This window comes from Paracoccus aestuarii (assembly GCF_028553885.1).
GTDB lineage: Bacteria > Pseudomonadota > Alphaproteobacteria > Rhodobacterales > Rhodobacteraceae > Paracoccus > Paracoccus aestuarii.
The window spans coordinates 556,457-610,841 of sequence record NZ_CP067169.1 but is presented as its reverse complement, the minus strand read 5'-3'; the positions used below and the strand labels follow the sequence as shown (position 1 = coordinate 610,841).

General features: G+C 68.3%; 56 protein-coding genes, 1 tRNA gene and 1 pseudogene (2 of these 58 cut by a window edge). 24 read left to right on the top strand and 34 right to left on the bottom strand.

Translation table 11 applies throughout. The annotated features are described in order from the left end of the window. Both JHW48_RS03095 and JHW48_RS03090 read right to left on the bottom strand, forming a co-directional pair. Positions 1 to 542, bottom strand: the 5' portion of a protein-coding gene (locus JHW48_RS03095) for a DnaJ C-terminal domain-containing protein (protein WP_119885900.1). Its footprint begins 430 nt before the window's first position; the window shows 542 of its 972 coding nt (coding positions 1-542); its start codon is at positions 540 to 542; its stop codon lies off the left edge, out of view. 57 nt (positions 543 to 599) lie between these two features. Then, positions 600 to 1,658 carry an aldo/keto reductase gene (locus tag JHW48_RS03090; RefSeq protein WP_119885901.1) on the bottom strand — a complete coding sequence of 353 codons (1,059 nt, stop codon included), beginning with the start codon at positions 1,656 to 1,658 and terminating at the stop codon, positions 600 to 602. 284 nt (positions 1,659 to 1,942) lie between these two features. On the opposite strand from JHW48_RS03090, the gene JHW48_RS03085 reads away from it, so the two are divergent. Next, positions 1,943 to 2,608, top strand: coding sequence for a helix-turn-helix transcriptional regulator (locus JHW48_RS03085; protein WP_170152270.1), 666 nt, complete (start codon positions 1,943 to 1,945; stop codon positions 2,606 to 2,608). On the opposite strand, the gene JHW48_RS03080 is transcribed toward JHW48_RS03085, so the two are convergent. Further along, on the bottom strand, positions 2,605 to 4,101 hold the full coding sequence (locus tag JHW48_RS03080; protein WP_119885903.1) for a phospholipase D-like domain-containing protein: 1,497 nt from the start codon (positions 4,099 to 4,101) through the stop codon (positions 2,605 to 2,607). The genes JHW48_RS03085 and JHW48_RS03080 overlap by 4 nt on opposite strands. 98 nt (positions 4,102 to 4,199) lie before the next feature. Then, entirely contained in the window at positions 4,200 to 5,261 is a 1,062-nt protein-coding gene (locus JHW48_RS03075; RefSeq protein WP_119885904.1) for an ornithine cyclodeaminase, read from the bottom strand. A gap of 124 nt (positions 5,262 to 5,385) precedes the next feature. On the opposite strand from JHW48_RS03075, the gene JHW48_RS03070 reads away from it, so the two are divergent. Continuing rightward, a complete protein-coding gene (locus tag JHW48_RS03070) occupies positions 5,386 to 5,826 on the top strand; it encodes an Lrp/AsnC family transcriptional regulator (RefSeq protein ID WP_119885905.1) in 441 nt (146 codons plus the stop codon). Between the two features lie 58 nt (positions 5,827 to 5,884). Further along, positions 5,885 to 7,039, top strand: a complete 1,155-nt coding sequence (gene chrA / locus JHW48_RS03065; protein ID WP_272835739.1) for a chromate efflux transporter — start codon at positions 5,885 to 5,887, stop codon at positions 7,037 to 7,039. A gap of 3 nt (positions 7,040 to 7,042) precedes the next feature. Here the strand turns inward: chrA and parC are convergent, their stop codons facing one another. Further along, positions 7,043 to 9,310 (bottom strand): DNA topoisomerase IV subunit A, encoded by a 2,268-nt coding sequence (gene parC / locus JHW48_RS03060; protein WP_119886873.1) that lies wholly within the window; start codon positions 9,308 to 9,310, stop codon positions 7,043 to 7,045. 136 nt (positions 9,311 to 9,446) lie between these two features. Here parC and JHW48_RS03055 point away from each other — a divergent pair, with 136 nt between their 5' ends. The 7 genes from JHW48_RS03055 to JHW48_RS03025 all read left to right on the top strand — a co-directional run bounded on the left by JHW48_RS03055 (position 9,447) and on the right by JHW48_RS03025 (position 14,308). Beyond that, positions 9,447 to 9,938, top strand: a complete 492-nt coding sequence (locus tag JHW48_RS03055; RefSeq protein WP_119886874.1) for an SH3 domain-containing protein — start codon at positions 9,447 to 9,449, stop codon at positions 9,936 to 9,938. After that, positions 9,935 to 10,750, top strand: coding sequence for an SDR family NAD(P)-dependent oxidoreductase (locus JHW48_RS03050; RefSeq protein ID WP_119886875.1), 816 nt, complete (start codon positions 9,935 to 9,937; stop codon positions 10,748 to 10,750). The genes JHW48_RS03055 and JHW48_RS03050 overlap by 4 nt, the downstream gene beginning before the upstream one ends. 25 nt (positions 10,751 to 10,775) lie before the next feature. Next, positions 10,776 to 10,976, top strand: a complete 201-nt coding sequence (locus JHW48_RS03045) for a twin transmembrane helix small protein (protein ID WP_119886876.1) — start codon at positions 10,776 to 10,778, stop codon at positions 10,974 to 10,976. Next, on the top strand, positions 10,976 to 11,548 hold the full coding sequence (locus JHW48_RS03040) for a cob(I)yrinic acid a,c-diamide adenosyltransferase (protein ID WP_119886888.1): 573 nt from the start codon (positions 10,976 to 10,978) through the stop codon (positions 11,546 to 11,548). Before JHW48_RS03045 ends, JHW48_RS03040 begins: the two co-directional genes overlap by 1 nt. A gap of 103 nt (positions 11,549 to 11,651) precedes the next feature. Then, entirely contained in the window at positions 11,652 to 12,410 is a 759-nt protein-coding gene (locus JHW48_RS03035) for an electron transfer flavoprotein subunit beta/FixA family protein (RefSeq protein ID WP_119886877.1), read from the top strand. Next, positions 12,410 to 13,336 (top strand): electron transfer flavoprotein subunit alpha/FixB family protein, encoded by a 927-nt coding sequence (locus JHW48_RS03030; protein ID WP_119886878.1) that lies wholly within the window; start codon positions 12,410 to 12,412, stop codon positions 13,334 to 13,336. Before JHW48_RS03035 ends, JHW48_RS03030 begins: the two co-directional genes overlap by 1 nt. Positions 13,337 to 13,432: 96 nt before the next feature. Next, complete coding sequence (locus tag JHW48_RS03025) at positions 13,433 to 14,308, top strand: 3-hydroxybutyryl-CoA dehydrogenase (protein WP_119886879.1); 876 nt, start codon at positions 13,433 to 13,435, stop codon at positions 14,306 to 14,308. 43 nt (positions 14,309 to 14,351) lie between these two features. Here the strand turns inward: JHW48_RS03025 and JHW48_RS03020 are convergent, their stop codons facing one another. The 6 genes from JHW48_RS03020 to JHW48_RS02995 form a co-directional block, all read right to left on the bottom strand. Continuing rightward, positions 14,352 to 14,750, bottom strand: a complete 399-nt coding sequence (locus tag JHW48_RS03020; RefSeq protein WP_119886889.1) for a DUF2852 domain-containing protein — start codon at positions 14,748 to 14,750, stop codon at positions 14,352 to 14,354. Positions 14,751 to 14,838: 88 nt separating this feature from the next. Then, complete coding sequence (locus JHW48_RS03015; RefSeq protein WP_119886880.1) at positions 14,839 to 15,453, bottom strand: TetR/AcrR family transcriptional regulator; 615 nt, start codon at positions 15,451 to 15,453, stop codon at positions 14,839 to 14,841. Further along, complete coding sequence (locus tag JHW48_RS03010) at positions 15,453 to 15,731, bottom strand: HPr family phosphocarrier protein (RefSeq protein WP_119886881.1); 279 nt, start codon at positions 15,729 to 15,731, stop codon at positions 15,453 to 15,455. The genes JHW48_RS03015 and JHW48_RS03010 overlap by 1 nt, the downstream gene beginning before the upstream one ends. Then, positions 15,728 to 16,150: a PTS sugar transporter subunit IIA gene (locus tag JHW48_RS03005; RefSeq protein WP_119886882.1), complete on the bottom strand. Its 423-nt coding sequence runs from the start codon at positions 16,148 to 16,150 to the stop codon at positions 15,728 to 15,730. Before JHW48_RS03005 ends, JHW48_RS03010 begins: the two co-directional genes overlap by 4 nt. A 43-nt stretch (positions 16,151 to 16,193) precedes the next feature. Continuing rightward, positions 16,194 to 17,141, bottom strand: coding sequence for an RNase adapter RapZ (rapZ, locus tag JHW48_RS03000; RefSeq protein WP_240637897.1), 948 nt, complete (start codon positions 17,139 to 17,141; stop codon positions 16,194 to 16,196). Positions 17,142 to 17,168: 27 nt separating this feature from the next. Further along, complete coding sequence (locus JHW48_RS02995; RefSeq protein WP_119886883.1) at positions 17,169 to 17,582, bottom strand: HPr kinase/phosphorylase; 414 nt, start codon at positions 17,580 to 17,582, stop codon at positions 17,169 to 17,171. Between the two features lie 213 nt (positions 17,583 to 17,795). On the opposite strand from JHW48_RS02995, the gene JHW48_RS02990 reads away from it, so the two are divergent. Beyond that, a complete protein-coding gene (locus JHW48_RS02990) occupies positions 17,796 to 19,391 on the top strand; it encodes a phosphoenolpyruvate carboxykinase (protein ID WP_119886884.1) in 1,596 nt (531 codons plus the stop codon). Between the two features lie 90 nt (positions 19,392 to 19,481). On the opposite strand, the gene argF is transcribed toward JHW48_RS02990, so the two are convergent. Beyond that, positions 19,482 to 20,408, bottom strand: a complete 927-nt coding sequence (argF, locus tag JHW48_RS02985; protein ID WP_119886885.1) for an ornithine carbamoyltransferase — start codon at positions 20,406 to 20,408, stop codon at positions 19,482 to 19,484. A 99-nt stretch (positions 20,409 to 20,507) separates the two neighbouring features. Further along, positions 20,508 to 21,680 carry an aspartate aminotransferase family protein gene (locus tag JHW48_RS02980; protein ID WP_119886886.1) on the bottom strand — a complete coding sequence of 391 codons (1,173 nt, stop codon included), beginning with the start codon at positions 21,678 to 21,680 and terminating at the stop codon, positions 20,508 to 20,510. A gap of 190 nt (positions 21,681 to 21,870) precedes the next feature. Between JHW48_RS02980 and JHW48_RS02975 the strand changes: the two genes are divergently transcribed. Then, positions 21,871 to 22,761: a DMT family transporter gene (locus JHW48_RS02975; protein ID WP_119886891.1), complete on the top strand. Its 891-nt coding sequence runs from the start codon at positions 21,871 to 21,873 to the stop codon at positions 22,759 to 22,761. Here JHW48_RS02975 and JHW48_RS02970 read toward each other — a convergent pair. Beyond that, positions 22,743 to 23,588, bottom strand: a complete 846-nt coding sequence (locus JHW48_RS02970; RefSeq protein ID WP_240637898.1) for an ABC transporter permease — start codon at positions 23,586 to 23,588, stop codon at positions 22,743 to 22,745. The genes JHW48_RS02975 and JHW48_RS02970 overlap by 19 nt on opposite strands. A 117-nt stretch (positions 23,589 to 23,705) precedes the next feature. On the opposite strand from JHW48_RS02970, the pseudogene JHW48_RS18555 reads away from it, so the two are divergent. Further along, positions 23,706 to 24,319, top strand: a pseudogene (locus tag JHW48_RS18555) (GcrA family cell cycle regulator). Between the two features lie 33 nt (positions 24,320 to 24,352). On the opposite strand, the gene JHW48_RS02955 reads toward JHW48_RS18555, so the two are convergent. After that, entirely contained in the window at positions 24,353 to 24,964 is a 612-nt protein-coding gene (locus tag JHW48_RS02955; protein WP_119887764.1) for a LysE/ArgO family amino acid transporter, read from the bottom strand. Positions 24,965 to 25,058: 94 nt separating this feature from the next. Between JHW48_RS02955 and JHW48_RS02950 the strand changes: the two genes are divergently transcribed. After that, positions 25,059 to 25,949 (top strand): LysR family transcriptional regulator ArgP, encoded by an 891-nt coding sequence (locus tag JHW48_RS02950; RefSeq protein ID WP_119887765.1) that lies wholly within the window; start codon positions 25,059 to 25,061, stop codon positions 25,947 to 25,949. A gap of 7 nt (positions 25,950 to 25,956) precedes the next feature. Here the strand turns inward: JHW48_RS02950 and JHW48_RS02945 are convergent, their stop codons facing one another. Both JHW48_RS02945 and JHW48_RS02940 read right to left on the bottom strand, forming a co-directional pair. Continuing rightward, a complete protein-coding gene (locus JHW48_RS02945; protein WP_119887766.1) occupies positions 25,957 to 26,562 on the bottom strand; it encodes a hypothetical protein in 606 nt (201 codons plus the stop codon). A 71-nt stretch (positions 26,563 to 26,633) separates the two neighbouring features. Next, a complete protein-coding gene (locus JHW48_RS02940) occupies positions 26,634 to 27,095 on the bottom strand; it encodes an Lrp/AsnC family transcriptional regulator (protein WP_119887770.1) in 462 nt (153 codons plus the stop codon). Between the two features lie 129 nt (positions 27,096 to 27,224). On the opposite strand from JHW48_RS02940, the gene ald reads away from it, so the two are divergent. Then, positions 27,225 to 28,343 carry an alanine dehydrogenase gene (gene ald / locus JHW48_RS02935; RefSeq protein ID WP_119887767.1) on the top strand — a complete coding sequence of 373 codons (1,119 nt, stop codon included), beginning with the start codon at positions 27,225 to 27,227 and terminating at the stop codon, positions 28,341 to 28,343. Between the two features lie 3 nt (positions 28,344 to 28,346). On the opposite strand, the gene mscL is transcribed toward ald, so the two are convergent. The 3 genes from mscL to JHW48_RS02920 all read right to left on the bottom strand — a co-directional run bounded on the left by mscL (position 28,347) and on the right by JHW48_RS02920 (position 30,081). Continuing rightward, positions 28,347 to 28,790, bottom strand: coding sequence for a large conductance mechanosensitive channel protein MscL (gene mscL / locus JHW48_RS02930; protein ID WP_119887768.1), 444 nt, complete (start codon positions 28,788 to 28,790; stop codon positions 28,347 to 28,349). 84 nt (positions 28,791 to 28,874) lie between these two features. Next, positions 28,875 to 29,489: a DsbA family protein gene (locus JHW48_RS02925; protein ID WP_240637977.1), complete on the bottom strand. Its 615-nt coding sequence runs from the start codon at positions 29,487 to 29,489 to the stop codon at positions 28,875 to 28,877. A gap of 25 nt (positions 29,490 to 29,514) precedes the next feature. Then, entirely contained in the window at positions 29,515 to 30,081 is a 567-nt protein-coding gene (locus JHW48_RS02920) for a DUF721 domain-containing protein (RefSeq protein WP_419182402.1), read from the bottom strand. Between the two features lie 64 nt (positions 30,082 to 30,145). Between JHW48_RS02920 and JHW48_RS02915 the strand changes: the two genes are divergently transcribed. The 3 genes from JHW48_RS02915 (at position 30,146) to JHW48_RS02905 (ending at position 32,878) form a co-directional block, all read left to right on the top strand. Continuing rightward, the gene (locus JHW48_RS02915) at positions 30,146 to 31,171 is read left to right on the top strand and encodes an A/G-specific adenine glycosylase (protein ID WP_119887921.1); all 1,026 of its coding nucleotides are present in this window, start codon (positions 30,146 to 30,148) and stop codon (positions 31,169 to 31,171) included. A gap of 9 nt (positions 31,172 to 31,180) precedes the next feature. Then, entirely contained in the window at positions 31,181 to 32,317 is a 1,137-nt protein-coding gene (locus JHW48_RS02910) for an alkane 1-monooxygenase (protein ID WP_272835736.1), read from the top strand. Positions 32,318 to 32,425: 108 nt separating this feature from the next. After that, the gene (locus JHW48_RS02905) at positions 32,426 to 32,878 is read left to right on the top strand and encodes a BLUF domain-containing protein (RefSeq protein ID WP_170152380.1); all 453 of its coding nucleotides are present in this window, start codon (positions 32,426 to 32,428) and stop codon (positions 32,876 to 32,878) included. A gap of 91 nt (positions 32,879 to 32,969) precedes the next feature. Here JHW48_RS02905 and JHW48_RS02900 read toward each other — a convergent pair whose 3' ends face one another. From JHW48_RS02900 to JHW48_RS02880, 5 genes are all read right to left on the bottom strand, one after another. Next, positions 32,970 to 34,100 (bottom strand): site-specific DNA-methyltransferase, encoded by a 1,131-nt coding sequence (locus JHW48_RS02900; protein ID WP_119887727.1) that lies wholly within the window; start codon positions 34,098 to 34,100, stop codon positions 32,970 to 32,972. A gap of 90 nt (positions 34,101 to 34,190) precedes the next feature. Continuing rightward, on the bottom strand, positions 34,191 to 34,853 hold the full coding sequence (locus JHW48_RS02895) for a ribonuclease HII (RefSeq protein WP_272835735.1): 663 nt from the start codon (positions 34,851 to 34,853) through the stop codon (positions 34,191 to 34,193). Beyond that, positions 34,820 to 35,299 (bottom strand): ureidoglycolate lyase, encoded by a 480-nt coding sequence (locus JHW48_RS02890; RefSeq protein WP_119887725.1) that lies wholly within the window; start codon positions 35,297 to 35,299, stop codon positions 34,820 to 34,822. Before JHW48_RS02890 ends, JHW48_RS02895 begins: the two co-directional genes overlap by 34 nt. 9 nt (positions 35,300 to 35,308) lie before the next feature. Further along, a complete protein-coding gene (locus JHW48_RS02885) occupies positions 35,309 to 37,018 on the bottom strand; it encodes a glycosyl transferase family 90 (protein ID WP_119887724.1) in 1,710 nt (569 codons plus the stop codon). A gap of 3 nt (positions 37,019 to 37,021) precedes the next feature. Beyond that, a complete protein-coding gene (locus JHW48_RS02880) occupies positions 37,022 to 38,218 on the bottom strand; it encodes an MFS transporter (protein WP_272835844.1) in 1,197 nt (398 codons plus the stop codon). Positions 38,219 to 38,434: 216 nt separating this feature from the next. Here JHW48_RS02880 and JHW48_RS02875 point away from each other — a divergent pair, with 216 nt between their 5' ends. After that, the gene (locus tag JHW48_RS02875; protein ID WP_119886744.1) at positions 38,435 to 39,160 is read left to right on the top strand and encodes a GntR family transcriptional regulator; all 726 of its coding nucleotides are present in this window, start codon (positions 38,435 to 38,437) and stop codon (positions 39,158 to 39,160) included. A gap of 34 nt (positions 39,161 to 39,194) precedes the next feature. Here JHW48_RS02875 and JHW48_RS02870 read toward each other — a convergent pair whose 3' ends face one another. Further along, a complete protein-coding gene (locus JHW48_RS02870; protein WP_119886745.1) occupies positions 39,195 to 41,219 on the bottom strand; it encodes a catalase in 2,025 nt (674 codons plus the stop codon). A gap of 373 nt (positions 41,220 to 41,592) precedes the next feature. On the opposite strand from JHW48_RS02870, the gene JHW48_RS02865 reads away from it, so the two are divergent. Next, a tRNA-Leu gene (locus tag JHW48_RS02865) sits at positions 41,593 to 41,664 on the top strand. An 11-nt stretch (positions 41,665 to 41,675) separates the two neighbouring features. On the opposite strand, the gene JHW48_RS02860 is transcribed toward JHW48_RS02865, so the two are convergent. Continuing rightward, the gene (locus tag JHW48_RS02860; protein ID WP_119886746.1) at positions 41,676 to 42,227 is read right to left on the bottom strand and encodes a LabA-like NYN domain-containing protein; all 552 of its coding nucleotides are present in this window, start codon (positions 42,225 to 42,227) and stop codon (positions 41,676 to 41,678) included. Positions 42,228 to 42,365: 138 nt separating this feature from the next. Between JHW48_RS02860 and folK the strand changes: the two genes are divergently transcribed. The 4 genes from folK (at position 42,366) to JHW48_RS02840 (ending at position 46,210) form a co-directional block, all read left to right on the top strand. After that, positions 42,366 to 42,935 (top strand): 2-amino-4-hydroxy-6-hydroxymethyldihydropteridine diphosphokinase, encoded by a 570-nt coding sequence (gene folK, locus JHW48_RS02855; RefSeq protein ID WP_272835734.1) that lies wholly within the window; start codon positions 42,366 to 42,368, stop codon positions 42,933 to 42,935. A gap of 71 nt (positions 42,936 to 43,006) precedes the next feature. Continuing rightward, complete coding sequence (rpoZ, locus tag JHW48_RS02850; protein WP_111299747.1) at positions 43,007 to 43,363, top strand: DNA-directed RNA polymerase subunit omega; 357 nt, start codon at positions 43,007 to 43,009, stop codon at positions 43,361 to 43,363. A 45-nt stretch (positions 43,364 to 43,408) separates the two neighbouring features. Then, positions 43,409 to 45,523, top strand: a complete 2,115-nt coding sequence (locus JHW48_RS02845) for a RelA/SpoT family protein (RefSeq protein ID WP_119886748.1) — start codon at positions 43,409 to 43,411, stop codon at positions 45,521 to 45,523. A 33-nt stretch (positions 45,524 to 45,556) separates the two neighbouring features. Next, on the top strand, positions 45,557 to 46,210 hold the full coding sequence (locus JHW48_RS02840; protein WP_119886749.1) for a DUF2062 domain-containing protein: 654 nt from the start codon (positions 45,557 to 45,559) through the stop codon (positions 46,208 to 46,210). Here the strand turns inward: JHW48_RS02840 and JHW48_RS02835 are convergent. The 7 genes from JHW48_RS02835 to JHW48_RS02805 form a co-directional block, all read right to left on the bottom strand. After that, positions 46,207 to 47,115, bottom strand: a complete 909-nt coding sequence (locus JHW48_RS02835; protein WP_119886750.1) for a 2-hydroxyacid dehydrogenase — start codon at positions 47,113 to 47,115, stop codon at positions 46,207 to 46,209. The genes JHW48_RS02840 and JHW48_RS02835 overlap by 4 nt on opposite strands. Then, positions 47,112 to 48,251 (bottom strand): rod shape-determining protein RodA, encoded by a 1,140-nt coding sequence (gene rodA / locus JHW48_RS02830; protein ID WP_119886751.1) that lies wholly within the window; start codon positions 48,249 to 48,251, stop codon positions 47,112 to 47,114. The genes JHW48_RS02835 and rodA overlap by 4 nt, the downstream gene beginning before the upstream one ends. A 3-nt stretch (positions 48,252 to 48,254) precedes the next feature. Next, positions 48,255 to 50,201 carry a penicillin-binding protein 2 gene (gene mrdA / locus JHW48_RS02825; protein ID WP_119886752.1) on the bottom strand — a complete coding sequence of 649 codons (1,947 nt, stop codon included), beginning with the start codon at positions 50,199 to 50,201 and terminating at the stop codon, positions 48,255 to 48,257. 24 nt (positions 50,202 to 50,225) lie between these two features. Then, entirely contained in the window at positions 50,226 to 50,747 is a 522-nt protein-coding gene (locus JHW48_RS02820; RefSeq protein ID WP_119886753.1) for a rod shape-determining protein MreD, read from the bottom strand. After that, positions 50,744 to 51,673 (bottom strand): rod shape-determining protein MreC, encoded by a 930-nt coding sequence (gene mreC / locus JHW48_RS02815; protein ID WP_119886754.1) that lies wholly within the window; start codon positions 51,671 to 51,673, stop codon positions 50,744 to 50,746. The genes JHW48_RS02820 and mreC overlap by 4 nt, the downstream gene beginning before the upstream one ends. Positions 51,674 to 51,695: 22 nt before the next feature. After that, complete coding sequence (locus tag JHW48_RS02810) at positions 51,696 to 52,730, bottom strand: rod shape-determining protein (RefSeq protein WP_119886755.1); 1,035 nt, start codon at positions 52,728 to 52,730, stop codon at positions 51,696 to 51,698. 172 nt (positions 52,731 to 52,902) lie between these two features. Further along, positions 52,903 to 54,385: the 3' portion of a 2-isopropylmalate synthase gene (locus JHW48_RS02805; protein ID WP_119886756.1), read on the bottom strand. The gene runs 74 nt beyond the window's last position; 1,483 of the gene's 1,557 nt are visible here — the last part of the coding sequence; its start codon lies beyond the right edge, outside the window; it ends in the stop codon at positions 52,903 to 52,905.

The following is a 54,385-nucleotide window of genomic DNA, read 5'->3' as shown; positions in this document are numbered from 1 at the left end:
AGCGTGCCGCCCTGCGGCAGGGTGATGCGCGTCCGCCCGCCCCGCGCCGCGGTCAGGAAATCGACCTCCAGCGCCAGCCGCAGGTCCTGGCCGCGCATGTCCGCGCGCCCGCCGCCAAATCCCCCGAACCCGCCAAAGCCGCCGAACCCGCCGCGCCGGCCCCCGCCGGCAGCGCCGCCGGGGCCGCCTTGGCCGAACAGATCGGCAAAGACATCCGACAGGTCCGGATCGCCTCCATGGCCCGCGCCGCCGCCAAAGGGGTGGCCGCCCCCTGCCGACCGTCCGGCCCCCGACCGTCCGGCCCAACGCGGGGCCTGCTGCTGGCCTTGGGCGTCGATCTCGCCCGCGTCGAAGCGGCGCCGCTGCTCGGGATCCTTCAGCAGGTCATAGGCGGCCGATGCCGCGGCAAAGCGCTTCACCGCCTCCGGGTCCTGGTTCAGGTCCGGGTGATCGGTCTTGGCGATGCGCCGATAGGCCTTCTTGATGTCATCCGCACTGGCGCCGCGCGGGACGCCGAGCGCCGCATAGGGATCCCCTGCCATCGCGTTTCTTCCTTGATGTCATGCCTTTCGGCAAAGATAGAAAACGCCCCGCCGCGATCAATAGGGCAGCGGATGGGCGCGGTGCAGCCGGTCGATGCCGCGGATCAGATCCTCGGGCAGCGGGCGGTCCAGCCCGGCGATCAGGTGGCGCAGCTGGTCCATCGTGGTCGCGCCGATGATCGGCACCACCTTGAAGGGCCGCGTCAGCTGCCAAGCGATGGCCATATGCACCGCGTCCCAGCCATGCTGGGCCGCCAGCGCGCCATAGGCCGCGGCCGCTTTCAGGCCGCGCTTGGTCTTGCGCCCGCCCAGATTGCCCGGCCCGCCCGAGGCCTTGTCCACCGCCGCGCGGCTGCCCTCGGGCAGGGCGCCATCGGCGTATTTCCCGGTCAGCAGCCCCGCCGCCAGCGGCGAATAGGACAGCAGCGTCACGTCCTCGTTCACCGCCGCCTCGGCCAGGTCGGTGTCGTAAAGACGGTAGAGCGGCGAATATTCGTTCTGGATCGCCGCCATGCGCGGCCCCTCCAGGCGGTCGGCCATGTCGCACCACCGCGCCAGGCCCCAAGCGGATTCGTTCGACAGCCCCACCGCGCGCAGCTTGCCCGCCGCCACCGCATCCTTCAGCGCGCCCATCACGTCCTGCATGTGATCCAGCGTGCGCGCCTTGTCCTGGCCCGAGGGGTCGAACCCCCAGTTCTGCCGGAACCCGTAGGATCCGCGCACCGGCCAATGCAGCTGATAGAGGTCGATCCGGTCCGTCTGCAGCCGCCGCAGCGAGGCGTCGATGCCGTCGCGCACGGTCGCCCCGTCAAAGGGCGCCCCGTCGCGGACCATCTGGCTGGGGCCGGTGATCTTGGTCGCGATCTCGACCAGGTCGCGATGGCCGCTGCGGGCCAGCCAGCGGCCGATGATCTCTTCGGACAGGCCCACCGTCTCGCGGCGGACGGGGTTCACGGGATACATCTCGGCGCAGTCCATAAAGGTCATCCCGACCTCCAGCGCGGCATCCATCTGGGCATGGGCCTCGGCCTCGGGGGTCTGGTTGCCGAAGGTCATCGTCCCCAGGCAGATCCGGCTGACCTCGACATCGCTGCTGCCCAATGTCACACGATCCATCGCACCCGTCCCTTGCTTGCTGCCTTGTCGGCCGCAGGCTAGCGATCCGGGGGCCGAGCGCAAGCGCCCAAAAATAAAGGGCGTCCACGATGGGACGCCCTTCACGACACTGAAATACGGGCCTGCGCCCTTTACCGGTAAAATAAGCGCCTTTGCGCCCCTGCAGATGTACGAAGCGGCTCGCCCCGCGGACATAGCCCCAAAAGGCTATGTGTCCAATGCGCCACATCCCTTGCAAATATGCCGCAAGCCACGATATTGCACGGACAAATCACGAGAGCCCCATGCCCGACCTGACCGAGATCGAGGACAGCCTGTCCGCCCTTGCCCCGCGCGGATTCACCATCGGGCTGCATATCCGCTATTCCCGCCCGGTGCGGCGCGTCTCGACCTATCCCTCGGCCTGGATCCAGACCTATACCCGCCAGAACCTGGGCGTGGGCGATCCGATGATGATCTGGTGCATGCTGAACGAAGGCGCGATCCGCTGGTCGGCCCTGCCCAACCTGATCGCCGATCCGATGAACGTGATGGGCCAGGCGCGGCGCCACGGGCTGACCCATGGCGCGGCCATCGCCTGCGGACCGGTCGAATCGCGGTCCTATCTGGGGGCCGCGCGCAGCGACCGCGAATTCACCGACCGCGAGATGGCCCGCATGGCCCGCCTGCTGGACCAGGCGCATGGGATCGTGGACCGCCGCAGCGTGCTGCGCCCCATCCTGGTCGACGCGCTGGAGGCGATCGCCTGCGGCATGACCTATGACCAGGCGGCCGCCGCGCTCGGGATCTCGCGCACGGCTTTGCGCTATCGGTTGCGCGTCGCGCGGGCCGACCTGGGGGTCGACGACACCCCTCATGCCATCCGCAAGGCCATCGATGCGGGCCTGCTGAACGGGGTCAGCATCTCGGGGCTGAGCAAGGGGCTGCCGACCGGGCCGCAGGACGACTAGCCCCGGCGCAGGCGCCGCAGCAGCCGCCCCTTGCGCGGCCAGCGCCAGTTGCGGAACAGGCCGCGCTTTTCCAGCGGCTCGAAGATCTTGTCCGGGCCCTCGGGGTCCAGGATCTCGTTATCGGCCAGCCAGGTCTGGAACCCGTTCAGGTCCGGGATCTCGTAAGGGATCAGGGTGCGGCCCTGACCCTGGGGGCGGCGGTTCGCCTCGATCATCGGGATCAGGCCGCCGTGATCGGTGATGGCCCGGGTCACCTGGGCCGGGTCCATGGCCAGATGTTCGCCCAGCAGGTCGTCGCGCAGCGCCAGGATGCGGTCGCGGATCTCGTCGCAGCCGGGCCGGTCGGCGGCCAGCACCACGTCGCATTCCGTGTCCAGCCGCATCGAGCGGTTGTTGAAGTTCGACGAGCCCACCCGCATGTAGCGGTCATCCACCACCATCACCTTGGCATGGACATAGATCTCGTCCCCGCGATCGGTCACGGGGTGATAGATGCGCAGCCGGCCGCGATGGTCGATGCGGCGCAGCGCCTCGACCAGCTGGGCGCGGGCCGTGTCCATGGCCAGAGGCTCCAGCCACCCTTGGGCGCTGACCGGGTTGACGATGACGATCTCGGGCGGGTCCTCCTCGGTCAGGCGGCGGGCGATGGCCTGGGCGACGCGGCGGGATGCGAAATACTGGCTTTCGGCATAGATCGACCGTTCGGCCCGGGCGATCAGGTCCAGATACATCTGCTCGATCTCGAAGGCGGGATGCACGTCCGGGATTTCCGGTCGGGTCCGCGCGATGGCCAGCGGCACGTCGCGGAAGGTGGGGGCCAGCATCTCGGGCCAGCAGCCCGCCGCGTCCGAGACCGGCGCCAGGACTTCGCCCGAGGCGATGCGCCAGCGGTCGCGCGCCAGATCGCCCATCGCCCGCGCCGCCGGGCCGTCAAAGGCGCTGGTCACGTCATGCCAAGGCTTCATCGGCTTGCCGCGGGCGCTGACGCGGCGGGGGTCGTCATCCAGGTGTTCGCGCGTGTCCCACCGGCCCTCGGTCATGTCGATGCCGCCGCAGAAGGCCAGGCAGTCGTCGATCACCACGATCTTCTGGTGGTGGCTGCTGGCCATGGGATGCTTGCCGTCCAGCCGCAGCGTTATGCGCGGATGCATCTTCCAGCGCAGGATGGTCAGGATGGTGGTGCCGCGGATCAGCGATTTCAGCGCGCCGATATCCCATCGCAGCAGGCGGATCTGCAGCCCGGGCTGCTTGCGGGCCAGCCAGATCACGAAATCGCCCAAGGCCGCCGGACCGCCATCCGAGGCATCGCCCAGGTCGATGCGCGCGTCGAAATCCCACCCGATCATCAGGATCGAATGGCGCGCCTGGCCCATGGCCTGACGCACGGCGCGGAAATATTCGTCCGCATCGGCGATGACGGTGAAGCGGCCGGATTTCTCGACCCGCCAGCAGTTCCATCCGGGCCGGGCCAGCCGATCAACCGATGCGTCCATTCTGCCCCTGATCCCTCGTGTCGGAAATGCCATCCGCCCGCGCGGCACGCGGGCAGAAGTCGTAACGCATCCCGGGCCGGGGTCGTTCCGGCGAAATCTCAGGCGGCCGAAACGGCGGCCTCGGCCCGGCAGATCATCCCGAACAGGTCGCGCGGATCGTCGGGATCGGCGATCATGTCCAGGTCCTGGTAAAGGCCCGTGCCCTGCAGCCGCCGGTGGATGTGGCGCAGCGCGCTGAAATCCTCGATCGCGAAGCCCACGCTGTCGAACAGCGTCACCTGCGCCGCGTCGCTGCGGCCCGGGGCCTGGCCCGCGATGACCTGCCACAGCTCGGTCACGGGATGGTTGGGGTCCAGCTGCTGGATCTCGCCCTCGATGCGGGTCTGGGGCGGGTATTCGACGAAGATGCCCGCCCGGTGCAGGATCGCGGGGGCCAGTTCGGTCTTGCCGGGACAGTCGCCGCCGACCGCGTTGATATGAACCCCGCTGCCGACCATGTTGTCGGTCAGGATGGTCGCATATTGCTTGTCGGCGGTGCAGGTGGTGACGATCTGCGCGCCCAGCATCGCCTCCTCGGCGCTGGCGCAGGGGATGACACGCAGGCCCCGGCCGGCCAGGTTCGCCCGGCACTTGGCCGTGGCGGCGGGGTCGATGTCGAAAAGCCGCACCTCCTCGATGCCGCAGACGGCCTTCATCGCCAAGGCCTGGAATTCGGCCTGCGCGCCGTTGCCGATCATCGCCATGACCGTCGATCCCGCAGGGGCCAGCCATTTCGCCGCCATGGCGCTGGTCGCGGCGGTGCGCAGCGCCGTCAGGATGGTCATTTCCGACAGCAGCACCGGATAGCCCGTCGAGACATCCGCCAGCACGCCGAAGGCGGTGACCGTCTGCAGCCCCTGGCGCGTGTTCGAGGGGTGGCCGTTCACATATTTGAACCCGTATTGCTGCCCGTCCGATGTGGGCATCAGCTCGATCACCCCGATCTCGGAATGGCTGGCCACGCGCGGCGTCTTGTCGAATTCGGGCCAGCGGCGGAAATCGGCCTCGATCGCCTCGGTCAGTTCGACCATCATCCGCTCGATCCCCACATGCAGCACCAGCCGCATCATGTGATCGACGCTGACGAAGGGAACGAGGGCCTGGCGCGAGGGCGGGGTCATGGAAAGGTCTCCGGTCATCAGGAAAGGGTCGCTCCAGTGTGCTGGCCGATATGGGACGGTTTCAACTGGAATTATCGCCAGTCTGGCGGCAGTATCGCCCGGATTGGCAGGTCGGGACGACAGAATGGACGATATGGATCAGCGCCTGGTGGCCGAGCTGCGGCGCGACGGCCGCGCATCGGTCCTGCAGCTGGCGCAGCGCTTGGGCGTCAGCCGGGCCACGGTGCGGCTGCGGATGGACCGGCTGCTGCGCGACCGCGAGATCCTGGGCTTCGCCGCCATCACCCGCGGCGACCTGGCCGATGCGCCGGTGCGCGGGCTGATGCTGATCGGGATCGAGGGGCGGGGCGCCGACCGGATCATGGCCCGCCTGTCGGGCCTGTCGCAGGTGACGGCGGTGCATTCCACCAATGGCCGGTGGGACCTGATCGTCGAGCTGTCCGCCCAGTCCCTGCCGGAGCTGGACCGCGTGCTGAACCGCATCCGCGACATGGACGGCATCATGGCATCCGAGACGAACCTGCTGCTGTCCACCCTGCGCGGCGGGGCGCGACCGGGGGTTTGACCGCCCCGCCGTTCCGTGGTCCAGTCCCGCGCGACAGGATCAGGGCGGGATCATCACCATGCGACAGCGGACCGGCACCCCGGGCGAGGTCTTCGGGGCCTTTCTGAAGCTGGGGCTGACATCCTTTGGCGGGCCCGTGGCGCATCTGGGCTATTTCCGCGACGAGCTGGTGACGCGGCGGCGCTGGATGGACGACCGCGCCTATGCCGATCTGGTGGCGCTGTGCCAGTTCATGCCGGGGCCGGCATCCTCGCAGGTGGGATTCGCGCTCGGGCTGATGCGGGCGGGGTGGTGGGGGGCCTTGGCGGCCTTCGCGGCCTTCACCCTGCCATCGGCGATCCTGATGCTGGTCTTTGCGCTGACAGCGGCATCGGTCGCGGGGCCGGTGGGGGACGGGGTGCTGGTCGGGCTGAAGATCGTGGCGGTGGCCATCGTCGCGCAGGCGGTCTGGGGCATGGCCCGCAGCCTCTGTCCCGATCCGGCGCGGGCCACGATCGCGGTGGCGGCGGTGGCGATCCTGGCGGTGGCGGCGGGGCCCTTCGGCATGGTCGGGGCCATCCTGGCGGGGGCCGCGGCGGGGCTGGCCTTGGGCCGGGGCGCCGCGCAGCCGGGGCTGGCCGCCCTGCCGCTGCCGGTCACGCGGCGCCAAGGGGCAGCGGCGCTGGCGGTGTTCGGGGTTCTGCTGCTGGGGCTGCCGCTGCTGGCGGGGCTGGGTCAGGGGATGGCGGTCATCGACAGCTTCTATCGGGCGGGATCGCTGGTCTTCGGGGGCGGGCATGTCGTGCTGCCCCTGCTGCAGGCCGAGGTGGTCGCCCCGGGCTGGGTCACGCCGGACCAGTTCCTAGCCGGCTATGGCGCGGCGCAGGCGGTGCCGGGGCCGCTGTTTACCTTCGCGGCCTATCTGGGGGCGGTGCTAGCGCTGTCTGCGCTGTTCCTGCCGGGGTTCCTGCTGCTGGTGGGGGTGCTGCCCTTCTGGGACCGGTTCCGGGCGATGGGCAGGGCGCAATCGGCGATGCAGGGGGCCAATGCGGCGGTCGTGGGCGTGCTGGGGGCGGCGCTTTATGATCCGGTCTTCACCAGCGCCATCGGCGACATGCGCGACCTGGCGCTGGCCTTGGCCTGCTTTGTGGCGCTGACGGCGTGGAAGGCGCGGCCATGGGTCGTGGTGATCCTGGCCGCCGCCGGGGGCGTGGTGCTGTCACTGGCGGGATGACCCTCAGGCGAAGCGGTTGTCGCGCGGAAAGCCGCGCGGCGCCATGCGGCCGGTGCCGCCGCGCTTGCCCAGCCATTCGGTCAGGTCGGGTTCGTGCCGCGTCTTGCCGCCGGTCATCGGCCAGGACAGCCCGCCCGCCAGCGTCAGGCAGATCGCGTCCACCAGCTCGTCATCCTTGACCAGCCCGCCGCCCTTGCCGAAGCGCTGCAGGCGCACGCCCTTGCCGCGCGACATCTCGGGCAGCTCGGCCAGCGGAAAGACCAGCATCTTGCGGTTCTCGCCGATGACCGCGACATGATCGCCGCTGACCGGACGGCAGAGCAGCGCATCGCCGTTCAGCACCTGCTTGCCCGCGCGGGTCTGGGCCAGGATGTCGCCCGCGCCCACGATGAAACCGTCCCCCGCCTTCGAGGCCACCAGATAGCGCGCATCCGCCCGCCAAGGAAAGATCGCCAGGACCTCGGCCTCGTTGGGCAGGTCGATCATCAGTCGCAGAGGCTCGCCCATGCCCCGCCCGCCCGGCAGGCCGTTGGCCGGCAGCGTGTAGAACCGCCCGTTCGAGGCGAAGACCATCAGCTTGTCGGTCGTTTCCGCATGCAGCGCATGGCCGGGGCCGTCGCCGTCCTTGAACTTCAGCTCGGCGTCCAGCGGCTGGTGGCCCTTCATGCTGCGGATCCAGCCCATGCGGGACAGGATCACGGTCACCGGCTCGCGGTCGATCATCGCCTCCAGGTCGATGACCGGGGTTTCCGATGCCTCGGCCAGGGTGGTGCGGCGCTGGCCCTCGGGGCGAGACTTGCCAAAGAGGTTGCGCACCTCCTTCAGCTGATCCGCAATGCGCGCCCATTGCGCATCTTCGCTGTCCAGCATGGCCTGCAACCCCTCGCGTTCGGCCATCAGGGCGTCGCGTTCGGCGCGCAGCTCGATCTCCTCCAGCTTGCGCAGGGCGCGCAGACGCATGTTCAGGATCGCCTCGACCTGGACCTCGGACAGGCCGAATTCCGCGGCCAGGACCGATTTCGGATCGTCTTCGTAGCGGATGATCTCGATCACCCGGTCCAGGTTCAGATAGGCGACCAGATAGCCCTCCAGCACCTCCAGCCGGGCGGCAATCTTCTCCAGCCGGAACTGCGCGCGGCGGACCAGAACCTCGCGGCGGTGGTCCAGAAAGGCGCGCAGCACCTCCTTGAGCGAACAGACCTTGGGCACGCGCCCGTCGATCAGCACGTTCATGTTCAGGTTGAAGCGGATCTCGAGGTCGCTGGCGCGGAACAGCGCGCCCATCAGCTGGTCGGGATCGACGGTGCGGGCGCGGGGTTCCAGGACGATGCGGATATCCTCGGCGGATTCGTCGCGCACATCGGCCAGAATGGGGATCTTGCGGGTCTGGATCAGTTCGGCCAGCCGCTCGATCAGCTTGGATTTCTGGACCTGATAGGGGATCTCGGTCACGACGATCTGCCACAGCCCGCGGCCCAGATCCTCGACCGACCAGCGGGCGCGCAGGCGGAAGGCGCCGCGCCCGGTGCGATAGGTCTCGGCCATGCTGTCGGCCGATTCGACCAGCACGCCGCCGGTCGGGAAATCCGGGCCCTTGATCAGCGTGGCCAGCGTGTCGTCGCGCGCATCCGGCGTCTTGATCAGGTGCAGGCAGGCATCCACGACCTCGTGCAGGTTATGGGGCGGGATGTTCGTGGCCATGCCCACCGCGATCCCCGACGCGCCATTGGCCAGCAGGTTCGGAAAGGCCGATGGCAGCACGACGGGCTCGCTCAAGGTGCCGTCGTAATTGGGGCGGTAATCGACCGCATCCTCGGCCAGCCCCTCCATCAGCGCCTCGGAGGCTGCGGCCAGGCGGGCCTCGGTGTAACGGGCGGCGGCGGGATTGTCGCCGTCGATATTGCCGAAGTTCCCCTGCCCGTCGACCAGCGGATAGCGCATGGCGAAATCCTGGGCCAGGCGCGCCATCGCGTCATAGATCGCGGCATCCCCATGCGGGTGATAGTTGCCCATCACGTCGCCGGTGATCTTGGCCGATTTACGGAAGGCCCCGTTCGGCGCCAGCCTGAGTTCCCGCATCGCATAGAGGATGCGGCGATGCACCGGCTTCAGCCCGTCGCGGGCATCGGGCAGCGCCCGGTGCATGATCGTGGACAGCGCATAGGTCAGATACCGTTCGCCGATGGCGCGGCTGAGCGGTTCGGATTGCGTGCCCCGACCGGCGGCGGCGTCGGGGGCGTCTTCGGGGGCGGGGATCGGTTCGTCGGACATGGGCCATTGGATAGGGCGCGGGGCGGCGACGGTCCAGATCGAAAACGGCCGGGCCTCCGACGGGAACGGGGCCGCAGGCTTGGCGTTGTGCGGGCAAATGGGTTAACCTTTGGGGAATAACGGTGGGACAGGCGTCATGATGAAACTGGGCTTGCTGATGGGCGTCACGCTGGTCGGGCTGTTCGCGGTGCTGCAGACCTATGGCGGGACCGACCTGCGATCCGACCGCCGCCCCGCCGCGACCCAAGGCCAGTCAAGCGCCGCGCAGGATGCGGGTGCGCCGGTGCTGACGCCGCCCGTGCCCGATCTGCCCGCCGGGGTCATCCCCGCCGCCACCCAGACGCAGACCATCGTGGAACGCTTTCCCGGCCCGGCGCTGCAGCCCTCGCCCGAATTCGGGGGGGCGCCCGTGGCGGATGCGGATGACGGCCCGGTCCTTTATGTCACGGCCAGCCGGTTGAACATGCGGTCGGGCGCGGGTTCCGGCAATCCGGTCGTGGGCGCGCTGGACGGCGGCAGCGTGGTCCGCCCCATCGGCCCCGCGGATGGCGATTGGGTGCAGGTCCGCACCGCCTCCGGGCAGGAGGGCTATGTGTCGGGCCAGTTCCTGTCGCCCGAGGCGCCTTGAAGCGCGTCCTGATCACCGGCTGTTCGTCGGGCATCGGTCTGGACGCGGCGCGCCACCTGCGCGACCACGGCTGGTCCGTGGTGGCCACCTGCCGCCGCGCCCGGGACCTGGAGGCCCGCCGCGCCGAGGGGATGGAGGCGCTGGCCCTGGACCTGGCCGATCCCGCCTCGATCGCCGATTGCGCGGCCCGGGTGCTGGCGGGCGGTCCGTTGGACGCGCTGGTCAACAACGCGGCCTTCGCCCTGCCCGGCGCGGTCGAGGACATGCCCGCCGACGCCCTGCGCGCGATCTTCGAGGTGAACCTGTTCGGCACCCATGACCTGACGCGCCGCCTGATCCCGCATTTCCGCGACCGCGGCGGGCGGATCGTGACCATCAGCTCGGTCCTAGGGCTGGTGGGCATCCCGTGGCGCGGCCCCTATGTGGCGACGAAATTCGCGCTGGAGGGGCTGACCGACGTGCTGCGGCTGGAGATGCATGGCACCCCGGTCAAGGTCGTGCTGATCGAACCCGGACCCATCACCAGCCGCATCCGCGAAAACGCCATCCCGCATTTCGAACGGTGGGTGGACTGGCAGGCCAGCCCGCGCGCCGATCAGTATCGCGCGACCCTGCTGAAGCGTCTCTATGGCCCCGGCGGCAAGGACCGGTTCGAGCTGCCGCCCCGCGCGGTCAGCGACCGCATTTTGACCGCGCTGACCGCCCCGAACCCCGCCCCGCGCTACTATGTCACAACGCCCACGCGCATTTCCGGGCTGGCGCGGCGGGTTCTGCCGACCCGCGCTCTGGACTGGTTCGCGCGGCGCAACTAGGTTGACCCCCGAAAGGCGGTGCCCCATGCCCGACAAGACCCTCTTCCTCGTGACCGTGCTGGCCATCGGCGTCGTGGTCGCGATCCTGATGACCGGCATCGGCGGATTCGCCCGTGGCGGCGAATTCAACCGCAAGCACGGCAACCGCATGATGCGCTGGCGCCTTTACGCCCAGGCCGTGGCGCTGGTGATCCTGATGGGCTTTCTGTGGTGGAGGGCCGGCTGATGGTGGTCCTGAACCGGATCTATACCCGCACCGGCGACAAGGGCGATACCGCCCTGTCCGACGGCAGCCGCGTGGCCAAGCACAATCCGCGGGTCGAGGCCTATGGCACCGTGGACGAATTGAACGCGACGCTCGGGCTTTGCCGGCTGCATGCGGATGGCGATCTGGCGCGGCTGATCGGGGTGATCCAGAACGACCTGTTCGATCTGGGCGCGGATCTGTCGCGGCCCGAAATGGCGGCGGATGATCAGGCGGGCTATCCGGTGCTGCGCATCATCGACGCCCAAGTCGACCGCCTGGAATCCGAGATCGACGCGATGAACGCCCGGCTGACGGCGCTGCGCAGCTTCATTCTGCCCGGCGGCAGCGTGCTGGCCGCGCATCTGCACCTGTCGCGCACCGTGGCCCGGCGGGCGGAACGCCGCGCGACCGAACTCTTGGCGGGGGGCGACGTGAATCCGGCGGCGATCCGCTATCTGAACCGGCTGTCGGACTGGCTGTTCGTGGCGGGCCGCATCGCCAATGGCGACGGTGCGGATGACATCCTGTGGGTGCCGGGCGCCAGCCGCTAGGGACGCAAACGCTGCGTCCCGTGACGTTTTTGCCCTGTCCTTGGCGGAAAACCGTCACTACGTTTCGGGGCCAGAGATGACGCAAACATAGGGAGAGAGATCCATGAAGGTTCTCGTGCCAGTCAAGCGCGTGATCGACTACAACGTGAAGGCCCGCGTGAAGGCGGACGGTTCCGGTGTCGATCTGGCCAATGTAAAGATGTCCATGAACCCCTTTGACGAGATCGCGGTCGAGGAAGCGATCCGCCTGAAGGAAAAGGGCACCGCGACCGAGGTCGTGGCCGTCAGCATCGGCGTCAAGCAGGCCGCCGAGACGCTGCGCACCGCCCTGGCCATGGGCGCGGACCGCGCCATCCTGGTCGTCGCCGCCGATGACGTGCATCAGGACATCGAACCCCTGGCCGTCGCCAAGATCCTGGCCAAGATCGTCGAGGAGGAGCAGCCGCAGCTGGTCATCGCCGGCAAGCAGGCCATCGACAACGACATGAACGCGACCGGCCAGATGCTGTCGGCTCTGCTGGGCTGGAGCCAGGCGACCTTCGCCTCCAAGATCGAGATCCAGGGCGAGGCCGCGCATGTCACCCGCGAGGTCGATGGCGGGTTGCAGACCATCGAGGTGCGCCTGCCCGCGATCGTCACCGCCGACCTGCGCCTGAACGAGCCGCGCTATGCGTCGCTGCCCAACATCATGAAGGCCAAGAAGAAGCCCTTGGACGAAAAGACCCCCGGCGATTACGGCGTCGACATGGCCCCGCGCCTGACCGTCGTCAAGACGCGCGAGCCCGAGGGCCGCAAGGCCGGGATCAAGGTCGGCTCGGTCAACGAGCTGGTGTCGAAACTGAAGGAAGGGGGGGTCGTGTGATGGCTGTTCTTCTGCTGGCCGAAGTCACCAATGGCGAACTGAACCGCGACGCGACGGCCAAGGCCGTCAATGCCGTCAAGACCCTGGGCGACGTGACCGTGCTCTGCGCGGGCGCGCAGGCCCGTGCCGCCGCCGATGCCGCGGCCTCCATCGACGGCGTGGCCCGCGTGCTGGTCGCCGAGGATGCGCGCTATGGCCACCGCCTGGCCGAACCCACCGCCGCGCTGATCGTGGCGCTGGCGGGCGATTACAGCCATATCGCCGCCCCGGCCACCACGGATGCCAAGAACGTCATGCCCCGCGTCGCCGCGCTGCTGGACGTGATGGTGCTGTCGGATGTCTCGGGCGTGATCGATGCGGACACGTTCGACCGACCCGTCTATGCCGGCAACGCGATCCAGACCGTCAAGTCGGGCGATGCGACCAAGGTCATGACCATCCGCACCGCCAGCTTCGACGCGGCGGGCGATGGCGGCTCGGCCCCGGTCGAGGATGCGGCCGTGGCCGATGATCCGGCCCTGTCCAAATGGCTGAACGACGAGGTCGCCCAGAGCGACCGCCCCGAGCTGACCTCGGCCGGGCGCGTCGTCTCGGGCGGCCGTGCCCTGGGCTCCAAGGAGCAGTTCGCGATGATCGAGAGCCTGGCCGACAAGCTGGGCGCCGCCGTCGGCGCCAGCCGCGCCGCCGTCGATTCGGGCTATGCGCCGAACGACTGGCAGGTGGGCCAGACCGGCAAGGTCGTGGCGCCGGAACTTTATGTCGCGGTCGGCATCTCGGGGGCGATCCAGCACCTGGCGGGGATGAAGGACAGCAAGGTCATCGTCGCCATCAACAAGGACGAGGAGGCACCGATCTTCCAGGTCGCCGATTACGGCCTGGTGGGCGACCTGTTCCAGATCGTGCCGGAACTGACCGAAAAACTGTGACGACGGCAGCCGCCCCCCGCAAAAACGGGGGGCGGTTTTGCATTGCAGCACGCATCGCCCGGCCCTATCGTCCCGGCGATGGAACAGGGGGCTGGCATGGCAATTCAATCGGTGGGTGTGATCGGCGCGGGTCAGATGGGCAACGGCATCGCCCATGTCTTCGCCGTCGCGGGCTATGACGTTCTGCTGACCGATATCAGCCGCGAGGCGCTGGACAAGGCACTGGACCTGATAGACCGCAACCTAGAACGCCAGGTCAGCCGCGACAAGATATCCGCCGAGGACAAGGCCGCCGCCATGGCGCGGCTGAAGACCACCCAGACCCTGTCCGAGCTGGGCCAGACCGATCTGGTCATCGAGGCCGCGACCGAACGCGAGACGGTGAAACAGGCCATCTTCGAGGACCTGGTCCCGCATCTGAAGCCCGAGACGATCCTGACCTCGAACACCTCGTCGATCTCGATCACGCGGCTGGCCTCGCGCACGGACCGCCCGGAAAAGTTCATGGGGTTCCATTTCATGAACCCCGTCCCCGTGATGCAGCTGGTCGAACTGATCCGCGGCATCGCCACGGATGACGCCACCTATCGCGCCCTGCACGAGGTCGTGGAGAAGCTGGGCAAGACCGCCGCCAGCGCCGAGGATTTCCCCGCCTTCATCGTGAACCGCATCCTGATGCCGATGATCAACGAGGCGGTCTATACCCTCTATGAAGGGGTGGGATCGGTCAGCAGCATCGACAGCGCGATGAAGCTGGGCACGAACCACCCGATGGGCCCGCTGGAGCTGGCCGATTTCATCGGCTTGGACACGTGCCTGGCCATCATGAACGTGCTGCATGACGGGTTGGCGGACACGAAGTACCGCCCCTGCCCGCTGCTGACGAAATATGTCGAGGCCGGCTGGCTGGGCCGCAAGACGGGCCGCGGCTTTTACGACTATCGCGGCGACGAACCCGTTCCGACCCGCTGAGGCGACGGGGGGCCGGGACGCGGCCCCCTGCCGGTTGGCATGATCACAGATCGGCGGCCGGCTTCTGGCGCTTTTCCATGAACTGGTCGAATTCGGCCTTGTCCTTGGCCTCGCGCAGGCGCTCAAGGAAATCCATGAATTCGCGATGCTCGTCCTCCAGCCGCTTCAGCGTCTGTTCGCGATAGGCGTCGAAGGCCGTGTTGCCGGTCGAGGGCGCGTGATAGCGGGGCGCGGCACTGCGCTTGCTGCATCCGAACATGCGATTGCTCCAGATCATGTAGCCGAGGATTGCGAGGCCAATCGGCCAGAAGGCGATGAAGCCCAGCACCATCGCGGCGATCCAGGCCTTGCGTCCGTGACCGTCCAGCCAGTCACGGCACCGCAGCAGAAAATCCGAGAAACGCGTCCCGGCCGGGGCCGGAGGCAGCGCCTGTGAACTCATGCTCATCGGTGGTCTCCCATGTTAATGTGAATTACATTTACATAGATGGACCGCATGGGGGCATCCGTCAAGGGATGCGTTCCGAAAATCAGTCGGGGATGAGGCCGAGGCCACGCAGATAGACGATGGCGCCGCTTTCCAGCATCTCGGACGGGGCGACGGGGCTGCGCCCGCCGGGGGCGCCGCGCCCGAACAGCTCGACCACGCCGTGGCTCAGCGCCCAGATGTGGTTGGCGACCATGCGCGCGGGCGGGCGGCGGTCGGCGGGCAGGCGCATCGCCAGGGATTCCGCGCCCGTGACCAGCACGCGCTGCGCCCGTTCGGATGCGGCGGCCAGGTCGGAATTGCGCGCGATGGACAGGCCGGATTCGAACATCGCCATGTAATAGCCGGGCCGGTCGCGGGCGAAATCCAGATAGGCCTGGCCCATGCGCAGAAAGGCCGTCAGCACCTGGGGGCGACCATCGTCGAAGGCGGCCTCCAACCGGCCGGCGAATTCGACGAAGCCTTGGCGCGCGACCTCCTCCAGCAGGTCGTCGCGGCCCTTGAAATGGCGATAGGGGGCGGCGGCCGAGACGCCCGCCCGGCGCGCGGCCTCGGTCAGGGTAAAGGCCTGGGGGCCCTGTTCCTCGATCAATGCGGCCGTGGCCTCGACCAGCGCCTCGCGCAGGTTGCCGTGGTGATAGGATTTGCGGTCGGGCACTACATGCCTTCGCCGAAATAATCCCCGACCAGCGCCTCCAGGGCATCGGCCAGGGCCTGCGCCTCGGGGCCGGTGGTGGTCACGCGGATCTGGCTGCCGCGCGGGGCGGTCAGCATCAGCAGGCCCATGATGCTGTCACCCGACACGCGCATCCCGTCCTTTTCGACCTGGGCCTGGGCGTCGAAGCGTTCGACCATGTCCACGAACTTGGCGCTGGCGCGCGCATGCAGGCCCTTGACGTTGATGATCGCCAGGTCACGGGTGATCGCGGCACTCATCGGGCGCGGCTTTCGGCATCGCCCATCGCCTCGGGCGGGACGTTGTAGGAATTGATGTATTTGCGCCCCGCCTCCTTGGCGAAGCCCACGGCATCGGGGACCGACATGTGGCGCGACTTGGCCAGCTTGACCAGCATGGGCAGGTTGGCGCCATAGAGGATGGTGCGATGTTCGACCGCGCAGGCCGGCAGCGACAGGTTCGAGGGCGAGCCGCCGAAGAGGTCGGTCACCAGGACCACCCCGTCGCCCAGATCGACGGAATCCGCGGCGGCCTTGATCTCGGCCGTCTTGGCGGCGCGGTCGTGATCATCCTCGATCGCGACGGCGGCGATGCCCACCTGTGGTCCGACGACATGTTCCACCGCCGAGAGATATTCCCGGGCCAGTCCGCCATGCGCTACGATGACAATTCCGATCAACCTGACCTACCACGACCTAAAGAACACCCGGATCGCCCCACGATCATGACGCCTGCCTCTGCGCCAGTGGCCCGTCCCGGTCCTGGCCGGGCGATGCAACCGCGTCGGGCTGTGGCGCCGTGGTCCGACGCTCGAGTTCCCTGTGCCTTATTGACACCGGCCAGCCCGCCTCTGCAAGCGCGGAGGCCATCTTTTCCACCAAAGTGACGGAACGGTGTTGCCCGCCGGTACAGCCGAAGCCGACCGACAGATGCGATTTCCCCTCGTCCATATGCGCGGGCAGCAGGAAGGCCACAAGATCTCGGGTCCGGTCGAAGAATTCCTGATAGCGCGCATCGCCCTGGACATGGGCCTGGACCGCCGGATCGCGCCCGTCCAGCGGACGCAGATGCGATTCCCAATGGGGATTCGCCAAGAACCGGCAATCGAACATCAGGTCCAGCCCGCGCGGCACCCCGCGCTTGTAGCTGAAGGAATGCAGCGACACGCTGAGCCGCTGGTCGGGGCGCGTGTCGAACCAGCGCGTCAGTTCGGCCTTCAGGTCATGGGGCGACAGGTCGGTCGTGTCGACCAGCACATCGGCACGCGCGCGGATCGGGGCCAGCAGGTCGATCTCGGTCAGGACCCCGGCCAGGGGGGCGGCGTCCGGGGCCAGCGGATGGCGGCGCCGGGTCTCGTTGTAGCGGCGCACCAGCGTGTCGGCGGCGCAGTCCAGATAGAGCACCTCGGGCGCGTAATCGGGCATGCGCGTCATCCGGTCGATCAGCTCGATCACGTTGGCGGCGGAAAAATCGCGGTTTCGCACGTCCAGTCCCAAGGCCAGGGGCGCGGGGCGCGGCGGCCCGTCCAGCAGCCGCGGGATCAGCGATAGCGGCAGGTTGTCGATCGCCTCGAAGCCCAGATCCTCCAACACGTTGATGGCCGTGGACCGCCCCGCGCCCGAAGGGCCCGTGACCAGCACCAAGCGCTGCATCCCCTGATCGCCGTTCATCGACATTCCCCTTTGGCACCCGATGCGTCAGTCCACCCGACGGCCCAGCAAAAGCTGCCGCAATGCAGCATGAAGATGGGGCCGATAGGGACCAAGCACAAGCAAAACCGGAATTCCCAACCATTCGACATGACGCCGCGGCGGCAGGCGCTGATCCTCGGCCCGGCCCAGGTCGCAGGCCAGGACAACCTGCGCGGGAGGCGCGGGTTCCGCCGTCAGGATGCCCACGCCCCGCGCCTCGATCCGGCCCAGCAGCGGCAGGGGCGCCTGCGCCATCAGCCGCCCGGCGGACAACCGCAGGTCGGTGCGGTCATCGGCCACCAGGCCCGCGCCAAGCGCCATCATCTCCAGCGCCAGGCTGGACTTGCCACAGCCGGATGGCCCCAGGATCACCAGCCCGCGCCCGTCCAGCGCCACCGTCGTCGCGTGAAGCTGCCGCATGCGAATCACCCCCCTGCCCCACATTGCCCGAAACCGGTTAATTTTCCGCCCTTCCCGCCGCAATCCCGGGCGGTCGCGGTCCTGTTGGCGATAACATTTAATGTTTCCGCTAACTGTTTGCGCTGCCGTCTTTCGGCACGAATCCTCCATGTTATAGCCGCAGAACCGACAGCCCGCACGGGCCGCCGCCTCTCAAGCCACGGAGCCACGGACATGACGACGCGCGTAAACCCCAACTGCCGCCTGGAAGATCAAGGCATCGAGGGGCTGGGCCGGGTCTATTACAACCTGCTGGAACCCGCCCTGATGACCGAGGCGGTGGCCCGCGGCGAAGGCCAGCTGGGTCTGGGCGGCGCCTTCCTGGTCACCACCGGCGCCCATACCGGCCGCTCGCCCAAGGACAAGTTCGTGGTCCGCACCCCGTCGGTCGAAGACACGATCTGGTGGGACAACAACAAGCCGATGGATCCCGAGGCCTTCGACCGCCTGCATGCCGACATGCTGGCGCATATGAAGGGCCGCGACTATTTTGTGCAGGACCTGTTCGGCGGCGCGGATGCGGAAAACCGGCTGGACGTGCGCGTGGTCACCGAACTGGCCTGGCACGGCCTTTTCATCCGCCATCTGCTGCGCCGCCCCGAGGCGGACGAGCTGGCGACCTTCGCCCCCGATTTCACGATCATCAACTGCCCCGGCTTCAAGGCCGATCCGGCCCGTCACGGCTGCCGGTCGGAAACCGTGATCGCGATGAACTTCGACAAGAAGCTGATCCTGATCGCCAACACCGCCTATGCGGGGGAAAACAAGAAATCCGTCTTCACGCTGCTGAACTACCTGCTGCCGGAAAAGGGCATCATGCCCATGCATTGCAGCGCCAACCACGCGCCGGGCGATCCCGATGACAGCGCGGTCTTCTTCGGCCTGTCGGGCACGGGCAAGACGACGCTGTCGGCCGATCCCTCGCGCGTGCTGATCGGCGATGACGAACATGGCTGGTCGGACAAGGGCATCTTCAACTTCGAGGGCGGCTGCTACGCCAAGACGATCAACCTCTCGCCCAAGGCCGAGCCAGAAATCTACGCCACCACCTCGCGCTTCGGCACCGTGGTCGAGAACATGGTCTTCGACAAGGACAGCCTGGAGCTGGATTTCGAGGACAACTCGATCACCGACAACATGCGCTGCGCCTATCCGCTGGACGCGATCTCGAACGCGTCGGAAACCAGCCTGGGCGGGCATCCCAGGAACGTCATCATGCTGACCTGCGATGCCTATGGCGTCCTGCCGCCCATCGCGCGGCTGACGCCGGCACAGGCGATGTATCACTTCCTGTCGGGCTTCACCTCCAAGACGCCCGGCACCGAGGTCGGCGTGACCGAGCCGATCCCGACCTTCTCGACCTGCTTCGGCGCGCCCTTCATGCCCCGCCGCCCCGAGGTCTATGGCAAGCTGCTGCAGGCCAAGATCGCCCAGCACGGCGCGTCCTGCTGGCTGGTGAACACCGGCTGGACCGGCGGCGCCTTCGGGACCGGATCGCGCATGCCCATCGCCGCGACCCGCGCGCTTCTGGCCGCGGCCCTCGACGGCAGCCTGAACGACGTCCAGTTCCGCAAGGACCCGAATTTCGGCTTCGAGGTCCCGGTCAGCGTCCCCGGCGTCAGCGACGTGCTGCTGGACCCGCGCCAGACCTGGGCCGATGCCGCCGCCTACGACGCGCAGGCAAAGAAACTGGTCCAGATGTTCTGCGACAACTTCGCCCAATACCTGGACGCCATCGACGACGAGATCCGCGCCGCCGCCATCGGCTGACGGATCCGCATCCCCCAACCGAAAGGGCCACACCGCAAGGTGTGGCCCTTTCTCACGGCGTCGGGCGGCGACAGCCGCCCGTCACTCAGGTCACAGGCCCAGACAGTGCCGCATGATCGCCTTCTGGGCATGCAGCCGGTTCTCGGCCTCGTCCCAGATGACCGAGGCCGGGCCGTCCATGACCGCGCTGGTCACCTCGTCCTCGCGATGGGCGGGCAGGCAATGCATGAACAGCGCGTCATCCTTGGCCTTGGCCATCAACGCCTCGTTGATCTGGTATCCGCGCAGCTGATTGTGCCGCCGCTCCTTGGCGGATTGCGGGTCATGCATGCTGACCCAGGTGTCGGTCACCACCAGATCGGCGCCGATCACGGCCTTGTTCGGATCGCGCTCGATGGTCACCGGGCGCCCCTTCGCCGCGGCCCAGTCCAGCCATTCGCGTTCGGGGTCCAGCGGCGGCGGGCCGGTAAAGGTCAGGTCGAACCCGAACTGCCCCGCCGCATGGGCAAAGCTGGCAAAGACGTTGTTGCCGTCGCCGGACCAGACCACCTTGCGATCGGCGATGGGGCCGCGATGTTCCTCAAACGTCATCACATCGGCCATGATCTGGCAGGGATGGGTGCGGTTGGTCAGCCCGTTGATGACCGGCACGCTGGCATATTCCGCCATCTCGTGCAGGGTCGCCTCCTCGAAGGTGCGGATCATGATCAGATCGACATAGCGCGACAGCACGCGCGCCGTGTCCGCGATGGTCTCGCCATGGCCCAGCTGCATCTCGGACCCCGACAGGATCATCGTCTGCCCGCCCATCTGCCGCACGCCCACGTCAAAGCTGACCCGCGTCCGGGTCGAGGGCTTCTCGAAGATCAGCGCCACCATCCGCCCGGCCAGCGGCTGGTCGTCATCGGGCGTGCCCTTGGGACGGCCGTTTCGGGCGGCCTTCATCGCATGGGCGCGGTCGATGATGCTGCGCAGCGCGTCGGGATCGGTGGTGTGGATATCCAGGAAATGGGTCATCTGTCTGTCTTTCGGCGATTTATCGCAGCAAGCCCTGTGCCGCCCCCCGGGTCAAGAGGGCGCTGCCCACCCCCGGGGTCTTGGATGAAGGAAACGCGCTCAGCCGGCCAGGCCGGCGGCGACGCGGTCCAGGCGGGCCACGGCCTCGGCGATCTCATCGTCGGTGATGTTCAGGGGCGGCAGCAGGCGCAGCGTGTCATCCGCCGCAGGCACCGTCAGCAGATGCTGGTCATAGGCCGCGCGGACGAGGTCCACCGGCGCCACGTGGCATTTCAGCCCCAGCATCAGGCCCTGCCCGCGGACCCCCTCGAAGATCTCGGGATGGGCGTCGACCAGCCCCTCCAGCCGCTGACGGAACAGGGCCGCCTTGCGGTTCACCTCGGCCAGGAAGGCCGGGTCGGCCACGATCTGCATCACCCGCGCGCCCACCGCGCAGGCCAGCGGGTTGCCGCCATAGGTCGACCCATGCGTGCCCGCGACCATGCCCGCCGCAGCAACCTCCGTCGCCAGCACCGCGCCCAGGGGAAAGCCGCCGCCGATCCCCTTGGCGACCATCATGATGTCGGGCGCGATCCCGGCATATTCATGCGCGAACAGACGCCCCGTCCGGCCCATGCCGCATTGCACCTCGTCCAGGACCAGCAGCGCGCCGGTCCGGTCGCACAGATCCCGCAGCCCCTGCAGGCAGGCATCGGGCAGCGGGCGGATGCCGCCCTCGCCCTGGATCGGCTCGACCATGATCGCGGCGGTGCGGTCGGTGACGGCCGCCTTCAGCGCCTCGTGATCGCCGAAGGGCAGCGTGCGGAACCCCGGCATCAGCGGGCCGAAGCCCTTGGTCATCTTCTCGGACCCCGCCGCGGCGATGGCCCCGGTAGAGCGCCCGTGGAACGCCCCGCCGAAGGTCAGGATCTCGATCCGGTCCGGGTCGCCCGCATGATCCCAATGCTTGCGGACCATCTTGATGGCCAGCTCGGCCGCCTCGGTGCCGGAATTGGTGAAGAACACCGTATCGGCAAAGGTATGTTCGACCAGCAGATCGGCCAGCCGCTCCTGTTCCGGGATCTGATAGAGGTTCGAGACATGCCAGATCCGCCCCGCCTGTTCGGTCAGCGCCGCGACCAGATCGGGGTTCGCATGGCCCAGCACGTTGACCGCGATCCCCGCGCCTAGGTCCAGATATCGCGTCCCCTCGGCGGTGATGGCCCAAGCGCCCTCGCCGCGCTCAAAGGCCAGGGGGGCACGATTATAGGTCGGCAGGACATGCGGGATCATGGATCTGGCCTTTGCAGCGATGGGATGGGGGGCGGGCAGGCGGAAGGGATGCGGACCGGTCAGGTCGCATCAGCGTCGGATGGAACGGGCGCGTCGCTTGCTCATGGCGGGCAGGATGCGCAGCTTTGCCCCCTTGCGCAAGCGCGAAAACCGTCTGGACGGACCGTTTCACGTCGTGCAAGAAACCGGCATGGAAACAAGCAGCGAACATCGCGGCCGGGTGGTGGCCTTCATGATCGGCGCGACGGGGCTGTTCGCGGCGACCTCGCTGCTGGCCAAGGCGATCGGGACGGGCGCCCTGGGCCCGGCCCTGCCGCCCTTGATGGTCAGCCTGGGGCGGTTCGCCTTTGCCTTTGCGGGGATCGCGGTGGTGGTGGCGCTGATGCGGCCCCGGCTGACGCGTCCGCGTTGGTCCACGCATCTGGGGCGCACGATCTGCGGATGGGGGGGCATCACGCTGATGTTCGCGGCGGTGGCACGCATGCCCCTGCCCGATGCGACGGCGATCAGTTTTCTGTCGCCGGTCTTCACGATGATGCTGGCCATTCCGCTGCTGGGGGAACGCGTCCGGCCGGTGCGCTGGACCGCCGCCGCCATCGCGCTGATCGGCGCGGCGATCCTGCTGCGGCCCGGCGATGCGCTGCAGCCCGCAGCCCTGCTGGCCTTGGGCGCCGCCTGCGCCATGGGGCTGGAGGCGATCTTCATCAAGCGCCTGACCCGGCGCGAGGCACCGCTGCAGATCCTGCTGGTCAATAACGGCATGGGCACGGCCATCGCAGTGGCGGCGGCGCTGATGGTCTGGGCCATGCCCAGCCCGGCGCAATGGGCGGCTTTGGCGGCGATCGGGCTGCTGATGGCCGGGGGCCAGGCGCTGAACCTGGCGGCGATGCGCCAGTCGGATGCCAGCTTCGTGGCGCCCTTCTTCTATCTGACGCTGGTCTGGGCGGCGGGGTTCGACCAGTGGGTCTTCGGCTTGCTGCCCGATGCGGTTAGCGTGATCGGCGCGGCGGTCCTGGTCAGCGGCGCGGGCCTGCTGGTCTGGCGCGACCGGGCCCGCAGGCCTCAGGGCTTCATCCGGTAACCGCTGTCCAGCCAGCGCCAGGCCAGGGCCAGCACCGCCACCACCACCGCGACGCAGACGATCAGCCCTTGGACGGGGGACGAATCACTCACCCCCGTGACCCCGAACCGCGCCCCGTCGATCAGGTAGAAGATCGGGTTCCAATGCGACAGCGTGTCGAAGGGCGCGGGCAGCGCCTGCACGGAATAGAAGGTCCCGGACAGAAAGCTCAGCGGCGTGATGACGAAATTGGTGATCGCCGCCATCTGATCGAACTTCTGCGCCAGGATCCCGGCCAGGATGCCCAGCCCCCCCAGCATCAGCGCCGCCAGCAGCACGAAGATCAGCGCCCAGCCCGGATGCGCGATGCCGCGCCCCGTGACCAGCACCATCCCCGTGCCGATCACCACCGCGACCAGCCCCGCCCGCACCACCGACCCGGCCAGATAGCCCGCCAGCAATTCCCCCGCCGACAAGGGCGGCATCAGCGTGTCCACGATATTGCCCTGCACCTTGGCCGCCGTGATCGAGCTGGAGGTGTTGGCGAAGGCGTTCTGGATCACCGTCATCATCAGGATCCCCGGCCCCAGAAAGACCAGATAGGGCAGGCCCATCACCTCGCCCCGCCCCTGCCCCAAGGCCAGCGAGAAGATCATTACGAACAGCCCCGCCGTCATCAGTGGCGCAAAGATCGTCTGCTGCCAGACCGCCATGAAGCGCATCACCTCGCGCCAGGCCAGAGTCCGCAGGCCCAGCCAGTTAACGCGGCCGAACCGGCGCACGCCCATCGCGCGCCGCCCCCCGGCTGGGGTTTCGGCGGGGCGTGTCGCGGGAATCGGGGCTGTCATCTGGCGGTCCTTGAATTTCTGGCGCTCGGCGGCTAAATCTCGGCATCCCGTTTCTGACGGGAACGATCGCAGGTGACAAGATGGGGCGGCAGGCAAGACCCGCCCGGAAAGGCAGCCATGTCCTGGACGGATGAACGTGTCGAGACACTGAAGCGCATGTGGTCCGAGGGCCAGTCCGCCAGCGCCATCGCCAAGGAATTGGGCGGCGTGACCCGCAATGCCGTGATCGGCAAGGTCCACAGGCTGGGCCTGTCGAACCGCAATGACGAGGCCGAGGCCGTGCCCGCCCCGGCGGCGGCCCCCACCCCCGCGCCTGAACCGGTCGCGGCCGAACGCAAGCAGCCCGCCGCGCGCCCCGCGCCCCAGCCCGCCGCGCAGCCCGCCCCCAGCCCGCGGCCCCGCAGCCCGAACCCGTGGCCGAGGCCCAGCCCGTCTTCACCCCCGTGCCGCGCCGCCCGATCGTGCCCGCAGGCCAGCCCCTGCCGCCCCAGCCCTCGGCCAACGAGATCAGCCCCGAGGCCCTGGCCTCGGTCCGCGAGGTCGAAAAGCGCGCCCGCAAGCTGACCCTGATGGAGCTGACGGAACGCACCTGCAAATGGCCCATCGGCGATCCGGCGACGGACAAGTTCTGGTTCTGCGGCCTGCCCAGCCAGCCCGGCAAGCCCTATTGCGAGGCGCATGTCGGCGTGGCCTTCCAACCCATGAGCAGCCGCCGCGACCGCCGCCGTTGACGGCACCCCAGGGACAGGCCCCACCGGGGCCCGTCACCCCCCAAGGACCAGCTTGGCCGCGATCGCCCACATGACGACGGCGATCACCGCCTCCAGCACACGCCAGGCGCCGGGCCGGGCAAAGACCGGCCGCAGCCAGGCCGCGCCGTAGCCCAGGGCAAAGAAGAACAGGAACGACCCCGTCACCGCGCCCGCCGCGAATGACGCCCTGTCCCCCGCGAACCGGGTCGAGATCGCCCCCAACAGCACGACCGTGTCCAGATAGACATGCGGGTTCAGCCAAGTGATCGCCAGGCAGGCCGCCACCGTCGCCGCCAACCCCCGTTCCGGCTGGCCCGTCCCCACCACCAAGGCCTCGCCCGAAGTCAGCGCGGCCTTCATGCTGCGCGCCCCGTACCACAGCAGGAAAGCCGCCCCCGCATAGCGCATCGCCGGGGCCAGCCCCGGCATCCATTCCGCGATCCGCCCGAAGCTGGTCACCCCCAACAGGATCAGCACCGCATCCGACAACGCACAGGTCAGGCAGACCGCCAGCACGTGATCGCCGCGCAGCCCCTGACGCAGCACGAACGCATTCTGCGCGCCGATGGCCAGGATCAGGCTCAGCCCGGTCATCAGGCCGGTGATGAAGACGGCAAGGTTCATGATCCCATCCCCCGGTTCAGGTCGCGCTTGATCTAGCGCGGCGGGGCGGATTAGGAAAACTCATTCGTCTAATGCCGGATAAGGATAGCTTCAGATGCTGGACTATGCGGGCGCACGCGCCGTGGCGATGATCGTGCAGACCGGCAGCTTCGAGGCTGCGGCCCGGCGGCTGAACATCACCCCCTCGGCCGTGTCGCAGCGGGTGCGCGGGCTGGAGGAACGGCTGGGGACCGTGCTGATCCGGCGCGGCCAGCCCTGCAGCGCGACCGAGGCCGGGGCCTGGCTCTGCCGTCACATGGAACATGTGGGCATGCTGGAGACCGCGCTGATCGCCCATCTGCCGGGCCTTGCCGCCGGGGCCCCCGGTCTGGTGACGCTGGAGGTGGCGACCAATGCCGACAGCCTGGGCACATGGCTGATGCCCGCGCTGGCGGATTTCGCGCGGGGATCGGGGCATCTGCTGTCCATCGCGGTGGATGACGAACAGCACACGCCCGACTGGCTGCGGCAGGGGCGTGTGCTGGCGGCCGTCACCTCCTGCGACCGGGCGGTGGCGGGCTGTTCGGTGCACAGGCTGGGTCGGTTGCGATACGGCGCGACGGCCAGCCCGGATTTCATGCGCCGCCATTTCCCCGCAGGCGTGACGCCCGACGCGCTGGCCGCCGCGCCCTCCCTGATCTTCAACCGCAAGGACGATCTGCAGCGCGCATGGATGCGGCAGGTGACGGGCGCGGCGCCCGATCTGCCCTGCCATGTGCTGCCCTCGACCCAGGGTTTCGTCGATGCCTGTCTGGCGGGCTTGGGATGGGGGATGAACCCCCGGGGCCTGGTGGCGGCGCACCTGGCCTCCGGGGCCTTGGTCGAGCTGGTGCCCGGCGCCGTGCTGGACGTGACGCTGCATTGGCAGATAAGCCGCCTGGCCGCTGAAAGGCTCAGGCCGCTGACCGATGCCGTCATCGCCGCCGCGGCGGCCGGGCTGGACTGAGGGCGGATCAGCCCTCGCCGTCGCCCTCGCCTTCGCCTTCACCGCCATCGGTGTCGGCACCCGCGTCGGCTCCGTCATCGGCCTCTGCATCCGCATCGGGCGTATCCGCGTCCTGCTCGGCCTCAACTGCCTCTGCGGCCTCGTCGGGGTCGCCGACGACACCTGCGCCGCTGCCCACCGGGTTCGCGCCGGTGGCGTCCGGGCCCACATCGGTCCCCGAGCTATCCTCCGGATCGGCGCGCGTCTCGACCCCGTTGACCGAGACCAGCCGCGCATTCGCGGTGCTGTAGACAAGCACGACCGGCACCCCGGCGCGCTGCCCGGTGACCGTCAGGATCGGCCCCTCGCGCAGGATCTGCACGTCGCTATAACCCTGCGCGATCAGCGTCTCCGAGATCGCGGCATAGTTCTCCAGGCTCTCGAAGCGGGGATAGTCGCTTTCCAGAACGAAGCCTTGGGACGGCTCGGCCTCCAGCGCGGCATCGGGGACGATGACGGTGGATCCGGGCGTGTCGATGGTGGTGGTCTGGGCCAGGGCGGGCGCGGCCATCAGGCCCATGGCGGCGGCCATCGTGCCGCCCTTCAACAGTGTCTTCAGCGAAAGTCCGTTCATGGTGCATCTCCTGCGTGACATGCGCCATAACGCCGCGGGGGCGGTGGAGGGTTCCCGCCCGCCCCAAAGCGTCACACCGGGATGGCGGTGGTGCGGAACACGGTGCGCAGGGCAAAGCTGGAATGCATCTGCGCCACGCCCGGCAGGCGCGACAGGTGCTGGCGGTGTATGCGGGCGAAATCGTCGGTATCCTCGACCACGATCTTAAGCAGGTAATCGGCCGTGCCCGCCATCAGGTGGCATTCCAGCACGTCGGGAATGGTGCGCACCCCGCGTTCGAAGGCGTCCAGCACCTCGTCGGCCTGGCCCGACAGGGTGATCTCGACGAAGACGGTGGTCTGGCGGCGCAGCGCCCGCGCATCCAGCAGCGCGACATAGCCCGAGATCACGCCCGCCTCCTCCAGCCGCTGGACGCGGCGATGGCAGGCCGAGGGCGACAGATGCACCCTCAGCGCCAGCTCGGCATTGCTGATTCGCCCCTCCTTCTGCAGAAGGGACAGGATGCGGCGGTCTATTGCGTCCAGTTCGCTCATCCCGCCAGCTTCTTCGATCGCGGGCGGTTTTGCCAGCAGGATCTTCGGCCCGGCCCGCCGCCCGGCCCGCATCTTCGCAGGAAGTTGCGCGCGAAGGGTGCCACCATGGGAGGAACGAGGAGGATCAGCATGAAGATCGGATGCCCCAAGGAAATCAAGCCGCAGGAATTTCGCGTGGGCCTGACCCCCGCCGCCGCCGCCGAGGCCGCGGGGCGCGGCCATCAGGTCCTGGTCCAGACCGGCGCGGGCGAGGGCGCGGGTTTCGACGATGCCGCCTATGAAAGGGCGGGCGCGACCATCCTGCCCGATGCCGAGGCCGTGTTCGACCAAGCCGAGATGATCGTCAAGGTCAAGGAACCCCAGGCCGCCGAACGCGCGATGCTGCGCCGGGGCCAGCTGCTGTTCACCTATCTGCACCTGGCGCCCGACCCGGACCAGACGCGCGACCTGCTGGACAGCGGCGTGACCGCCATCGCCTATGAGACGGTGACCGATGCGCGGGGCGGCCTGCCCCTGCTGGCGCCGATGTCCGAGGTCGCGGGCCGCCTGGCCCCGCAGGTCGGATCATGGGCGCTGCAGAAGGCCAATGGCGGGCGCGGCGTGCTGATGGGCGGCGTGCCCGGCGTCCGGCCGGCCAATGTCATCGTGATCGGCGGCGGCGTGGTCGGGGCCGCGGCCGCGCGGGTCGCGGTGGGCATGGGCGCGAATGTGACGGTGATGGACCGCTCGGTCCCGCGGCTGTCCTATCTGGACGATGTCTTCATGGGCAAGCTCACCACCCAGTTCGCCAGCGCCGCCGCCACGGCCGAGGCGATCCGCACCGCCGACATGGTGATCGGCGCCGTGCTGGTCCCCGGCGCCGCCGCGCCCAAGCTGGTGACGCGGGATCAGCTGTCCACCATGCCGCCCGGCGCGGTCCTGGTCGATGTGGCCATCGACCAGGGCGGCTGCTTCGAGACCTCGCGCACGACGACGCATCAGGACCCGATCTACGAGGTGGACGGGATCGTGCATTACTGCGTGGCGAACATGCCGGGCGCGGTGGCGCGCAGCTCGACCCAGGCCCTGGGCAATGTGACCCTGCCGCATCTGCTGGCCTTGGCCGACAAGGGCTGGCGCCAGGCGGTGACCGATGACGCGCATCTGCGCGCGGGCCTGTCGGTGCATGAGGGCCAGCTGACATCCCCCCCGGTGGGCGAGGCGCTGAAGATCGACGCCGTCACCCCGGAGGCCCTGCTGGGCCTTTAATCGTCAGACCGGATTGGCGCGATCGGCCAGCAGGTCGCGGATCTGGGCCAGCAGCTCCTCCTGGCTGGGACCGGCGGGGGCTGCGGGGCCTTCCTCCTTCTGGCGGATGGCGGCGCGCTGGACGCGGTTCACGCCCTTGACCAGCAGGAACACGGCCCAAGCCACGATCAGGAAGTTCAGCACCGCCATCAGGAAGGACCCATAGGCAAAGATCGCCGCGCCGGAATCGCGCGCGGCGGCCAGGCTGGCATTGTCGGGAACGGTGCCCGACAGCACGATATACTGGTCGGTGAAGTCGATGCCGCCGGTCAGCAGGCCCAGGATCGGGTTGATCAGGTCGGCCACCAGCGAATTGACGATGGCGGTGAAGGCCGCGCCGATGATGATGCCCACGGCAAGGTCGATGACATTGCCGCGCGCGATGAAGGTCTTGAATTCGTTAAACATGGCGTCCCCCGTGGCTGTGCGACATCCTGTCGCCCGCGCGATGGTGCGGCAAAGCCACGGGGAAATCAATCATCCCGTTGGGGATCAGTCGGCCTGGGCCTCGGCCAGCTTGGTGTCGATGATGGCGCGCATGCTGTCCCAGGACTGGTTCGGCACCTTCTCGTCGCCGATGATGAAGGTCGGCGTGGCCTCGACCCCGTCGGCGGTGGCGTTCTGCTGGAAGGTGGCGATCAGCTGTTCGACCTTGGCGGTGTCGTTCCAGCAGGCATTCATCTGATCCTCGGTCATGCCGGCCTTCAGGCCGATGCGGCGCAGGTTCGACGCGATCTCGTCGCCCGACCCGCCGGCCAGCCAGCTCTGCTGTTCGTCGAACAGCATCCCCGAGACGGGATAGTATTTCTCGTCCCCGCCGCAGCGCGCCAGGATCCCGGCCCAAAGGCCCGGCTGGTCGAAATAGACGTCGCGCTGCACGAAGCGCACCATGCCCGTGTCGATGTAATCGGCCTTCAGCTGGGGAAAGACGTCGCGGTGGAAATTCGCGCAATGCCCGCAGGTATAGCTGGCATATTCGATCATCGTCAGCGGCGCGTCTTCGGCGCCCAGGGCGATGTCGGGCAGGATCTCGGGGGTGGCGTCCTGCGCGATGGCCGGCACGGCCAGGGTCATCGCGATCGCGGTCGCGGCAGAGCGGAGAAACATCTGATGTCCTTTCAGGTCGATCATGTCAGGTCTTGCGGGCGGCGACGTTCAGCGCCAGCCGGGCCATGGCCTGGGCCAGGCCGGGGTCGTCGAATTGGCGGGCGATGCCCTCGGCCCGGGCCTTTGGGCCGGGATCCTGGCGCGCTGCGGCGGGGACGAGAAATACTATCCCGTCTCGGGGATGCTGTTCGACGAACAGCAGAGCTGTCTGGCCGGCGGGTCGGGCGACGAGATCGCGTCGAACCTGCACCGCGTTATAGCCATAGCAGGCATTCACCCGGTCGCGCAGCTGCGGCAGCTGCATCTCGACCATGGGGGCCATCGGGCCGGTGGTCAGCAGGGTCAGCGTCGCGCCGAAGCCGCCGCGCGCATGGCTGATGCGCACCGGGCGGGTCACGGCCGACAGCTGCGGGCCCGCGATCTCGGGCCAATGGGTCAGCAGGCGCGCGACGGCGAATCCCCGCCCCTCGGCTGCCTTCTGGACCCGGTCGGCCAGCAGGCTGGCGGCGGGCTGAAAGCCGCGGCTGCGGCGACGGGACCGTGTCTTGGGGCTATCGGACGGGTGGGCCATGGGCGACTTTGCTGCTAACACGCCCCTATCCTTAGCCAGCCATCCCCCGGGATGAAAGCGCGCCCTTCTGCAAAGGCCCACATAATTGCGTGAAAGCAAGGTGATCGCCGCCGACCTTCTGGCCTGGTATGACGCCCATGCCCGCGACCTGCCATGGCGGGTCCCGCCGGGGGGGCCGCCCGCCGATCCCTATCGCGTCTGGCTGTCCGAGGTGATGCTGCAGCAGACCACGGTCGCCGCCGTGCGCGGCTATTTCGACCGCTTCACCACGCGCTGGCCCGACATCGCGTCCCTGGCCGCGGCCGAGGATGCGGATGTCATGGCCGAATGGGCGGGGCTCGGCTATTACGCGCGGGCGCGCAACCTGCTGGCCTGTGCGCGGGCGGTGACGGCGGCGGGGGGGTTTCCGCGCGACAGGGCGGGGTTGCAGGCCCTGCCGGGCATCGGGGCCTATACCTCGGCCGCCATCGCGGCCATCGCCTTCGACCGCCCCGAGACGGTCGTGGACGGCAATGTCGAACGCGTCGTCGCCCGGCTCTTTGCGGTCCAGACGCCACTGCCCCGCGCCAAGGCCGAACTGACCGCCCTGGCCGCGACCCTGACCCCGGCCGCGCGGCCCGGCGATTACGCGCAGGCGACGATGGATCTGGGCGCGACGATCTGCACCCCGCGCAGCCCCGCCTGCGCGATCTGCCCGCTGATCCACCGCTGCGACGCGCGCGCCCAAGGCATCGCCCCCGATCTGCCGCGCAAATCGCCGAAGCCGCCGAAGCCCCTGCGCCACGGCACCGTCTGGCTGGCCCGCCAAGGCGACGCCCTGGTGATGGAGCATCGCCCGCCCAAGGGGCTGCTGGGCGGGGTGTTGGCCTTTCCCTCGGCCGAATGGGACGGGCGCGACCTGCCCCCGCCCGGCCCCGCGGATTGGCGCGACCTGGGCGTGGTGCGCCATGTCTTCACCCATTTCACGCTGGACCTGACCGTGCGGACCGGCCACCTGACCGGGAATCCGCAGCGCGGCCACCTGGTCCCGCTGCGACAGATCGACCGCGCCGCCCTGCCCGGGCTGATGCGCAAGGTCTGGGATATGGCGCGGCCCCTGATTGCGGATTAGCATCGAACCATGAGCGAGTCGGCCCCTTCCCCCCTGCCCGCTGCGGCGCCCTTCTGGCTGTCCGTCGCGCTGGTGCCGCTGATCGCCCTGGCCGCTTGGGGCGGCGGGGCGTGGTGGCTGCTGGTGCCGGTCTATGCCTGGTATCTGACCACCGCGCTGGACGGGGTGCTGGGGCTGAACGGCGACAATCCCGACCCCGACACCGCGACCGAGGCGCTGTTCTGGCACCGGGCCGTGACGCTGATCTGGTTTCCGCTGCAATGCGCCGCGCTGTTGGGCTGCCTGTGGGTGGTGGCGCAGGGGCGGCTGTCGGGCTGGGAATCGCTCGGGCTGTTCTTTGCCCTGGGGGTGATGTCGGGCAGCGTGGGCATCGTCTATGCCCATGAACTGCTGCATCAGAAGTCCCCGCTGGAACGCTGGCTGGGCGATCTGCTGCTGGCCTCGGTCCTTTATTCCCATTTCCGCACCGAACATCTGCTGGTGCATCATTCCTGGGTCTCGACTCCGCGGGACGTGGTCTCGGCCCGCTATAACGAGGGGTTCTACCGCTTCTTCTGGCGGGTGCTGACCGAGGGGCCGCGCAGCGCCTGGAGAGCCGAAACGCGGTTTCTGGCCCGCGCGGGCCGCAGCCCCTGGGACCGGCGCAACCCCTTCTGGCGATACGCGATGCTGCAGGCGGCGATGCTGGGGCTGGCCTTCGCGGTGGCGGGCTGGGTCGGGCTGGGGCTGTTCGTCTTCCAGGCCTTCATCGCCGTCTGGCAGCTGGAGCTGACGAACTATATCGAGCATTACGGCCTGTCGCGCAAACATCTGGGCGATGGCCGCTACGAGCCCGTGCGCCCGCGCCACAGCTGGAATGCCAGCCATACCGCGACGAACTGGCTGCTGATCAACCTGCAGCGCCATTCCGACCACCATACCCGCCCCGACCGGCGCTTTCCCCTGCTGCAGACCTATGCCGAGGACGAGGCCCCGCAGCTGCCCCTGGGCTATCCGGCGATGACCATGCTGGCGATGATCCCGCCCTTGTGGCGGCGCCGCATGAACCCGCGGGTGCGCGCCTGGCGCAAGCGCTTCTACCCCGAGATCACCGACTGGACCCCCTATGCCACGGGCACCCTGCCCCTGCCGCGTAATGCGCTGTAACCCCCGGACCGATGGTGGACGCGACATTAAGCATGAGCAAATAAGCCCACCCGGATCGGTTGAATTTCCTGCATGCCGTGCAAGAATAAGGGGAAAGAAGAGGCCCCCATGAGACACGCGCAGATATCCCTGTCCCCCGGCACCGGCCCGGTGCCCGCCATCGACCCCGAACCCCAGCTGGGCTATGTGCTGTATCGCAGCGTCGCCAGCCCCGGTCTGGAGGATGACGACATCGACCGCCTGCTGCGCCGCGCCCAGCATCGCAACCGCAGCCTGGGCCTGACCGGCTGCCTGCATCACGAAAACGGTCTGTTCTTCCAATGGCTGGAGGGGCCGCGCGCCCCTCTGTTCCGCCTGCTGGAGGAGCTGCGCGACGATTTCCGCCATGTGGGCTTCACCGTCCTGGACCAAGGCACGCTGGAGGCGCGGGTCTTCGACGATTGGGACATGCAGTTCTCGGACCGTCAGGGCGCGTCCCTGAACGACTGGCTGGCCCGCGACATGGACCCCATGGAGGAGGCGCAGGCCGTCGGTCGCTTCCTGGCCTCGCTGCGCGACTGATCCTAAAAAGAAACCCCGCCATGCAGCATGGCGGGGTCAGGTGGTTCCGGCCCGCCGGCAGGCGGGGAGGAACTGGCGAAAGAATGGCGGATCAGTTCGGGCGGGGGGCGTCGCCCTCCATCTCGGCGCGGATCTGCTGGCGCAGGATGTCCAGCGGGATCAGCTTGCCCTCGCGCCGGAAATGCCAATAGGTCCAGCCATTGCAGGACGGCGCGCCCTCCAGCGCGGCGCCGACCTGGTGGATGCTGCCCTTGATGTCATTGCCGATCAGGCTGCCATCGGCGCGGACCTTGGCCTTGTGGCGGCTGCCGATGGAAAACAGTTCCTCGCCCGGGCGCAGCATGCCGCGTTCGACCACCTGGCCGAAGGGGATGCGCGGTTCGGCCCGCTTGGCGCGGGTCGTGGCGATGGCGTCCTGGTCCAGCCGCCGGATGCGCGCCAGGCGACGGGCGGCGACCTCGCGATAGGCCTCCTCGCGTTCGATGCCGACATAGTCGCGGCCCAGCATCTTGGCGACGGCGCCGGTCGTGCCGGTGCCGAAGAACGGGTCCAGCACCACGTCGCCGGGATTGGTCGTGCCGATGATGACCCGGTGCAGCAGCGATTCGGGTTTCTGCGTCGGATGGGCCTTGTCGCCCGCCGCATCCTTCAACCGCTCGCCCCCGGTGCAGATCGGCAGGACCCAATCGCTGCGCATCTGGATCCCCTCGTTCAGGGATTTCAGCGCCTCGTAGTTGAAGGTGTATTTCGACGATTCCGATTTCGCGGCCCAGATCAGCGTCTCATGCGCGTTGGTCAGGCGCTTGCCGCGGAAATTCGGCATCGGGTTGGTCTTGCGCCAGATCACGTCGTTCATGATCCAGAAGCCCTGGTTCTGGATCTCGGCGCCGACGCGAAAGATGTTGTGATAGCTGCCGATCACCCAGATCGCGCCGTTGGGCTTCAGCAGGCGCCGCGCGGCGGCCAGCCAGTCGCGGGTGAAGGCGTCATAGCTGGCAAAGCTGGAGAACCGGTCCCAGTGATCGTCCACCGCGTCCACGCGGCTGTTGTCGGGGCGATGCAGGTCGCCCTTCAGCTGCAAATTATAGGGCGGATCGGCGAAGACCAGGTCCACGCTGCCCGCCGGAAGGCCGTTCATGATCTCGATGCAATCGCCGCCGAGGATCTGATTCAGCGGCAACGGCCGCGCGGAATCCGCGCGCTGATCCTTGGTTTTCGTCATGCTCTGCCTTCGGGAAATGCCGGCTTGGGCCGGTCTGATATGCCCCTAAAGATGAGTCACAGATGATTCGGCGTCAATTTCTTTTTTAAATCAGTCACTTACAAACCCCTCTTTACACAAGATGTTGTGGATGGGGGCGAATGACCGCCTATGATGTGGGGTGACCCCCAGATCTAGCAGGGCCTGCTTATGGGCCTTGCTGGGGTATCCGGCATTGCGGTCCCAGCCATATCCGGGATGCTGTTGCGCCAAATCCACCATGATCTGGTCGCGCGCCTGCTTGGCCAGGATCGAGGCGGCGGCGATCGACAGGCTGCGCGCATCGCCCTTGACGATGGCCCGGCCCGGGCAGGCCAGGTCGCGCGGCAGCAGGTTGCCGTCGATCAGCGCGATGCAGGGCGGCTGCGACAACCCCTCCAGCGCGCGGCACATGGCCAGGTGGCTGGCGCGCAGGATGTTCAGCGCGTCGATCTCGGCGACCGAGGCATGGGCCACGGACCAGTCGCAATGCGCGGTGATCCATTCGGCCAAGGCGGCGCGCCTGCGCGGGCTCAGCGCCTTGCTGTCGTTCAGCGCGGCGGGGGCCTCGATGCCTTGGGGCAGGATCACGGCGGCGGCGGTCACCGGACCGGCCAAGGGGCCGCGCCCGGCCTCGTCCACGCCGGCCACATGGCGCGCGCCCTCGGCGCGGGCGGCGGTCTCGAAGCTCAGATCCGGCATCAGGCGGTGATCCGCACGGGGTCGATGCGGCATTCCTCCAGGTTGGTGCCCGCGCCCTCGCGGTCGACCACCCAGAAATCGGCGGGCCGGTCCAAGGGGGTCAGCACCCCGTGCCAGACGCCCGCATGCAGGTTCACCCCCGTCCCCCCCGGAACCAGAAAGGCCAGGGGCGCGCCCGGCCGCCCGCCCGCATCCGGCGCCACGACCGACAGCCAGGGATCATGGCCCAAGGGCATGAAGGCCTGGCTGCCCAAGGGGTGCCGTTCCAGCAGGTCGCAGTCATAGGGCAGGCTGACCGCCAGGCTGCGAAAGACCGAGATGATCGCATCCCCCCCGCCGGTCTGGACCGTGGCCAGGGCATGATGGCGTTCGCATCGCCCGGCATTGATCATGCGGTCGGGCGCGGGGCGCGGGGTCAGGACCTCGCCGAAGGGGGCGAAGGCGGCGGCGGACAAAGGCTGGATGCGGATCGTGGTCATGGCCCGGTTCTAGCGCGCCGCGGCCAGCCCGTCGAGGATCAGCCGCATCAGCGCGCGCCGCGCCTCAGGGTCGCGCAGATGGGCGGCCTCGGCCCGCGCCCTGGCCGAGATCGCGCGGCATTCCCCGGGATTGGCGCGCGCCCAGTCCAGCTTTTCGCGCAGGTCGGTGCAGTGACGGGCCAGCGGGATGTAATGCCGCCACGGCTGGAACCGCCCGGAATAAAAGACCTGCCAGCCATCCTCCTCGGCCAGCAGGACGCCGTTCGTGTCCAGCCCGGAGATGAAGTTCGACCCGTGGTCATAGCCCGTCATGCAGAGCTGATAGCGAAAGCGCCGGAAATCGCGCGGCCCCATGCGCGGCCGGCAATAGGGCGCGATCAGCGGGTCGCGGGCGAAATCGCGAAAGGCCCAGGCCATGACGATGCCCATGTCGATATCGCCCTGCCCCGCATGGCGGCGGATCACGTCCATCCGGTTCGTCCGGCACAGGCCCTGCCACGCGGCCTCGCGTTCGGCGGGGCTGGCGGCCTCGGCCAGGCGGCTCAGCCAGACATGGCTGGCGGGGCCGGGGCGGATGCCGGGGCGCATCTCGCTGCCCGAGATCATGCCGCGCCAGATCAGCCGGTCCTCCTTCTCCTCCCACGGGATGTCGTCGGGGGGGGATGCGGGATCGAAGCCGGGCAGGCCCACCGCATGCTGGTCGGGCAAGGGCCACAGGACCGCATTCACGGCCCCCGCGCGGCGGTTGTGGCACAGGACCGGGCGGTCCAGGGCCGCGCCCTCGGGGCTGCCGAACCAGCGGCTGTCCTCCATGTCGATCCAGACCGGATCGCGGCGGTCCAGCGACAGGATGTCATTGATGACGCCCTCGGCCCGGATCAGCTTGAAATGCCGCCCCTCGCGCGCCAAGGCCAGGGGGCGGGATCCGGGCGGGGTCAGGACCGCGATCTGGCGCGGCTGGCCCTTGGGATCGGTCACCGCGCCCCGCGCCGCCAGCCGCCCGTCCCAGTGGCAGGCAAAGCCCGACAGACCTTCGGTGCCCCCCGGCGCGGCGGGGTCCAGCCCCCGCAGGCAGAACCGCGCCACATCCTCGGCCCAATCGGCGGGGGCCGCGGGGGCGTCGGTCGCCCGGTCCATCAGCGCCGCCAGCCCCGCGGCGGGGTCCGGCGCGGGCCAGCGGGCATCGGGACAGTGGTGCAGGCCGAAATCCGCACCCAAGGCCGCGACCAGATCGGCGGGGCGCGTCCGCTCCGTATCCATCCGGATCAGCCGGGGATCGCCGCCCAGCAGATCCTCGACCCGGGCGATGTGGTCGCGCAGCGCGTCGCGCCAGATCCGGGGCAGGTCCTGCGGCGGCACGCCCTGATGGGCATGGCACGCCAGCGCCGGGGTGGAGAGGCGCCACAGCGCCCAGGCCTCCTCGGGCGGGCAGGTCAGCAGGAAACGCGCATCGGGCAGGTGCCGGGCCAGATGGGCGACATGGCGGAACGACTCCAACGGGGGGCGCCAATGGGGGCTGTGCCGGAACAGCCCCGCCACCAGCCGCGCGTCGGGGCGAAAGACCAGCGGCGCGCGCCCCAGCCCCGCGGCATAGGTCACATCCCCCGCCAGCCGCCCCCGGTCGTGACAATCCACCGCCAGGCCATTGGCGCGAAACAGCCGCTCCAGCGCCTGATCGACCGGGCTGTCGGGTCCGATATGGATCAGCACCGGCGCCACGGATCAGCCCATGACCCGGCGGGGCAGCAGCACCGTCAGCAGCCCCAGCACCGGCAGCACCGAACAGATCAGAAAGACCGTCCTGATCCCGTGGGCATCGGCCAGAACGCCGAGCGCGGCCGCCGCGATCCCCCCCATCCCGAACGAGAACCCGAAGAACAGCCCCGCGATCATCCCGGTGCGGCCCGGCACCAGCTCCTGCGCGAAGACGACGATGGCGGGAAAGGCGGATGCCAGGACCAGCCCGATCAGCACCGCCAGGACCGCCGTCGTCTCCAGCCCGACATGCGGCAGGGCCAGGGTCAGCGGCAGCACCCCCAGGATCGACACCCAGATCACCCGCAGCGGGCCCACCCGGTCGCCCAGAACGCCCCCCAGCATCACCCCCGCCGCGGCCCCGAACAGAAACAGGAACAGCATGATCTGCGCCCCTTGGGTCGTCAGGCCGAAGCGGTCGATCGTGTAGAAGGTGAAATAGCTGTTGATGCTGGCCGTGTAGATGTTCTTGGTGAAGACCAGCAGGGCCAGCACCACGATGGCCCGGATCACCACCGGCCGGGGCAGGCGCAGGCTGCGGTCGGGGGCTGTGGCGGCGGCGCGGCGGCGCGTCTCGGCCCAGGTCCCGACCTGCCACAGGATCGCCGCCCCCAAGGCCGCGGCCACCGCGAACCACGCGACCGCGGGCCGCCCCATCGGCACGACGATGAAGGCCGCCAGCAGCGGCCCCAGGGCCTGACCCCCGTTGCCGCCCAGCTGGAACAGCGACTGCGCCGTGCCGAACCGCCCGCCCGAGGCGATCCGCGCCACGCGCGAGCTTTCGGGATGGAACACCGCCGATCCCAGCCCGATCAGCATCGCCCCCGCCAGCAGCCAGCCATAGCTTTCCGCCAGCCCCAGCAGCATCACCCCGCAGAGCGTCGAGATCATCCCGAAGGGCAGCGACCGGGGCTGGGGGTGGCGGTCCGTGGCCATGCCGATCATCGGCTGCAACAGCGATGCCGTGACCTGGAAGGCCAGGGTCAGCACCCCGATCTGGGCATAGCTCAGCGCGAATTCCGCCTGCAGCAGCGGATAGATCGCCGCCAGCATCGACTGCATCACGTCATTGACCATGTGGCACAGGCTGATCGCCGTCAGCACCCCCCACGAGGTCAGCTGGACCGAAGGCCCCCGCCCGCCCTGCACCGACATCGACCGCATCATCCCTGCCCTCCCGCCTTGCATCATCTGCATTTATCAGGAAAGATCGAGAAGGAAAGTCACCGCGATTCCCCGATCGCCGCCTTTTGGGCGGCGTTTTTCGGCGTTTGGCGATTTCGACAGCTTTCTTTTTTGGCCATATCATTTATCAAGTCCCCGAGGGGAATTGTTGAAGGGTGGGCCGTGGTGTCAGAAGAAATCGTGATTCCAGCCGGCATGATGAAGCCCGCGGGCCCCGGCCCGGCCCATCGACGCCTGAACACATGGCAGTCGGTGCGGGCGGATGTGCTGGGGCGGATCCGGTCGGGCGAATGGCCTCCGGGTGCGCTGATCCCGACGGAACAGGCCCTGTCGGTGCAGATGGGCTGTGCCCGCGCGACGGTGAACCGGGCGCTGCGCGAACTGGCCGACAGCGGCATCATCCAGCGCCGCCGCAAGGTGGGCACGCGGGTCAGCGCCACGCCATCGCGCCGCGCGACCCTGTCCCTGCCCGTCATCCGCGACGAGATCGAGACCCTGGGCGCCGCCTATGGCTATCAGATGACGGAATGCGTGACCTCCAAGCCCAGCCCGCAGGCGATGCGCGCGCTGCAGGTGGATGCCGATCATGACCTGATCCTGGTCAAGTCGCGATTCACCGCCGATGACCGCCCGCATTGCTGCGAGGCGATCTGGCTGAACCCCGCCGCGATGGAGATGCCCGATACCGCGGTCTTTTCCGCCGAGCCGCCGCAGGAATGGCTGGCCCGCGTGCTGCCCGTGTCGCAGACGCGCTTCACCATCCTGGCCGAGGCCGCCAGCGGGTCCTGCGCCTGCAATCTGGGGGTGGATCCGGGCACGCCGGTCATGGCGATCGAACGGGTCAACACGCTGGATGCGATGCCCGTCTCCTATGCCCGGCAATTCTATCCCCCCGGCCACCGGCTGGTGATGGAGGAATGAGAAAGGCCGGGGACTTGCCCCGGCCTTCCTGTTTCTACCACAGCGCCTCTTCACGCGCGTAATACCGCCGCGAGGCGGCCTTGACGAAGCCTGCGGGGTCCAGATCGACCACGCCCTCGTCCTTCTCGACGCCGGCGGCATCCAGCAGGGGCTGGGCGGCGCCGTCCGTGCCGATGGCCTTGGCATGGGCGAAGGCATCCGACACGAAATCGATGGCGGGCTTGTATTTCGCCATCTTGCGCCCATCCTCCTCGCCCAGGACCAGCGCCACCGCGTCATAGAGAACCGAGGGCGACCCGGCCAGCTGCGCCTCGGCGCGGCCGCGTTCCTTGGCGATCAGCTCGACCGTGGCACCTTCGGCCTCCAGCGCGGATTTCAACGCATCGGCCTTGGACTGGTCGCCCGACTGGCCGATCAGGATGCCGACCTTGCGGCCCTTCATCGTGTATTTGGCCGATTTCGCGATGGACAGCGCGTCCGAAGGCGCCATGTCGATGGGCTCGCGGAAGGGCTTGGCGGCCTCGGGCAGATCCTCGGCCAGGCCTTCGGCGACCATGGCGGCCAGATCCTCGTCGATCACCCGCAGATGGCCCAGGATGCGCTGGATCACGTGACCCAGGCCCACCTTGGACAGCTCGAAGGTGATCGCATCGGCGATGTGGCGCTGTTCCACATCGGTCTGGCTGCGATAGAACAGCCGCGCCTGGCTGTAATGGTCGGCGAATTTCTCGGACCGCACGCGCAGCTTCTGGTCGGGCTGGTTGCCCAGGTCGGTCATCGACTTGACCGTGGCGAAGCCCTGCTCGCTTTCGCGGGGGCCGGGATCCTCGCCCGCCTGATCCAGGCTGTTGGGTTCGTAATTGGCCCGACCCTTGGGCACGGCCATCTGCATCATCCCGTCACGCTGGAAGTTGTGCATCGGGCATTTCGGCGCGTTCACCGGGATCTGGTGGAAATTCGTCGTCCCCAGACGCGATTTCTGCGTATCCAGATAGCTGAACAGCCGCCCCTGCAGCAGCGGGTCGTCGGTGAAGTCGATCCCCGGCACCACATTGGTCGGCAGGAAGGCCACCTGCTCGGTCTCGGCAAAGAAGTTGTCGGGGTTGCGGTCCAGGACCAGCTTGCCGACGATGCGGACGGGGATGTCCTCCTCCGGGATCAGCTTGGTGGCGTCCAGCACGTCATAGGGCTGCTTTTCGGCCCATTCCGCGTCGAAGGTCTGGATGGCCAGGTCCCATTCGGGGAAATCGCCGGCCTCGATGGCCTCCCACAGGTCCTGGCGGTGATAGTCCTGGTTGGCGCCGGCGGTCTTGACCGCCTCGTTCCAGACCTGGGACTGCAGGCCCAGGCGCGGCTTCCAGTGGAACTTGACGAAGGTGGATTTCCCCTCGGCATTGACCAGGCGGAAGGTGTGGACGCCGAAGCCCTCGATCATGCGCAGGCTGCGGGGGATGCCGCGATCGGACATGGCCCACATGATCATGTGCATGGATTCGGGCATCAGCGACACGAAATCCCAGAAGGTGTCATGCGCGCTGGCGGCCTGGGGATAGCCCTTGTCGGACTCCATCTTGACCGAATGGATCAGGTCGGGAAACTTGATCGCGTCCTGGATGAAGAAGACCGGGATGTTATTGCCGACCAGGTCCCAGTTGCCCTCCTCGGTATAGAACTTGACGGCGAAGCCGCGCACGTCGCGGGGCGTGTCCACGCTGCCCGCGCCGCCCGCCACGGTCGAGAACCGCACGAAGACCGGCGTCTTGCCCGGATTGGCCAGCACGCCCGCGCGGGTCAGTTCGGGGATCGGATCGGTGCATTCGAAATAGCCATGCGCACCCGATCCGCGGGCATGCACGATCCGCTCCGGGATGCGCTCGTGGTCGAAATGAAAAATCTTTTCGCGGAGGACGAAATCCTCCAGCAGGGTCGGCCCGCGGCTGCCCGCGCGCAGGCTGTTCTGGTTGTCCGAGATGGGGACCCCGTGATTGGTGGTCAGGGCCTCGCCGCCGGTCTGATGCGTCTCGCCACCCTGGCCGCGGCTTTCGCTGATGCTGGACATGCTGTCCTCCTGTGCTGGAGCGTCGCCAGTGAACGGCCCGGACCGGCCGGGGTTCCTGATTCGCGGGGCTAAGTTTTGTTGATCGCTTGCCCCGGCGCGCGGCTCCTGCAATATGCGGAGGTGATGATGATTGCGGACGTGGCGGAATCGGTAGACGCACCAGACTTTGACAATTGGAGTGCCCGGGTCGGGAAACCCCCGGTGCAGAACCGCTCAAATTCGGGGAAAGCTGTGGGGGTCGCCCCCCGTGCCAATCCCGAGCCAAGCCCCGGCATCCGGGGAAGGTGTAGAGACTAGACGGGCGGCGCCTAACGCTTTCGGGCCATGGCGAAGGGATAGTCCAGACCACGAACGGGGCCCTGCGGCCCCGGCGGCGAAAGTCGAAGTGGTACGAAAATCTGTTTTCCGAATGGAAGTGCGGGTTCAAGTCCCGCCGTCCGCACCATCATCATGCCTTCATGTTTCGACCGGCTGCGGCTCGCGCGGGGGGCGGCCGATGATGTCGCGCAGCGCATCCAGCTCGATGAAGTTGTCCGCTTGGCGGCGCAGGTCGTCGGCGATCATCGGCGGCTGGCTGCGGATGGTGGACACGACCGAGACGCGCACGCCCTGGCGCTGCAGCGCCTCGACCAGGGGGCGGAAATCGCCGTCGCCGGAAAACAGCACCGCGTGATCCAGCCGGGGCGCCAGCTCCATCGCGTCGACGGTCAGCTCGATATCCATGTTGCCCTTGATCTTGCGACGGCCGGCGGCATCGGTGTATTCGCGCGCCGCCTTCGTCACGACGCAAAAGCCGTTGTAATGCAGCCAGTCGACCAGCGGCCGGATCGGGGAATAATCCTCGCCCTCCAGCAGGGCGGTGTAGTAATAGGCGCGGGTCAGCTTGCCGCGCCGGTCGAATTCCTGCCGCAGCAGCTTGTAGTCGATGTCGAAGCCCAGAGCCTTGGCCGCGGCATAAAGATTGGCCCCGTCGATGAACAGTGCCAGCCTGTCGTCTTTATAGAACATTATTGTTGCCTTTGATGGATCGTCGCTTCAAGGCACGGGCGGAGGCTCAGGGTGAGGGACCTGAACGGGTCCGTTCCGTGACAAGCAGATGTAAGTTAAGAGGAAACCTTGGTTAACCTGTCTTTTGGTATCGTTGCGTTGGGGGCCAACCTTCCCCGGTCGCAGCATGACCCGGTCCGGACCCTGCGCACAACGCTGAACATTCTGCACAGGACCGGCGGCATTGCAATCACCGCGGTCAGCCGGATCTGGCGGACCCCCGCCGTTCCGGCGGGTTCCGGCCCCGATTACGCCAATGCGGTCGCGCTGCTGCACAGCGAACTGGCAGCGCCCGCACTGATGGCGACGCTGCACGGGATCGAGGCCGATCATGGCCGCGACCGCAGCACCGGGCGCTGGTCGGCGCGGGTGCTGGACCTGGACCTGATCGCGCTGGACCGGCTGATCCTGCCCGATGCAGACCACCTGCGCGCCTGGATCGACCTGCCGCCCGCCGATCAGGCCCGCCGCACCCCCGACCGGCTGATCCTGCCCCATCCGCGCCTGCAGGACCGCGCCTTCGTGCTGGCCCCCCTGGCCGAGGTCGCGCCGGGCTGGACCCACCCGCTGACCGGGATCAGCGCGGCGCGGATGCTGGCCGCGCTCGGGCCGGATGCGATGCGCGGGATGCACCCCCTGGGGCCTTGCGATCTGGCCAGCCTGGCTTGACATTCGGGGGATTGTTGACCACTAGTCCGTTTTCGCCCCGAATGCCCGATTCGCAACAGCACAGGTGACCCATGGCCCGCGTAACGGTCGAAGACTGCGTCGACAAGGTTCCCAACCGCTTCGATCTGGTGATGCTCGCATCCCATCGCGCGCGCGAGATCACGGCCGGCAGCGCGCCGACGGTCGATCGCGACAATGACAAGAACCCGGTGGTCGCCCTGCGCGAGATCGCCGAGGAGACCCAGCCCGTCGACGACCTGCGCGAGCGGATGATCGAATCCACCCAGACCCAGATCGAGGTGGACGAGCCCGAGGAGGACGCCATGGCCCTGCTGCTGGGCGCCGAGGTGGACCGCCCCAAGCCCGCCGACGAGGAATCCGAGGAACGCATGCTGCGCATGATGCTGGAAGCCAACCAGCGCGGCTGATAACAGGGCAATCAGGGACGCATCGCAGGGGTCTTCGGCAGCATCATGATCGACGTCGAAGACCTGCTGGCCCTGGTCCGCAACTACAACCCCCGCAGCAACTGCGCCCTGATCCGCGACGCCTATGAATACGGGATGCGGATGCACGAAGGCCAGTTCCGCCATTCGGGGGAACCCTATTTCACCCATCCCATCGCCGTCGCCGCCATCCTGACCGAGATGCGGCTGGACGACGCGACCATCGTCACCGCGCTGCTGCACGACACGATCGAGGACACGCGATCGACCAAGGACGAGGTCTCGGCCATGTTCGGGGCCGAGATCGCGGATCTGGTCGACGGGGTCACCAAGCTGACCAATCTGGAATTGTCCAGCGCCCAGTCCAAGCAGGCCGAGAATTTCCGCAAGCTGTTCATGGCCATGTCCCGCGACATGCGGGTGATCCTGGTCAAGCTGGCCGACCGGCTGCACAACATGCGGACCATCCGCTCCATGCGCCCCGACAAGCAGGTCAAGAAGGCGCGCGAGACGATGGACATCTATGCCCCCCTGGCGGGCCGGATGGGCATGCAATGGATGCGCGAGGAGCTGGAGGACCTGGCCTTCAAGGTCATCAACCCCGAGGCCCGCAGCTCGATCATCCGCCGCTTCGTCAGCCTGCAGCGCGACAGCGGCGACATCATCGGCCAGATCACCGCCGACATCCGCGCCGAACTGGAACGCGAGGAGATCGACGCCGACGTCTTCGGCCGCGCCAAGAAGCCCTTCAGCGTCTGGCGCAAGATGCAGGAAAAGCAGCTGGCCTTCTCGCGCCTGTCCGACATCTACGGCTTTCGCATCATCACCCGGACCGAGATGGACTGCTATCGCACCTTGGGCGTGATCCATCACCGCTGGCGCGCGGTGCCGGGGCGGTTCAAGGATTACATCAGCCAGCCGAAATCCAACGGCTACCGGTCGATCCACACGACCGTGTCGGGCCGCGACGGCAAGCGGGTCGAGGTGCAGATCCGCACCCGCCAGATGCACGAGGTCGCCGAGGCCGGCGTCGCCGCGCATTGGGCCTATCGCGACGGGGTGCGCGCCCGCAATCCCTTCGCCGTCGATCCCGCCGAATGGGTGGCCAGCCTGAACGACCGCTTCGACACCGAGGACCACAACGAGTTCCTCGAACACGTCAAGCTGGAGATGTATCAGGACCAGGTCTTCTGCTTCACCCCCAAGGGCGACGTGATGCAGCTGCCGCGCGGGGCCTCGCCCGTGGATTTCGCCTATGCGATCCATACGCGCTTGGGCAATTCCTGCGTGGGCGCCAAGATCGACGGGATCCGCGTGCCGCTGTGGACGCGGCTGAAGAACGGCCAGTCGGTCGAGATCATCGCCGCATCCGGCCAGCGCCCGCAGGCGACATGGCTGGATATCGTGGTCACCGGCCGCGCCAAGGCCGCCATCCGGCGGTCCCTGCGCGAGGAGGATCGCGACCGCTTCATGCGCTTGGGCCGCGAACTGGTGCGCGTCAGCTTCGAACATGTCGGCCGCAAGGTCACCGACAAGGCGCTGCGCACCGCGGCGCGCCAGATGGGCCTGCCCTCGGCCGAGGATCTGCTGGCCCGGATCGGCAGCGCCGAGAATTCCGCCAAAGAGGTGCTGGGCGTCCTCTATCCCGAACTGGCCGACCACCAGGACGAGATCGACGGCAAGCGCCCCTTCGCGGGGCTGGAGGCGGATGCGAATTTCAAGCGCGCGCCCTGCTGCGCGCCGCTGCCGGGCGAACGGATCGTGGGCATCACCTATCGCGGCGCCGGCGTGGTCATCCATGCGATCGACTGCCCCGTTCTGGCCGAATTCGAGGATGCGCCCGACCGGTGGGTCGATCTGCAATGGCGCGAGGGGCGCCACCCGGCGGCCTATTCCACCGTGCTGAACCTGACCATCCGCCATGATGCGGGCGTGCTGGGGCGGATCTGCACCTTGATCGGAGCGCAGGGGGCGAATATCTCGAACCTGGAATTCATCGCGCGCAAACCCGATTTCTACCGCATCGAGGTCGAGGTCGAGCTGCGCGACCATGAACATCTGCACAACCTGCTGACCGCGCTGGAGGCGGAAAGCGATGTCGCGCAGGTCTCGCGCGTGCGGGACCCGGCCCTGAAACCCTGAAGGGGCACCCCCTTCGCCCGCATCGGTGACCCCGTGTTCAAACGCCGCAAACCGCGCAGCTATGGCCAGATCGCCAGCGACATGATCTATCCGCGCGGCGGATGGCGGCGGGCGGGGACCTATGTCGCCTATCGCCTGCGCCGCCTGCCGGACCAGCCGCACCGCATCGCGCGGGGCGTGGCGGCGGGGGTCTTCGTGTCCTTCACGCCGCTGTTCGGGCTGCATTTCCTGTCGGCGGCGGCGGTGGCCTGGATCATCCGCGGCAACATCCTGGCGGCGCTGCTGGCGACCTTCGTGGGCAATCCGGTGACGCTGCCCTTCATCGCGCTGATCTCGGTCGGGTTCGGGCGGTCGATCCTGGGCCTGGGCGGGGAACTGTCGCCGCATTTCATCTTTCGCGAATTCTCGCGCGCGACGGGCGAATTGTGGCACAACATCCAGTCGATCTTCGGCCCCGAGACCGCGCATTGGCACAGCCTGTCGGATTTCTTCGCCCAGATCTTCTGGCCCTACATGGTGGGGGGCGGCATCCTGGGCCTGGCCGTGTCGATCCTGACGCATTACCTGACGGTGCCGGTCTTCCGCGCCTATCGCCGGCGGCGCGACAAGAAGATGGCCGACCGCATCGCCCGCGCCAAGGAACTGGTGGCCCAGGCCCGGTCCGAGGACCCGCCCCGCGACCCCTAATATCCCCGCGCCCGGTCCACCAGATGCAGGATCGGGCGGCCATCCATCGCCCGGCGCAGGTTCTCGGCCACGACCGGGGCGGCGGTGGCGGGACGGGTCTCGGCCGCGACATGAGGGGTGACGGTGACGGCGGGATGGGCCCAGAACGGGTGGTCGGGGGCCAAGGGCTCGCGGTGAAACACGTCCAGCACCGCATGGCCCGGCCGCCCCTGCGCCAACCCCTCCAGCAGGGCGTCATCGTCGATCAGCGTGCCGCGCCCCGGATTGATCAGCCACGCCCCCCGCGGCATCAGCGCCAGCCGCCGCGCATCCAGCAGGCCCCGCGTCGCGTCGGTGTCGGGCAGCAGGCAGACCAGAATCCCCGCCTGCCCCAGCAGCCGGTCCAGATCGCCCACGGGATGGACCCGCAGCCCCGACACCGCCCGCCCCGACGCGCTGATCCCGCACAGATCGAAGCCCACCGCCCCCAGCATCGCCGCGACCGACCGGCCCAAGGCCCCCATCCCCAGGATGGTGACCCGCCGCTCGGGCGCCAAGGGCGGGACGGTGCCGTTGCGCCAGACGCCGTCCTGGGCATAGGCGTCCATGCCCAGATGCGCCCGCATCACCCATCCGGTGCAGTATTCCGCCATCCCCTGCGCCAGCCCCGGATCGACCATCCGCGCCAAGGGCTGGGTCAGGGTCGGGTTGCCGACGATACGCTCGACCCCGGCCCAGAGGCTCTGGACGATGCGGGCGCGGCGATAGGGGGTGAAATCCGTAATGTCGCCGCCCGGCGCATAGATGATCGCGTCGAACCCCGCCGGATCGCCGTCGCGGGCCAGGTCGGCCTCGGGCAGGGCCGCGCGCAGGGCGGGGGCCCAGTCCCGCCAGGCACCGTCAGGGGCCGAGAACCGGACCCTCATCGGGGCCTGTGGACATGGGCGGATTGCACGAGGCCAAAGCCCAGCATCAGGATCATCAGCGATGTCCCCCCATAGCTGACCAGCGGCAGGGGCGATCCCTTGGCGGGCAGCAGCCCCATCACCGTGGCCATGTTGATGGCGAAATACAGAAAGAACGTCCCCGAGATGCCCAAGGTGATCAGGCTTGCGAAACGGTCGCGATTGGTCAGCGCCGAATAGACGCAGAAGCCCAGGATCAGCAGATAGAGGACCAGCAGCGACGAGGCGCCGATGAAGCCGAACTCCTCGGACAGGACGGTGAAGATGAAGTCCGTATGCTTTTCGGGCAGGAAGTTCAGCCGCGACTGCGTGCCCTGCATGAAGCCCCGCCCCGACCAGCCGCCCGATCCCAGGGCGATCTGGCTCTGGATGATGTTGTAGCCCGCGCCCAGAGGGTCGGAGGTGGGGTCAAGGAAGGTGTCGATGCGGCGGTACTGGTAATCCTTCAGCAGCTGCCAGTCGGTGCCCCGGCTGGTCATGACCGCATAGACCAGCCCCCCCGCGGCCCCCAGCACGATCCCGAAATACCACAGCGACACCCCCGCCGCGAACATCACGATCCCGCCGCCCGCGATCAGCATGATGGACGTGCCCAGGTCCGGCTGGATCAGCACCAGCGCCGTCGGCGCCAGGATCAGCAGCACCGGCAGGATCACCCAGACCGGCCGCGACACCTTGTTCATGGGCAGCCAGTCGTAATAGGCCGCCAGCAGCAGGACCAGCGAGATCTTCATCAGCTCGGATGGCTGGATGCGGATCGGGCCGATATCGATCCAGCGCCGCGCGCCCATGCCGATCACCCCGAACATGTCCACCGCGACCAGCATCAGAAAGCAGACCACATAGGCCGCGACCGATATGCCGCGCCAGAACCACATCGGCACGAAGGCCAGCCCCAGCATCAGGACCATGCCCGCCGCAAAGCGGTACATCTGGGGCTCGGCCCAGGTCTCCATCCGGCCGCCCGCCACGGAATAGAGCATCAGGAACCCGATGCAGCAGACCGCCGTGATCAGCAGGACCAGCGGCCAGCTGATATAGAAGACCTTGCGCAGGCCGGTTGGCACCTGGGCGACCTGGTAATCCAGATAGGACATGGCTCAGGCCCGGCTGCGGCCCGGGCGCGGGGCCTCGGGCTGATACAGCTGCATGGCCTCGTGACGCGCCTCCATCGCGGCGCGCTGGTCCGATGGCACGGCATCCAGCGGCGGCAGCCCCCCGTTCAGCGCGAACAGCAGGATGTCGCGGGCCAGCGGCGCGGCGGCGGTCGACCCGCCCCCGCCATGTTCCACCACCAGCGAGATCGCGTATTTCGGCGCCTCATAGGGGGCATAGGCCACGAACAGCGCATGGTCGCGCCGGTTCCACGGCAGCTGGTCGTTCGAGATGACCCCCCGCGCGCGTTCGGCGGCGGTGATGTTGCGGACCTGGCTGGTGCCGGTCTTGCCCGCGACGCGCCAATCCTCGCGGATGATGCGCGAGGACCGGGCGGTGCCGCGCGCGGCGTTCATCACCGCATCCATCCCCAAGCGCGCGACGCGCAGCGCGGCGTCGCTGATGTCCAGGGGCGGGTATTCCGGGATCGGCTGGCGCACCCCGTCGATGGACCGGACCAGCTGGGGCCGGACCTCGCGCCCGGATGCGATGCGCGCGGTCATCACCGCCAGCTGCAGGGGCGATGCCAGCACGAAGCCCTGCCCGATCGAGGCGTTCAGGCTGTCGCCGATCTGCCAGGCCTGGCCGTGGCGGTTCATCTTCCATTCGCGGTCGGGCGCGATGCCTTCGGCCACCGCGGACATGGGCAGGTCGTGCCGCACGCCCAGGCCCAGCTTGCGCGCCATGATGGCGATGCGGTCGATGCCCACCCGCTGCGCCAGTTCGTAATAATAGACGTCGCAGCTTTCCTCGAGGCTCTTGATCGCGTCGACCGATCCGTGGCCGCCGCGGCGCCAGCAGTGAATGCGCCGGCCGCCCAGCTCGGTATAGCCGGGGCAGAAATAGCGGGTGCCCGCATTGATGACCCCGGCCTCCAGCCCGGCCATCAGGGTGACCATCTTGAAGGTCGATCCGGGCGGATAGACCCCCTGCACCGTCTTGTCGGCCAAGGGCCGGTGGTCGTGATCCATCAGCGCCCGGTAATCCCGGCTGCTGATCCCGCGCACGAACAGGTTCGGATCGAAGCTGGGCGAGGAGCAGATCGAATGAAGCTCGCCCGTATGGCAATCCATGACGACGGCGGCGGCGCTTTCCTCGCCCAGCCTCTGGGCCGCATAGTTCTGCAGGGCCGCATCCACGGTCAGCTGGACGGTGGCGCCCTGCTCGCCCTCCTGCCGGGACAGCTGGCGCATCTCGCGGCCCTGGCTGTTCACCTCGACCCGGCGGGCGCCAGCCTTGCCGCGCAGCGCCTCCTCCAGCCGGCCCTCGACGCCGATCTTGCCCAGCTGGAAATCGGGCAGGCGCAGGACCGGGTCTGGATCCTCGATCCGCGACAGGTCGTAATCGCTGACCGGGCCGACATAGCCCATGACATGGGCGAAATCGCCCCGGCGCGGGTAATGCCGCGACAGGGCCGATTCCGGCGTCACCCCGGGCAGCGAGGGCGCGTTGACGGCGATGGCGCTGAACTGTTCCCAGCTGAGCCGGTCGGCCAGCACGATCGGCGTGATGGCCGAGCGGCGCGAGAACTCCTCCATCAGCTCCTCGATGCGGGCCTCGGACAGGGGGATCAGCTGGGACAGGCGGCGCAGCACCGGCTCGACCGCGCCGCCCGCCTCCTCGCGGGTCAGGGTGACGCGGTAATTCTGTTCGTTGCTGGCGATGACGATGCCGCTGCGGTCCAGGATCAGCCCGCGGGATGGCGGCAGCAGGCGGATCTTGATCGAATTGCCGTCGGCCAGCATGCGGTACTGTTCGGCATGGTCCAGCTGCATCGACCGCATCTTCAGCGCCAGCGTCGTCACGGTGGCCAGCTGCACGCCCACCAGCATCAGCCCGCGCCGGGTGATCTGGCGGCTGCTGTCCATGATCTCGCGTTGGGTCTTCTTCATGACCTGTCCCCTGTCCCCGGACCTCTAGACGGCGTCGCGGCGCGGCGGGCGACGCAGGCCGATCAGCCAGCGCGCCCCGAAGACCACCGCGGGATAGGCCGCCACCGTCGCCAGATATTGCAGGATCACCTGCCCCAAGGCCGCCACCGGCAGCAGGAACAGCACCTGCACGAAGCGATAGGCCAGCATCATCACGCCGATCAGGATCCCCACGCGCAGCCATTCAACCATGAAAGGCTGGTCGCGCCAACGGGGCTCGCGCAGACGTGCGGCCTCGGACCCCAGCAGCACGATGGCGGTCCACAGGCCCAAGGGGCGCATCAGCAGCAGATCCTCGACCAGCAGGGCCAGCACGATGACCGGCGCGGCCAGCTGATCGGGGCGGCGCAGGACCCAGGCCAGGATCAGCGGCACGGCCAGATCCGGGCCCGGCCAGCCCGTCACGCCGCGCGACAGGGGCAGCAGGCGGATGAACAGCAGCAGCCAGACGCAGCCCAGAAACAGCAGCGTGCCGGTCACGAAGGCGCGCGAGGGCAGACCGATCATGGCGCGGCATCCGCGTCCTGGGCCTCGCTCAGCTGCGCGGGGTCCGCGGGCAGCTGGGGGCCGAAGGCGCCCTCGGGGCCGCTGCGGATGACGGCGGCGCCGTCGACCACGGCCTCGGCCGGGTGGCTGCGCAGCACGCGCAGGAAATCCAGGCGTTCGTAATCGGCGGCCATGCGCAGGCGCATGCGCCCGTCGCTGCCTTGGGCCACCTGCCCCACCAGCAGGCCCGGCGGGAACACCCCGCCGTCGCCCGAGGTGATGACCCGGTCGCCCGGCCGCACATTGTCGCCCGATTCCACGAATTCCAGCAGCGGCAGGGCCGTGTTGTCCCCGGTCAGCAGCGCGCGTTCGCCCGTGGGCTGGACCGTCACCGGCAGGCGCGAGGACGGATCGGTCAGCAGCACCACCCGGCTGGTCCGGTTCCCCACCCCGGAGATCCGCCCGACCAGCCCCAGCCCGTCCATCGTGGCCCAGCCCTCGACGATGCCGTCGCGGCGGCCGACATTCAGCAGGACCGACTGGCGAAAGGCCGAACCGCTGTCGACCATCACCACGCCGGTCACGCTGGTTAGCGCCGGATCGATGCGGACATTGTTCTGGGCCAGCAGCTTGGAGTTCTCCTGCTCCAGCTGGACGGCGGCCTCCTTCCAGGCGGACATGCGCTGCAATTCGCGGCGCAGCTCCTGGTTCTGTTCATAGATGCGGGCATAGCTCTGAAAGCCCGCGACCATCTGGGTCACGCGGGTCACCGGCACCAGCGCCCATTCGAAGCGCGGCACGATGCGGTCGATCATGGCGGTGCGCATCATCTCGGCCCGCGGGCTGTCGATGCGCCAGAACAGGAACAGCGCCAGCAGCAGCAGCGCCAGCACGGCGATCAGAACGCGCCGCACCGGGGTTGCGAAATCGGGGCCCTTGCGCGCCATTCTGGCGCCCTCCGCGTCAGGATCAGCTGTCGTAGTCGATGACGTGGCGCAGCTGCTTCTCGAATTCCAGCGCCTTGCCGGTGCCCAGGGCGACGCAGCTCATCGGCTGGTCGGCCAGGCTGATCGACAGGCCCGTCTGTTCGCGCAGCGCCAGGTCCAGCTCGCCCAGCATGGCGCCGCCGCCGGTCAGCATCACGCCGCGATCGACGATGTCGGCGGCCAGGTCCGGGGGGGTGGCCTCCAGCGCGACCATCACGGCCTCGCAGATGGACTGGACCGGCTCGGCCAAGGCTTCGGCGACCATGGCCTGGCTGATCTCGATCTCCTTGGGGATGCCGTTCAAGAGGTCACGGCCGCGCACCATCAGGGTCGCGCCGCGCCCGTCATCGGGCATCCGCGCGGTGCCGATGCTGGTCTTGATGCGTTCGGCGGTGGATTCCCCGATCAGCATGTTCTGGTTGCGGCGCAGATAGTTGATGATCGCCTCGTCCATGCGGTCGCCGCCGATGCGGACGGACCGGGCATAGACCACATCGCCCAAGGACAGGACCGCGACCTCGGTCGTGCCGCCGCCGATATCGACGACCATGCTGCCGGTGGGCTCGGTGATGGGCATGCCCGCGCCGATTGCCGCGGCGATGGGTTCGGCGATCAGGCCGGCCTTGCGGGCGCCGGCGGACAGGACCGACTGGCGGATGGCGCGTTTTTCGACGGGCGTCGCGCCATGGGGCACGCAGACGATGATCTTGGGCTTGGAGAAGGTCGTGCGCTTGAAGGCCTTCTTGATGAAATGCTTGATCATCTGTTCGGCGCTGTCGAAATCGGCGATGACGCCTTCGCGCATCGGGCGGATGGCCTCGATGGAGCCGGGGGTGCGGCCCAGCATCAGCTTGGCGTCCTCGCCCACGGCCAGGACCTGCCGCTTGCCGTCCTTGACGTGATAGGCCACAACCGAAGGCTCGTTCAGGATGATGCCCTTGCCCTTGACATAGACCAGCGTGTTCGCCGTCCCGAGGTCGATTGCGATGTCGGTCGAAAACAAACCGCCGAATGCCATGCCCGTATCCTTTCGCGCCGGTTTTTCCGGCCTGCCCTGTTCTGATGTCGTGATGGGGCGTGAAGCCCTGAATCGCCTGTCCCGGCGAGGCCCCGTATAAGGCCCCCCGCCCCACCGCGAAAGCCCCGATGCGCGCGGGACGCCGCGAAAGCGACTTCCCGCGCGTCACGGATCAGTGCGAATACATGCTGATCTGCTTGTCGTCGCGCCCGGCCTGCGCGCGGCGCATGATCAGGTGGTTCAGCGCGCCGACATAGGCCTTGACCGAGGCCAGGATCGTGTCGGTATCGGCGGCCTGCCCGTTCACGATGCGGCCGTCCTCCTCCATCCGGACGCTGACGGTGGCCTGGGCGTCGGTGCCCTCGGTCACGGCATGGACCTGATACAGCTTCAGCCGCGCCTGATGCGGAAAGATCTGCTTGACCGCGTTGAAGCAGGCATCGACCGGCCCGTCGCCGGTGGCCTCGACCCGATGTTCCTGGCCGTCCACGATCATGGTCAGTTCGGCCGACTGCCCGTCGCTGCCGCAGATCACGCGCAGATGTTTCACCTGCAGGTGATCGTCGCCGGTATTGGCGGCGCTGTCCTGCATGAGGGCGACGATATCCTCGTCATAGACCTCCTTCTTGCGGTCGGCCAAGGCCTTGAAGCGCACGAAGACGTCCTTCAGCTGGTTGTCCCCCAGCTCATATCCCAGATCGGCCAGCTTGGCGCGCAGCGCCGCGCGGCCCGAATGCTTGCCCATGGCGATGTTGGTCTCGTTCAGGCCGATATCGGCGGGGCGCATGATCTCGAAGGTCTCGACATTCTTCAGCACGCCGTCCTGATGGATGCCGGATTCGTGCAGAAAGGCGTTCTTGCCCACGATCGCCTTGTTGAACTGGACCGGAAAGCCCGAGACTGCCGCCACCCGGCGCGAGATGCCGATGATCTTCGTCGTGTCGATGCCCGTGTCGAAGGGCATGATGTCATGGCGCACGCGCATGGCCATCACCACCTCCTCCAGCGCGGTATTGCCGGCGCGTTCGCCCAACCCGTTGATCGTGCATTCGATCTGGCGCGCGCCCGCCTCGACCGCGGCCAGGGCATTGGCGGTCGCCATGCCCAGATCGTTATGGCAATGGGTGGCAAAGATGATCTGGTCCGCGCCCGGAACACGCTCCAGCAGCATGCGGATCAGGTCGGCGCTTTCGCGCGGCGCGGTGTATCCCACCGTGTCGGGGATGTTGATCGTGGTGGCGCCGGCCTTGATGGCGATCTCGACCACCCGGCACAGATAGTCATGTTCGGTCCGCGTCGCGTCCATGGGCGACCATTGCACATTGTCGCACAGGTTGCGCGCATGGGTCACCGTCTGGTGGATGCGTTCCGCCATCTGGTCCTGATCCAGGTTCGGGATGGCCCGGTGCAGCGGCGAGGTGCCGATGAAGGTGTGGATGCGCGGGTTCTTCGCGTGCTTGACCGCCTCCCAGCAGCGGTCGATATCGGGGATCTGGGCGCGGGCCAGGCCGCAGATCTGGGCGTTCTTCGCCTGACGCGCGATCTCGCTGACGGCGGCGAAATCGCCCTCGGAGGCGATGGGAAAGCCCGCCTCGATCACGTCCACGCCCATCTCGTCCAGCATCTGGGCGATCTCCAGCTTTTCGGCATGGGAC

Excerpts from the sequence above, each read along its gene's own strand:
- argF (WP_119886885.1), bottom strand. The coding sequence starts at position 20,408 with ATGACCCATTTCCTGGATATCCACACCACCGATCCCGACGCGCTGCGC.
- JHW48_RS03070 (WP_119885905.1), top strand. The coding sequence starts at position 5,386 with ATGGACGATATGGATCAGCGCCTGGTGGCCGAGCTGCGGCGCGACGGC.
- JHW48_RS03090 (WP_119885901.1), bottom strand. The coding sequence starts at position 1,658 with ATGGATCGTGTGACATTGGGCAGCAGCGATGTCGAGGTCAGCCGGATC.
- JHW48_RS02870 (WP_119886745.1), bottom strand. The coding sequence starts at position 41,219 with ATGTCCAGCATCAGCGAAAGCCGCGGCCAGGGTGGCGAGACGCATCAG.
- JHW48_RS02925 (WP_240637977.1), bottom strand. The coding sequence starts at position 29,489 with ATGTTTCTCCGCTCTGCCGCGACCGCGATCGCGATGACCCTGGCCGTG.
- JHW48_RS02810 (WP_119886755.1), bottom strand. The coding sequence starts at position 52,730 with ATGGCATTCGGCGGTTTGTTTTCGACCGACATCGCAATCGACCTCGGG.
- JHW48_RS02895 (WP_272835735.1), bottom strand. The coding sequence starts at position 34,853 with ATGCCGCATCGACCCCGTGCGGATCACCGCCTGATGCCGGATCTGAGC.
- JHW48_RS02995 (WP_119886883.1), bottom strand. The coding sequence starts at position 17,582 with ATGCGGCAGCTTCACGCGACGACGGTGGCGCTGGACGGGCGCGGGCTG.
- JHW48_RS02950 (WP_119887765.1), top strand. The coding sequence starts at position 25,059 with ATGCTGGACTATGCGGGCGCACGCGCCGTGGCGATGATCGTGCAGACC.
- JHW48_RS02905 (WP_170152380.1), top strand. The coding sequence starts at position 32,426 with ATGAGACACGCGCAGATATCCCTGTCCCCCGGCACCGGCCCGGTGCCC.
- JHW48_RS03020 (WP_119886889.1), bottom strand. The coding sequence starts at position 14,750 with ATGAGTTCACAGGCGCTGCCTCCGGCCCCGGCCGGGACGCGTTTCTCG.
- JHW48_RS02945 (WP_119887766.1), bottom strand. The coding sequence starts at position 26,562 with ATGAACGGACTTTCGCTGAAGACACTGTTGAAGGGCGGCACGATGGCC.
- JHW48_RS03010 (WP_119886881.1), bottom strand. The coding sequence starts at position 15,731 with ATGAGTGCCGCGATCACCCGTGACCTGGCGATCATCAACGTCAAGGGC.
- JHW48_RS02875 (WP_119886744.1), top strand. The coding sequence starts at position 38,435 with ATGATGAAGCCCGCGGGCCCCGGCCCGGCCCATCGACGCCTGAACACA.
- JHW48_RS02990 (WP_119886884.1), top strand. The coding sequence starts at position 17,796 with ATGACGACGCGCGTAAACCCCAACTGCCGCCTGGAAGATCAAGGCATC.
- JHW48_RS02880 (WP_272835844.1), bottom strand. The coding sequence starts at position 38,218 with ATGCGGTCGATGTCGGTGCAGGGCGGGCGGGGGCCTTCGGTCCAGCTG.
- parC (WP_119886873.1), bottom strand. The coding sequence starts at position 9,310 with ATGTCCGACGAACCGATCCCCGCCCCCGAAGACGCCCCCGACGCCGCC.
- JHW48_RS03085 (WP_170152270.1), top strand. The coding sequence starts at position 1,943 with ATGCCCGACCTGACCGAGATCGAGGACAGCCTGTCCGCCCTTGCCCCG.
- JHW48_RS02940 (WP_119887770.1), bottom strand. The coding sequence starts at position 27,095 with ATGAGCGAACTGGACGCAATAGACCGCCGCATCCTGTCCCTTCTGCAG.
- JHW48_RS03045 (WP_119886876.1), top strand. The coding sequence starts at position 10,776 with ATGCCCGACAAGACCCTCTTCCTCGTGACCGTGCTGGCCATCGGCGTC.
- JHW48_RS02970 (WP_240637898.1), bottom strand. The coding sequence starts at position 23,588 with ATGACAGCCCCGATTCCCGCGACACGCCCCGCCGAAACCCCAGCCGGG.
- JHW48_RS02900 (WP_119887727.1), bottom strand. The coding sequence starts at position 34,100 with ATGACGAAAACCAAGGATCAGCGCGCGGATTCCGCGCGGCCGTTGCCG.
- JHW48_RS03055 (WP_119886874.1), top strand. The coding sequence starts at position 9,447 with ATGATGAAACTGGGCTTGCTGATGGGCGTCACGCTGGTCGGGCTGTTC.
- JHW48_RS02910 (WP_272835736.1), top strand. The coding sequence starts at position 31,181 with ATGAGCGAGTCGGCCCCTTCCCCCCTGCCCGCTGCGGCGCCCTTCTGG.
- ald (WP_119887767.1), top strand. The coding sequence starts at position 27,225 with ATGAAGATCGGATGCCCCAAGGAAATCAAGCCGCAGGAATTTCGCGTG.
- JHW48_RS03025 (WP_119886879.1), top strand. The coding sequence starts at position 13,433 with ATGGCAATTCAATCGGTGGGTGTGATCGGCGCGGGTCAGATGGGCAAC.
- rodA (WP_119886751.1), bottom strand. The coding sequence starts at position 48,251 with ATGTCCTATCTGGATTACCAGGTCGCCCAGGTGCCAACCGGCCTGCGC.
- JHW48_RS02860 (WP_119886746.1), bottom strand. The coding sequence starts at position 42,227 with ATGTTCTATAAAGACGACAGGCTGGCACTGTTCATCGACGGGGCCAAT.
- rapZ (WP_240637897.1), bottom strand. The coding sequence starts at position 17,141 with ATGAACGGCGATCAGGGGATGCAGCGCTTGGTGCTGGTCACGGGCCCT.
- JHW48_RS02835 (WP_119886750.1), bottom strand. The coding sequence starts at position 47,115 with ATGAGGGTCCGGTTCTCGGCCCCTGACGGTGCCTGGCGGGACTGGGCC.
- rpoZ (WP_111299747.1), top strand. The coding sequence starts at position 43,007 with ATGGCCCGCGTAACGGTCGAAGACTGCGTCGACAAGGTTCCCAACCGC.
- JHW48_RS03035 (WP_119886877.1), top strand. The coding sequence starts at position 11,652 with ATGAAGGTTCTCGTGCCAGTCAAGCGCGTGATCGACTACAACGTGAAG.
- mreC (WP_119886754.1), bottom strand. The coding sequence starts at position 51,673 with ATGGCGCGCAAGGGCCCCGATTTCGCAACCCCGGTGCGGCGCGTTCTG.
- JHW48_RS03040 (WP_119886888.1), top strand. The coding sequence starts at position 10,976 with ATGGTGGTCCTGAACCGGATCTATACCCGCACCGGCGACAAGGGCGAT.
- mrdA (WP_119886752.1), bottom strand. The coding sequence starts at position 50,201 with ATGAAGAAGACCCAACGCGAGATCATGGACAGCAGCCGCCAGATCACC.
- JHW48_RS03080 (WP_119885903.1), bottom strand. The coding sequence starts at position 4,101 with ATGGACGCATCGGTTGATCGGCTGGCCCGGCCCGGATGGAACTGCTGG.
- JHW48_RS02820 (WP_119886753.1), bottom strand. The coding sequence starts at position 50,747 with ATGATCGGTCTGCCCTCGCGCGCCTTCGTGACCGGCACGCTGCTGTTT.
- JHW48_RS03030 (WP_119886878.1), top strand. The coding sequence starts at position 12,410 with ATGGCTGTTCTTCTGCTGGCCGAAGTCACCAATGGCGAACTGAACCGC.
- chrA (WP_272835739.1), top strand. The coding sequence starts at position 5,885 with ATGCGACAGCGGACCGGCACCCCGGGCGAGGTCTTCGGGGCCTTTCTG.
- JHW48_RS02980 (WP_119886886.1), bottom strand. The coding sequence starts at position 21,680 with ATGATCCCGCATGTCCTGCCGACCTATAATCGTGCCCCCCTGGCCTTT.
- mscL (WP_119887768.1), bottom strand. The coding sequence starts at position 28,790 with ATGTTTAACGAATTCAAGACCTTCATCGCGCGCGGCAATGTCATCGAC.
- JHW48_RS02845 (WP_119886748.1), top strand. The coding sequence starts at position 43,409 with ATGATCGACGTCGAAGACCTGCTGGCCCTGGTCCGCAACTACAACCCC.
- JHW48_RS02975 (WP_119886891.1), top strand. The coding sequence starts at position 21,871 with ATGGAAACAAGCAGCGAACATCGCGGCCGGGTGGTGGCCTTCATGATC.
- JHW48_RS02890 (WP_119887725.1), bottom strand. The coding sequence starts at position 35,299 with ATGACCACGATCCGCATCCAGCCTTTGTCCGCCGCCGCCTTCGCCCCC.
- JHW48_RS02955 (WP_119887764.1), bottom strand. The coding sequence starts at position 24,964 with ATGAACCTTGCCGTCTTCATCACCGGCCTGATGACCGGGCTGAGCCTG.
- JHW48_RS03075 (WP_119885904.1), bottom strand. The coding sequence starts at position 5,261 with ATGACCCCGCCCTCGCGCCAGGCCCTCGTTCCCTTCGTCAGCGTCGAT.